Origin of the sequence: Mesorhizobium sp. M0276 (assembly GCF_040321755.1) — a bacterium.
Lineage (GTDB): Bacteria > Pseudomonadota > Alphaproteobacteria > Rhizobiales > Rhizobiaceae > Mesorhizobium.
Genome location: NZ_JAMYSC010000050.1, coordinates 1 through 42,572, shown reverse-complemented (window position 1 = coordinate 42,572; position 42,572 = coordinate 1). Strand labels below are relative to the sequence as shown.

41 protein-coding genes, 1 tRNA gene and 1 pseudogene are annotated in these 42,572 nt (G+C 63.1%); 23 read left to right on the top strand and 20 right to left on the bottom strand.

Annotated features, from left to right (window positions below; all coding sequences use genetic code 11):
* Window positions 1–241: 241 nt before the first annotated feature.
* Window positions 242–1,008: pseudogene (locus tag NKJ01_RS28860) on the bottom strand (SDR family NAD(P)-dependent oxidoreductase).
* 290 nt (window positions 1,009–1,298) lie between these two features.
* Here NKJ01_RS28860 and NKJ01_RS28855 point away from each other — a divergent pair.
* Window positions 1,299–1,454, top strand: coding sequence for a hypothetical protein (locus NKJ01_RS28855; protein WP_023760893.1), 156 nt, complete (start codon window positions 1,299–1,301; stop codon window positions 1,452–1,454).
* A 112-nt stretch (window positions 1,455–1,566) separates the two neighbouring features.
* The gene (locus tag NKJ01_RS28850) at window positions 1,567–2,508 is read left to right on the top strand and encodes an LLM class flavin-dependent oxidoreductase (protein WP_352733284.1); all 942 of its coding nucleotides are present in this window, start codon (window positions 1,567–1,569) and stop codon (window positions 2,506–2,508) included.
* A gap of 6 nt (window positions 2,509–2,514) precedes the next feature.
* Here the strand turns inward: NKJ01_RS28850 and NKJ01_RS28845 are convergent, their stop codons facing one another.
* A complete protein-coding gene (locus NKJ01_RS28845) occupies window positions 2,515–3,201 on the bottom strand; it encodes a cysteine hydrolase family protein (RefSeq protein ID WP_352733281.1) in 687 nt (228 codons plus the stop codon).
* A gap of 240 nt (window positions 3,202–3,441) precedes the next feature.
* Between NKJ01_RS28845 and NKJ01_RS28840 the strand changes: the two genes are divergently transcribed.
* The 4 genes from NKJ01_RS28840 (at window position 3,442) to NKJ01_RS28825 (ending at window position 6,647) form a co-directional block, all read left to right on the top strand.
* Window positions 3,442–4,239 carry an ATP-binding cassette domain-containing protein gene (locus NKJ01_RS28840; RefSeq protein WP_352733279.1) on the top strand — a complete coding sequence of 266 codons (798 nt, stop codon included), beginning with the start codon at window positions 3,442–3,444 and terminating at the stop codon, window positions 4,237–4,239.
* Between the two features lie 65 nt (window positions 4,240–4,304).
* Window positions 4,305–5,264: a tonB-system energizer ExbB gene (exbB, locus tag NKJ01_RS28835; RefSeq protein ID WP_352733276.1), complete on the top strand. Its 960-nt coding sequence runs from the start codon at window positions 4,305–4,307 to the stop codon at window positions 5,262–5,264.
* Between the two features lie 4 nt (window positions 5,265–5,268).
* A complete protein-coding gene (exbD, locus tag NKJ01_RS28830) occupies window positions 5,269–5,715 on the top strand; it encodes a TonB system transport protein ExbD (protein WP_352733273.1) in 447 nt (148 codons plus the stop codon).
* Window positions 5,712–6,647 carry an energy transducer TonB family protein gene (locus NKJ01_RS28825; protein WP_352733270.1) on the top strand — a complete coding sequence of 312 codons (936 nt, stop codon included), beginning with the start codon at window positions 5,712–5,714 and terminating at the stop codon, window positions 6,645–6,647. The genes exbD and NKJ01_RS28825 overlap by 4 nt, the downstream gene beginning before the upstream one ends.
* A 186-nt stretch (window positions 6,648–6,833) precedes the next feature.
* Here NKJ01_RS28825 and NKJ01_RS28820 read toward each other — a convergent pair whose 3' ends face one another.
* The 3 genes from NKJ01_RS28820 to NKJ01_RS28810 all read right to left on the bottom strand — a co-directional run bounded on the left by NKJ01_RS28820 (window position 6,834) and on the right by NKJ01_RS28810 (window position 8,631).
* On the bottom strand, window positions 6,834–7,082 hold the full coding sequence (locus NKJ01_RS28820) for a hypothetical protein (RefSeq protein WP_352606925.1): 249 nt from the start codon (window positions 7,080–7,082) through the stop codon (window positions 6,834–6,836).
* Between the two features lie 412 nt (window positions 7,083–7,494).
* Window positions 7,495–8,244 (bottom strand): helix-turn-helix domain-containing protein, encoded by a 750-nt coding sequence (locus tag NKJ01_RS28815; RefSeq protein WP_352733266.1) that lies wholly within the window; start codon window positions 8,242–8,244, stop codon window positions 7,495–7,497.
* Window positions 8,245–8,555: 311 nt separating this feature from the next.
* Window positions 8,556–8,631 (bottom strand) — tRNA-Ala (locus NKJ01_RS28810).
* A 158-nt stretch (window positions 8,632–8,789) separates the two neighbouring features.
* On the opposite strand from NKJ01_RS28810, the gene NKJ01_RS28805 reads away from it, so the two are divergent.
* On the top strand, window positions 8,790–9,080 hold the full coding sequence (locus NKJ01_RS28805) for a YggT family protein (RefSeq protein WP_023760873.1): 291 nt from the start codon (window positions 8,790–8,792) through the stop codon (window positions 9,078–9,080).
* The gene (locus NKJ01_RS28800; RefSeq protein ID WP_023760872.1) at window positions 9,077–9,391 is read left to right on the top strand and encodes a DUF167 family protein; all 315 of its coding nucleotides are present in this window, start codon (window positions 9,077–9,079) and stop codon (window positions 9,389–9,391) included. The genes NKJ01_RS28805 and NKJ01_RS28800 overlap by 4 nt, the downstream gene beginning before the upstream one ends.
* A 17-nt stretch (window positions 9,392–9,408) precedes the next feature.
* On the opposite strand, the gene NKJ01_RS28795 is transcribed toward NKJ01_RS28800, so the two are convergent.
* From NKJ01_RS28795 to NKJ01_RS28785, 3 genes are read right to left on the bottom strand one after another with little or no spacing between them, the layout of a single operon-like run.
* On the bottom strand, window positions 9,409–10,290 hold the full coding sequence (locus NKJ01_RS28795) for a MurR/RpiR family transcriptional regulator (protein ID WP_023760871.1): 882 nt from the start codon (window positions 10,288–10,290) through the stop codon (window positions 9,409–9,411).
* Complete coding sequence (locus NKJ01_RS28790) at window positions 10,287–11,354, bottom strand: ABC transporter ATP-binding protein (RefSeq protein ID WP_352733260.1); 1,068 nt, start codon at window positions 11,352–11,354, stop codon at window positions 10,287–10,289. Before NKJ01_RS28790 ends, NKJ01_RS28795 begins: the two co-directional genes overlap by 4 nt.
* Before the next feature lie 2 nt (window positions 11,355–11,356).
* On the bottom strand, window positions 11,357–12,145 hold the full coding sequence (locus NKJ01_RS28785; protein ID WP_023760869.1) for an SDR family NAD(P)-dependent oxidoreductase: 789 nt from the start codon (window positions 12,143–12,145) through the stop codon (window positions 11,357–11,359).
* A gap of 175 nt (window positions 12,146–12,320) precedes the next feature.
* Here NKJ01_RS28785 and NKJ01_RS28780 point away from each other — a divergent pair, with 175 nt between their 5' ends.
* The 4 genes from NKJ01_RS28780 (at window position 12,321) to NKJ01_RS28765 (ending at window position 16,876) form a co-directional block, all read left to right on the top strand.
* Window positions 12,321–13,553: an ABC transporter substrate-binding protein gene (locus tag NKJ01_RS28780; protein WP_352733256.1), complete on the top strand. Its 1,233-nt coding sequence runs from the start codon at window positions 12,321–12,323 to the stop codon at window positions 13,551–13,553.
* Window positions 13,554–13,653: 100 nt separating this feature from the next.
* Window positions 13,654–14,523 (top strand): carbohydrate ABC transporter permease, encoded by an 870-nt coding sequence (locus NKJ01_RS28775; RefSeq protein WP_352733253.1) that lies wholly within the window; start codon window positions 13,654–13,656, stop codon window positions 14,521–14,523.
* 11 nt (window positions 14,524–14,534) lie between these two features.
* Complete coding sequence (locus NKJ01_RS28770) at window positions 14,535–15,359, top strand: carbohydrate ABC transporter permease (RefSeq protein WP_352733290.1); 825 nt, start codon at window positions 14,535–14,537, stop codon at window positions 15,357–15,359.
* 23 nt (window positions 15,360–15,382) lie between these two features.
* Window positions 15,383–16,876, top strand: a complete 1,494-nt coding sequence (locus NKJ01_RS28765) for a M81 family metallopeptidase (protein ID WP_352733250.1) — start codon at window positions 15,383–15,385, stop codon at window positions 16,874–16,876.
* A 147-nt stretch (window positions 16,877–17,023) separates the two neighbouring features.
* On the opposite strand, the gene NKJ01_RS28760 is transcribed toward NKJ01_RS28765, so the two are convergent.
* The 6 genes from NKJ01_RS28760 to NKJ01_RS28735 all read right to left on the bottom strand — a co-directional run bounded on the left by NKJ01_RS28760 (window position 17,024) and on the right by NKJ01_RS28735 (window position 22,355).
* Window positions 17,024–19,078, bottom strand: coding sequence for a M3 family metallopeptidase (locus NKJ01_RS28760; protein ID WP_352733248.1), 2,055 nt, complete (start codon window positions 19,076–19,078; stop codon window positions 17,024–17,026).
* 97 nt (window positions 19,079–19,175) lie between these two features.
* Complete coding sequence (locus tag NKJ01_RS28755) at window positions 19,176–19,607, bottom strand: nuclear transport factor 2 family protein (RefSeq protein ID WP_352733245.1); 432 nt, start codon at window positions 19,605–19,607, stop codon at window positions 19,176–19,178.
* Window positions 19,604–20,248 (bottom strand): carbonic anhydrase, encoded by a 645-nt coding sequence (locus NKJ01_RS28750; RefSeq protein ID WP_023760861.1) that lies wholly within the window; start codon window positions 20,246–20,248, stop codon window positions 19,604–19,606. The genes NKJ01_RS28755 and NKJ01_RS28750 overlap by 4 nt, the downstream gene beginning before the upstream one ends.
* A 148-nt stretch (window positions 20,249–20,396) precedes the next feature.
* Window positions 20,397–21,209 carry a DUF429 domain-containing protein gene (locus NKJ01_RS28745; protein WP_352733242.1) on the bottom strand — a complete coding sequence of 271 codons (813 nt, stop codon included), beginning with the start codon at window positions 21,207–21,209 and terminating at the stop codon, window positions 20,397–20,399.
* A complete protein-coding gene (gene pdxY / locus NKJ01_RS28740; protein ID WP_352733239.1) occupies window positions 21,206–22,090 on the bottom strand; it encodes a pyridoxal kinase PdxY in 885 nt (294 codons plus the stop codon). The genes NKJ01_RS28745 and pdxY overlap by 4 nt, the downstream gene beginning before the upstream one ends.
* Window positions 22,091–22,103: 13 nt before the next feature.
* Window positions 22,104–22,355 carry a hypothetical protein gene (locus tag NKJ01_RS28735; protein WP_023760858.1) on the bottom strand — a complete coding sequence of 84 codons (252 nt, stop codon included), beginning with the start codon at window positions 22,353–22,355 and terminating at the stop codon, window positions 22,104–22,106.
* 161 nt (window positions 22,356–22,516) lie between these two features.
* Between NKJ01_RS28735 and NKJ01_RS28730 the strand changes: the two genes are divergently transcribed.
* From NKJ01_RS28730 to ppa, 5 genes are all read left to right on the top strand, one after another.
* Window positions 22,517–23,155, top strand: a complete 639-nt coding sequence (locus NKJ01_RS28730) for a LemA family protein (RefSeq protein ID WP_352606263.1) — start codon at window positions 22,517–22,519, stop codon at window positions 23,153–23,155.
* 177 nt (window positions 23,156–23,332) lie between these two features.
* The gene (locus NKJ01_RS28725) at window positions 23,333–24,175 is read left to right on the top strand and encodes a TPM domain-containing protein (protein WP_352606265.1); all 843 of its coding nucleotides are present in this window, start codon (window positions 23,333–23,335) and stop codon (window positions 24,173–24,175) included.
* A gap of 8 nt (window positions 24,176–24,183) precedes the next feature.
* Window positions 24,184–24,822, top strand: a complete 639-nt coding sequence (locus NKJ01_RS28720) for a TPM domain-containing protein (protein WP_352606267.1) — start codon at window positions 24,184–24,186, stop codon at window positions 24,820–24,822.
* Window positions 24,823–24,939: 117 nt separating this feature from the next.
* Window positions 24,940–25,446 (top strand): GNAT family N-acetyltransferase, encoded by a 507-nt coding sequence (locus NKJ01_RS28715; protein ID WP_023760854.1) that lies wholly within the window; start codon window positions 24,940–24,942, stop codon window positions 25,444–25,446.
* Window positions 25,447–25,561: 115 nt separating this feature from the next.
* Complete coding sequence (gene ppa, locus NKJ01_RS28710) at window positions 25,562–26,095, top strand: inorganic diphosphatase (protein WP_023760853.1); 534 nt, start codon at window positions 25,562–25,564, stop codon at window positions 26,093–26,095.
* Between the two features lie 154 nt (window positions 26,096–26,249).
* Here the strand turns inward: ppa and NKJ01_RS28705 are convergent, their stop codons facing one another.
* Both NKJ01_RS28705 and NKJ01_RS28700 read right to left on the bottom strand, forming a co-directional pair.
* Entirely contained in the window at window positions 26,250–26,843 is a 594-nt protein-coding gene (locus NKJ01_RS28705; protein WP_023760852.1) for a hypothetical protein, read from the bottom strand.
* A 43-nt stretch (window positions 26,844–26,886) separates the two neighbouring features.
* On the bottom strand, window positions 26,887–27,504 hold the full coding sequence (locus tag NKJ01_RS28700; RefSeq protein ID WP_352733233.1) for a TetR/AcrR family transcriptional regulator: 618 nt from the start codon (window positions 27,502–27,504) through the stop codon (window positions 26,887–26,889).
* A 74-nt stretch (window positions 27,505–27,578) separates the two neighbouring features.
* Here NKJ01_RS28700 and NKJ01_RS28695 point away from each other — a divergent pair, with 74 nt between their 5' ends.
* Window positions 27,579–28,862, top strand: coding sequence for an MFS transporter (locus tag NKJ01_RS28695; protein WP_352733230.1), 1,284 nt, complete (start codon window positions 27,579–27,581; stop codon window positions 28,860–28,862).
* Between the two features lie 271 nt (window positions 28,863–29,133).
* Window positions 29,134–30,708 (top strand): alkaline phosphatase D family protein, encoded by a 1,575-nt coding sequence (locus tag NKJ01_RS28690; RefSeq protein ID WP_352733228.1) that lies wholly within the window; start codon window positions 29,134–29,136, stop codon window positions 30,706–30,708.
* Window positions 30,709–30,811: 103 nt separating this feature from the next.
* Here NKJ01_RS28690 and NKJ01_RS28685 read toward each other — a convergent pair whose 3' ends face one another.
* Window positions 30,812–31,093: a hypothetical protein gene (locus NKJ01_RS28685; protein WP_352733225.1), complete on the bottom strand. Its 282-nt coding sequence runs from the start codon at window positions 31,091–31,093 to the stop codon at window positions 30,812–30,814.
* Between the two features lie 197 nt (window positions 31,094–31,290).
* On the opposite strand from NKJ01_RS28685, the gene typA reads away from it, so the two are divergent.
* A complete protein-coding gene (gene typA, locus NKJ01_RS28680) occupies window positions 31,291–33,120 on the top strand; it encodes a translational GTPase TypA (RefSeq protein WP_352487331.1) in 1,830 nt (609 codons plus the stop codon).
* A gap of 62 nt (window positions 33,121–33,182) precedes the next feature.
* On the opposite strand, the gene NKJ01_RS28675 is transcribed toward typA, so the two are convergent.
* Window positions 33,183–33,809, bottom strand: coding sequence for a DUF1062 domain-containing protein (locus tag NKJ01_RS28675; RefSeq protein WP_352733223.1), 627 nt, complete (start codon window positions 33,807–33,809; stop codon window positions 33,183–33,185).
* A 396-nt stretch (window positions 33,810–34,205) separates the two neighbouring features.
* Between NKJ01_RS28675 and NKJ01_RS28670 the strand changes: the two genes are divergently transcribed.
* Entirely contained in the window at window positions 34,206–34,820 is a 615-nt protein-coding gene (locus tag NKJ01_RS28670) for a LysE family translocator (RefSeq protein WP_352733220.1), read from the top strand.
* Between the two features lie 4 nt (window positions 34,821–34,824).
* Here the strand turns inward: NKJ01_RS28670 and NKJ01_RS28665 are convergent, their stop codons facing one another.
* On the bottom strand, window positions 34,825–35,148 hold the full coding sequence (locus NKJ01_RS28665; RefSeq protein WP_352733218.1) for a YciI family protein: 324 nt from the start codon (window positions 35,146–35,148) through the stop codon (window positions 34,825–34,827).
* Window positions 35,149–35,281: 133 nt separating this feature from the next.
* Window positions 35,282–35,845, bottom strand: coding sequence for a peroxidase-related enzyme (locus NKJ01_RS28660; RefSeq protein ID WP_352733215.1), 564 nt, complete (start codon window positions 35,843–35,845; stop codon window positions 35,282–35,284).
* 136 nt (window positions 35,846–35,981) lie between these two features.
* Here NKJ01_RS28660 and NKJ01_RS28655 point away from each other — a divergent pair, with 136 nt between their 5' ends.
* Both NKJ01_RS28655 and NKJ01_RS28650 read left to right on the top strand, forming a co-directional pair.
* A complete protein-coding gene (locus NKJ01_RS28655; protein WP_352733213.1) occupies window positions 35,982–40,796 on the top strand; it encodes an NAD-glutamate dehydrogenase in 4,815 nt (1,604 codons plus the stop codon).
* A 192-nt stretch (window positions 40,797–40,988) separates the two neighbouring features.
* Window positions 40,989–42,365: an MFS transporter gene (locus tag NKJ01_RS28650; protein ID WP_352733287.1), complete on the top strand. Its 1,377-nt coding sequence runs from the start codon at window positions 40,989–40,991 to the stop codon at window positions 42,363–42,365.
* The last annotated feature ends 207 nt before the right edge of the window (window positions 42,366–42,572 follow it).

Sequence of the window (42,572 nt, the reverse complement as noted above, 5' to 3'; positions counted from 1 at the left end):
AGAGAGAAGACGGACAAACCCCGTTTTACGGGGCATGCACATGCGGCATTTCGATTCACTCAAAACTTTCCCCGGACAGCCCTGCGTCGATCGGGGGAGAGGTGGCCGCGAAGCGGTCGGAGAGGGGGAGCAACGCTGGTGAATTGTCTATGAGGCCATAAGACAGGTCGAGCCTTTCCCCCTCTCCGTCTCGGCTTCGCCGAGCCACCTCTCCCCCACTTTCGTGGGGGCGAGGAAAAGATCACATCGCGGTAAAGCCGTTGTCGACGAACAGATGCGTGCCGTTGACGAAGCTCGACTCGTCGCTGCCTAGGTACAGCGCTGCCTTGGCCACCTCTTCCGGCTCGCCGATGCGGCCTTGTTGCGCGGCCAGTGCCGCGTCGGAGACATCGACACCGAGCTTGCCCAAATCGGCGACCTCGCGCAGGCCGTGCGGCGTACGGATGAAGCCGGGACATACGGCGTTGCAGCGGATGTTGCGGTCGCGGAACTCGACGGCGATGGCGCGCGCGAACATGTGGCAGGCGCCCTTGGTGGTGTCGTAGAGCACTTCGTTCGGCGTCGCCGCCACCGCCGAGATCGACGAGGTGCAGACGATCGAGCCGCCGCCCGCCGCGATCATGCCGGGCAGCACGGCGCGCGTCATCAGGAACATCGAGCGCACATTGACGGCATGCAGCCAATCCCATTCCTGTACCGTCGTCTCCAGGAAGGGTTTGATGACGATGGTGCCGGCTGGTTGAACAGCACGGTGACCGGACCGAACTTTTCAGTCGCGCCCTTCACGGCCGATTCGACCTGGCCTTCATCGGAGACGTCGGCGACGAAATGCGCGGCGACATGGCCACGCTCCCGGATCGCCGCCGCGGTTGCGACAGCGGCCTCGTTATTGCGGTCGATGATCGCCACCTTGGCGCCTTCCGCCGCAAACAGTTCCGAGGCCGCCCCGCCCATTCCCGTCGCGCCGCCTGAAATGATAGCGACCTTGCCGGCCAGTCTTGTGCCCATTGCCTCGCTCCCTATTTGACGATTCCGCTCTGCATGGTTGGGCGATGCTACCGCGCTCGCAGCGGGCAGCCAACGCACGAATTGGGTGCAGCAGGGACACGGCCATAGGTCCATCCCACGCACAGGCGATTTGGACATGCCATGTTCGGCCGCTTGCTCGATCATACGCGCTCAGCAAGTGACAACCAATTTTCGAACATAAATGAGAAAATTATTCTCTCTAAGGTGCGAAAATAGCAATCGACAAAGTCTACAAGTTTTATAGATTAACCGGCGAGACGGAGGCAGATATGTCCTATATCCAGAACGCCCAGACGGATCGCAGCGGCCAGAGGCTGGCCAATGCCCAGACCTTCCGCCCGGCCTATGCCGGCGCTTTCGCCTATGTGGTCTTTGCCCTTGCGTTTGTGTTCACCGGGGCCGTTGTTCTGGGCCTCATCCCCTAGCGTTCGTCAGATCGACCGGGGTTAGCTACCCCACCGCTTCCAGGCAATCGGAGTTGAATGAACCGAATCCTCGGTGCGCTTGCGCGCGCCCGACACAATTGAGGAGATGGCAATGCCGATCGAGTTCACGCATGTTCCCGGCAAGACCGCCGACGCTGCAGTTCCCTTTTTCTATGACTTCGCCGAGACCGCGACCAAGCTCGGACTGATCGAGGACGGCGGTTTCCGCAAGATCGTCGTCGACGACTCGGCCGGGCTGCTGACCGATATGGATCTTGCTGCCCAGGTGCTGGACCGGACTTCGTCGCTGGAAGTCGTGCTGACGCACTGGGCGGGCGTGGTTGAACCGACCGTGGCGGCCCGCCAGCTTGCGTCGATCGATAGGAAAAGCGGCGGGCGGCTGGTGCTGCGGATGATCAGCGAGCCGCTGAGCGACGCCGACGCCGAAACACGGCCGGTCGGCCATACCGTCATCTGGCAGCGCATCGACGAATATCTGGTGCTGCTCAAGCGGCTTTGGTCGAACGACCGGCCCTTCGACCATGAAGGCGCGTTCTACAGTATCAAAGGCGGCTACGTGCCGCGCAAGGGTCCGCACGGCGCCGACCTGATCATCCGCATGGGCGGGCAATCCGGGACGGCAGTCAAGGTGGCTGGCCGGCATGCCGATGTCTTCGAACTGGCACCGGGCTCGATCGACGAAGTCCGGCAGTCCATGGAGCGGGTGCGGGTCGCGGCCGCCGAACACGGCCGGGCGAGCAAATTGCGCTTTGCGCTTCCGGTCAGGATCCACCAGGGTGCTTCCGCCCCCGGCCTCAAGGCGGTCGACGTGGCCGGCCCGCCGGCCCAGGCCGCCCTGTCGCTGCTTGCCTATGCGGCTCTCGGCATTGATGAATTCATGATTGTCGGCGTCGACACGCCGCGTGAGATCGCCACCGTCGGCCGGGAAACGATCGCCCTGCTGCGCAATTCGCTGGTGCGCCGCGAAACGGACGCATTCCAGCCCGGGACGTTCGCGCCGCGCGCGGGTATTGAGACGCGCGCAGCGGGGTGAGGGCCTTCAGCCCTTCGGTGCTTCAGGCCTGTCGCCAAGCCGCGACAGGCCCTCTATGACGGCGTCTGAATCCGTCAGTGCGCCAAACACGCCGTCCTCGATTGTCACCATATGAAGCGCGGCTTCGTGGGCTTGTCTGTCGCCGCTGGCACAGGCATCCGAGATCGTCAGGCATTGAAAATTGCGGTCGCATGCCTCGCGCAGCGTGGTGTGGACGCAGACATCCGTTGTGCATCCTGAAAACAGCAGATGCGTGATGCCTTGCGCGCGCAGGACAAGTTCGAAATCCGTATAGGTAAAGGCGCTGTTGCAGGTCTTGTCGACGATGATGTCCTTCGGCGCGACGTCGATCTCCGGAACAATCTGGAACCCTGGACCCGAGCGCAGCAGGATCTCGGTGCCTTCGAGCCCGCCGCGCTTGCGGCGCCATTTCTCGTAGGGCGTCATGTCGGCCATGTCAGCCCGATAGCCCTGCCTGGTGTGGATGATCCTGACGCCGGCCTTGCGGGCGGCCGCTATCAGCCGGCTCACGGCCGGCAGGATCGCCCTGAGCGGCGACGGGTCATATCCCTGCCTGGCGAAGTAGCCCGTCGTCGACAGAAAATCGTGCTGCAGGTCGATGACGATCAGCGCGGTGTTTTCGGCAACCAGCCTGCCGTCGAAGGGGAAGTCGAAGGGCGTTGCCTTGATCATCCGGGCTCTCCTCACCGATTTGTGGGGCCCATCCTGACCGGCGAAGCAGCAGCCGTCCACCGGCGTGGCAGCCCAACGCGAAGCGGCAGAATGCCGAGGTGCGGCAGGTCACGACGGTTTGTTGATCGTTGCAGTCATCTTTAATGTTGACTAGCAACGTCATGTTTCCTAGTCAACCGGGGCATCGGCTTGCCGAAAGCCGGAATCTGGAGATGCAAGCGGCCGCATTGGAGAGATGCCATGATCGTGGCTGGAATTGATGCCCAGACTGCCTTCCATATCGACGCGGTGCGCTTTGCCGTCGGCGCGAGGACCCTGCTCGGTCCGGTCTCGCTCGAACTGGAGCGCTCGCGCGTCTACGGGCTGATCGGCCACAATGGTTCGGGCAAGTCGACGCTGATCAAGCTCATGGCGCGCCAGCAGCCGGCAAGCTCGGGCGCGATCACCTTCGCCAGGCGCCCGCTGCCGCAATGGGGCGCCCGCGAGTTCGCTCGAGCGCTTGCCTATCTGCCGCAGACGACGCCGGCGGCGACCGGTCTCACCGTGCGCGAACTGGCGACGCTCGGGCGCTATCCCTGGCACGGCGCGCTTGGCCGTTTCCGTGCCGAGGACAGGCAGCATGTCGACGAGGCGCTGGCCCTGACCGACATGGAAGGCTTTGCCGACCGGCTGGTGGACGAATTGTCCGGCGGTGAACGCCAGCGCGCCTGGCTGGCCATGCTGGTGGCACAGAACGCCGGCGTCATGCTGCTCGACGAGCCGATCTCGGCACTCGACATCGCCCATCAGGTCGAGGTGCTCGGGCTAGTCAGAAATCTCAGCCGCAAACGCGACCTTTGCGTGGTGGTGGTGCTGCACGATCCCAACATGGCGGCGCGCTATTGCGACGAGCTGATCGCGCTTAAGGACGGCAAGCTGCTGACGCGCGGCACGCCTGGCGAGATCATGCGAAGCGATGTGCTGAAAGGCATTTTCGGCGTGGAGATGGGCGTGTTCGCGCTCCCCGTCACCGGCCAGCCCGTCGGTTACGTGCAGTGAGGAGATTTGATGCAGCGGTGGGAAATAGAAAGCGGCTGGCCGCTGTGAGAACAAGGAAGACGCTGTTGTCTAGATATGGTTTGTTGGCGGCGTTGGTCGCATCCGTCATCCTGTCGGTGGGTAGCGCGACCGCCCAGGAGCAACCGGTCAGGGGCGCGCCCGCGATCGAAGCGCCCGCCGCGCCGCCAGCGCCCGTTGCACCGGCGCCCGCTGCACCGGCAGTCGCGCCGCCGGCTACGATGGCGCCGGTGCGGCCAGCCAATCAGCCGAACACGACCGTGCCCGGCGGGACCGGCCCTTTAGCGGCGATGGAGTCGACCCTGCCGCATGATCTGTCGCCGTGGGGTATGTTCATGGCGGCCGATATCATCGTCAAGGCGGTGATGATCGGGCTGGCCTTTGCCTCACTCGTCACCTGGACGATATGGTTGGCCAAATCGCTCGAGATTTTTGGTGGCAAGCTGCGCATCCGCCGCGCCGTCCGGGCAATCGGCGATGCCGCCACGCTGAAGCAGGCCAGCCGTGCGCTCGACCGCAGCGGCGGCCCCGGCGCGCTTCTGGTGCGGGCGGCCGAGGAGGAGACCGCGCTTTCGGCCGGCGCGCTCGATCATGTCTCGGGCGACGGGCTGAAGGAACGCGTCACATCACGGCTGTCGCGCATCGAGGCGGCGGCGTCGCGGCGCATGTCGCGAGGCACCGGTGTGCTGGCGACGATTGGCTCGACCGCGCCCTTCGTCGGTCTGTTCGGCACCGTGTGGGGCATCATGAACGCCTTCATCGGCATCTCGCAGGCGCAGACCACCAATCTCGCCGTGGTCGCGCCAGGTATCGCCGAGGCACTGCTTGCCACGGCGATGGGCCTTGTGGCGGCAATACCGGCCGTCGTCGTCTACAACGTCTTTGCCCGCTCGATAGCCGGCTACCGGCAGATCCTCGCCGATGCCTCGGCGGGCGTCGAACGGCTGGTCAGCCGCGATCTCGACTTCCGCACGGTCGTACCGGCAACGGCGCTGGCGGCGGAGTAACGCCATGGGCAGCAGAATCCGACAGACCATGGATGAGGATCTCGAGGAGAGCCACGAGATCAACGTCACCCCCTTCATCGATGTCATCCTGGTGCTTTTGATCATCTTCATGGTCGCGGCACCGCTGGCGACGGTGGATGTCAATGTCGACCTGCCGGGCTCGACTGCAACGCCCGCGCCGCGGCCCGAAACGCCGCTGTTCCTGACGCTGAAGGACGACCTGACGCTGGCGATCGGCAACGATAGCGTGCCGCGCCCGGCTTTCGCCGCGACGCTGGACAGCAGGACAAAAGGCGACAAGCAGACGCGCATCTTCCTGCGTGCCGACAAGGCGGTCGCCTATGGCGACTTGATGGACGCGATGAACCTGCTGCGCGGCGCCGGCTATCTGAAGATCGCGCTGGTCGGCCTCGAGGCGGCGCCGGCAGCCACTGGTGCAGCGGGGCCATGATGCATGCGGCCGCCTTGCCCTCGGTCGAGTTGTCGCGCTTCGGCTGGCGCGACTTTGGCTTGTGGGCTATTGCAGCCGCGCTGGTCCTCGGAGCCCATGTCGCGGTCGCCTATGCCATGCAGAATTTCACGATGGTCACCGACCCGGACGGCGGTCCGCCGCCAGCTCTGGTGATCGAGATGGCGCCGATGGTGGTGATGCCGGCCGTGGAGGAACAGCTTGCGGCGCCGGACGCGGTGACATCAGATCAGGCCGAGCCGACACCAACGACCGAGCCGACGCCTGAAGTGCCGGTCGAGAAGGCGGAGCCGGTTATCGAACAGACGGAAGCCGTCGCCCCCGACGAGCCCACCCAGACCGAAATGGCTGAACAGGTCGACCAGCCGCCGGATGAGGCCGTTCCGGATGTTGTGGAGGCTGTCACACCCAAGGTCGTCATTCCCTTGCCGCAGCCGAAACCGGTCGATGTGGTCAAGGACAAGAAACCAATCGAGGCCAAGCCGCCAAAGCCTGGCGAAAAGCCCAAGCCACCGTCGAAGAAGGAGAAGGCGCCGCCGCCGAGGACGGCAACCGTCGCAAGTACCGATGCAAAGCCCGCATCCAGGACCGCAGCGCCGAAGTCGGCAGCACCGACGACGCGCTCCGGCGACGCCAGCAAGTGGGACTCGCGCCTGGGCGCTTGGATCAAGCGGCACACGCGCTATCCCAGTTCGGCCAAGGCTCGCCGGGTGGAAGGCAAGCCGTATGTCGCGTTCACGGTCGACTCGTCCGGCCGGGTCCTGTCCGCCAGGCTCTCTCGCTCGTCCGGAGATGCGGATTTGGACCGTGCCGCACTGGCGGTGCTGCAAGGCGCCACAGTGCCGGCACCGCCGCCGGAACTCGGTTCGCGCCAGAGCCGAACGGCGCCATTCGTGTTCAGCCTGCGCAACTAGAGACTAGACTAAGGCCGGGCCCATCAGTAGCTCAACGACAGGCTCACGGCCTCGACCTGCCGCAGATAGAAGAGGCATTTCGTGCGCAGCATCCTGAGATTCGGGTCGTCGGAAGGCGTCCACTCCGCTCCAGACACTGACGGCCTGGCAGCTGTCGTCAATTGCTACCGCGACGAGCGCATGCCGCTACGCACTCCTGGGCTGGGCGGTGCGAATGTCCTTTGCCTTGGGGTGCAGCGGGTTACCACTGAGCTGCGTGTGCCTGGCCGGCCGTGCGCCGCGAAGAACGTCGAAGGCTTCCGCATAGGCCATGCCCAGCAGATAAGAGATCATGGGAAAACGGCCGGCTTCAGCCATCTGCACGAGCTCATTGGTTACCGACGAAATATACTGAAGACTGTCGAGTTCCGACTGACGTAAGGACTGATTCGACACGTGCTGCTCCTGTCAGACTGATGGTACCCTGGGGAACGTCGGCGCGGAACGCCTTCAGCGCTTGTTGTCGTGCATGGCCTGCGAAAAGAAGACAGTCTGCGTGCCGGCCGCAATCGTCAGCTTCGGAGCTGTGTTCACTTTCCTGGCCATTTTTGTCCCTTCCTGACCATCGGGATCCGTTGAAAGCTCATCCAGAACGAGATCCACAGCAAGAAATGTAAGGTCGAAAGCGTTAACGATCTGTTAAAATTGTAGTAAATCCGCGAGCCAAAGACAGGCGGACGGATTATCTTTCTTGGTGTTAAAGTGTAAAATATCGTTTTTATTCGGATACAGAGTAGACAATCGCTAACGTACGCTTTTTCGGTATAGGCTTATTCTTATTTAGCGTAAACCACGGTGATCGAGGCGATCAGCCCAGCCCATCCTGGGTCAGGCTGACCACAAGTTGATCGACGCCGGGATCGTCGAGCCTGATGACATGTGCCATGCGGATGGCGTCCCTTGAACGGATGTTGGCGGTGTCGCGCCGCATGATGACGGACACGAATGCCGGCCCGGCCTCCGTCAGAAGCATGGCCTTGCCAATCAGCACCGGTTCGAAGATCGGAGCCCATTGCACGGAGATCAGCGACGGTTCGCCGGTCTGGCGGCGGTTGATGCCGCTGAAATAGATCCAGTTCAGGCGCGAGATCGCCACTCCATAGTGGTTGCCTCGCGCCCGCGCTGATGTCGATCCCTGGCGTTCCGACCATCCGGTGACGCTTCTGAAGGTGACCAACTCGGCCTGGCGACGCACGAAGGTTACTGACCGCATCAAGTGGTCGGGCCGGGCCGGGATCGAAAAATAGGTGAAATAGGTGCCCCCCGCGATCGATGGGCTGGGCGGGCGGATCATCTGGTTGAACAAGCCCTCGGACACCTGCGGCAGGCCGCGGACCCTGGGTTCGGCGACACCGGGATCCCGGTACAGTTCGGGCTCGTTGATCCGGAAGTAGTCGCATATCAGCGCGGCGGTGGCCTTGTTGGGAACCGTCTGTCCTTGCAGGTAGCGCTCGAACTGCGTGCGGTTGATGCCCAGCTCACGGCATACCGCGCTTACGGAGGCATGGTCCTTGCAGAGCCGTCTAAGGTTTGCAGCGAGATTCTCGCGAATTGACACGTTTTTGCTTCCGCAGGCGGCTTCTTCATTTCGATTCGAAAACCCATATAGCGTCTCCAGTCGCCCCGCAGAAACGCCTTGTCACAACGCACAGAAAACTGATTTGGTAGCGCCAATCTAGGGGGGCGGCTTCCAAAAAAATAGCGGCAATCCACGGGCAGCTTCCGCCAAAAGCCCAACTGACAACAGTTTTATCGGGTATCGCGAGGCGCAGTAGCGGCCTTCGCCGGCACGTTGGCACAACAAATATCGCCGGCAGGCGAGCGCGCAGCGTTTCTCTTGTCGTGAAAAGCAGAAATCGATTATTCCGCTGGTGGAGCTGAGGAGGATCGAACTCCTGACCTCGTCATTGCGAACGACGCGCTCTCCCAGCTGAGCTACAGCCCCGTCCAGCGGATGGGGCATTTATCGGGCGCCGTGGTTTCCTGTCAAGGCGGCGCTTTGCCGAAATCGGTGGCCGCCGACTTCGGGCCGCATGCGGCGGAAGGCGGCACTTGCCGGTTTCGCCTGCAATGGCTACATGTCGGCAACAATTGGAGACCGGCATGCTCGCCCTCATTCAAACAATCGTCATGGCGCTAGACCTCTACTGGTGGGTCATCATCGCCTCGGCGATCTTCTCCTGGCTTTACGCCTTCAACGTCGTCAACTCGCGCAATCAGTTCGTCGGTTCCATAGGCAACATGCTTTACCGCCTGACCGAGCCGGCATTGCGGCCGATCCGCCGTTTCATGCCGGACCTTGGTGGCATCGACATCTCGCCGATCATCCTGCTTCTGGTCCTGTTCTTCTTGCGGCAGTTCATACTCACCACGGTGGCACCTCTGATCCTGTGAGCCCGTTCCGCTTGCGCGATGGTGGCGTCGACCTGTTTGTCCGGCTGACGCCAAAGGCTGCGCTGGACAGGCTTGAAGGCGTCGAGACGTCAGCGGACGGACGAAGCCATTTCAAGGCTCGCGTCCGCGCCGTGCCGGAAAGCGGTGCAGCCAATAAAGCGCTCGAAAAGTTGATCGCCAAGACGCTCGACGTGCCGGTGTCCGCCGTCTCGATTGTCGCTGGCGGCACCGCCCGGCTGAAGACCGTGCGCATCGCAGGCGACCCGGCGATGCTGGCGAAAAACATCGAGGCGCTCGGCCAACAGTCGTGATGGCCTTAATAGGATGTTCAATCCCCCAGCGGCAGACGCGGATCGTCGACTTTCAACGTGTTCACACTCTGCTTGATGCGGCGCAGGTTTTCCAGAACCCGCGGTCCACGCGTCTCGGCGACCGACGTGACGATCATGTCGACGATCGACAGCAGCGCGTAGCGCGACGATGTCGGCTTGTAGATGTTGCCGTCCTCCAGCGACTGGAAATGGATGACCGTGTCGGCGACCCTAGCGAGTGCGGAATCCGGCGGGGTGATGGCGATTGTGGTGGCGCCATATTGCTGGGCGACCTGCACCGCATCGATGACCGACCGCGCATAGCCGGAGACAGAGAAGGCGATCAGCGTGGTGTCGGGCGTGGCAACGGCGGCGTACATGCGCTGCAGCTGTCCGTCGATCTGCGCCAACACCGACACGCCGAGCCTGAACAGCCGGTTCTGCATCTCGGTCGCCATCATCGACGAAATGCCGCCGGAGCCGATGCACAGCACATTGCCGGAAACGGCGACGCGTGCGGCGACGGCGACCAGCGTCGTCATGTCGAGATTTTCGCTGGCGCGCTGGATGGCTGATATCGCCGCTTCGGTGATGGCGGAAGCGATGCGCTGTTCGCGCGCGTCGCGGTTCAACGGTTCCGGCGACAGATACTGGCCGCCAATGGCGATGGCTTGCGCCAGATAGAATTTGAAGTCGCGCAAGCCCTCGCAACCGAGGTTGCGGCAGAAGCGTGTCACGGTCGGCTCGCTGACGCCGACGCGCGCGGCAATTTCCGAAATCGCCGCCTTGGAGACAAAGTCGAGATCGGCCAGCACGAAGCCTGCCAGCTTGCGATCCGACTTCGTTCCGTCCTGCAATATCAGCTGTAGTCGCGTGATGATGTCGGCCGGCGTCTTCATAGAGGCAGGCCCGTCGCCTTGTCGAACAGGTGGATGTTGCCGGGGTCGACAGTCACCGGCAGCACGTCGCCCGGCCTGACCGGCACCCTGTCGCGGAACACGGCGCGCACCGTGTCAGTGCCGATGGCGCCATAGACGTGGGTTTCCGAGCCGGTCGGCTCGACGACATCCACCTTGATCGCCATCGCGTCGGCAGCCTCGCCGATGACAAAGTGCTCCGGCCGGATGCCGGCCTCCACTGCAGTGCCCACAGGTACCTCTTTGCCGGCAAGCGCAAGCCGCCCGCCGCCGACCGATTCGAACCAGGTTTTCTCGGGCGATGTCTTGAGAGAACCCGAGACAAAACTCATCGATGGGGAGCCGAGAAAGCTGGCGACGAACTTGTTGGCCGGGCTGTCATAAAGCTCCAGCGGCGCCCCGACCTGCTGGATCCGCCCGCGATCCATCACCACGATGCGGTCGGCCATGGTCATGGCTTCGATCTGGTCGTGGGTGACATAAACGATCGTCGATTTCAGCCGCTGGTGCAGCGCCTTGATCTCGACGCGCATCTGCACGCGCAGTTGCGCGTCGAGATTGGACAATGGTTCGTCGAACAGGAACACCGACGGCTCGCGCACGATGGCGCGGCCCATGGCGACGCGCTGGCGCTGGCCGCCCGACAGCTGGCGGGGGTAGCGGTCGAGATAGGAGAACAGATTGAGGACGCCGGACGCCTTTTTGACCTTTTGGTCGACCGCCTCGCGTGCCTCGCCGCGTATCTTCGGGCCGAAGCCGATATTCTCCGATGCCTTCAGGTGCGGAAACAGCGCATAGGACTGGAACACCATGGCGATGTTGCGCAGCTGCGGCGGCAGCGCATTGGCGCGCACGCCGCCGATCAACAGGTCGCCGGAGGTGATCGTCTCCAGGCCGGCCAGCATGCGCAGCAAGGTCGACTTGCCGCAGCCGGATGGGCCGACCAGCACGACGAACTCGCCGCTCTTGATGTCGAGGCTGATGTTTTCGAGGATCTTGTGCTGCCCGAAGGATTTCGACAGGTCGCGAAACTCGACGTCGGTCATGCTCACGCTCCCAGAATATTGTCGATGAACGGCAGGCAACCAGCGGTCAGCCCTGCGTCCACCGGCATCACCACGCCTGTTATTCCAGATGCGCGATCGGACGCAAGGAAAGCGACCGCTTCCGCCACTTCCGAAGCGTTGACGAAGCGGCCGAGCGGATAGAGCCGCTGCAGCTTGCCGAGGATTTCGGGATCCTTGGCAAGGCGGTGGTCCCAGGCGGCGGTGTGGATCGACCCGGGGCAGACGACATTGGCGCGCAGGCCGTTGCGGCCGAGCTCGACGGCGATCGCCTTGGCATAGGCGTTGATGCCGGCCTTGGCCGCGGCATAGGCGGGATTGCCGAAATGCGCGATGGCGTTGACCGAGGAGATGAAAACGATGCTGCCGGAGCCGCGCCCGGCCATCGCCTTGACCAGCGGATCGGCGAAAGTCACCACTCCGGTCAGGTTGAGGTCGAGTTCCTGCTCTATACTGCCGGGGTTGAGCGCGGAGAGCGTCTCGGCGCGCGTCCAACCGGCATTGTTGATGAGAATGTCCGGCACGCCATCCCGTTCGAGGATCGCGGTGATCGCCGTCGCAATCGACGCCTTGTCGAGAAGATCGAAGACGTGGCGGGAAGCAAGATGCGGGCTCCTCAACGTCTCGCTCGATCGATCGCAGCCGATAACCCTGGCGCCCCGTTGCGCCATCAGCGCCACGATAGCGGAGCCGAGTCCGCCGCCGGCACCCGTCACCACGACGGCTTTGCCCTCGAACTCGGCTTTGCCTTCGAATTTGGGTCGCGAAACCACCGTGCGTCGTCCTCGCTGACAGATCCGTGCAAGGCCTAGGCCAGAATATGTAAGTAAGCAACAGAAAAATCTGCTTGCAAGCCATTAAATCCCGGATAATGTAGGAAAGTCACATAAATCTTCTGGCTTAGGCTACGAAGAGCGCGCATGCGCAATATCAAATGGGAGAGATCAAATGAGCCTTGCAAAATGGACTGCCGGCCTGATGGCCGGAATGAGCATGCTGGCAATCGCGGCGCAGGCGGATGCGGGCGAGGTGCGCGTCACCGTTGCCGAGTACAGCGCCAAGACTGCTCCCTATTTCGCCGACGTCAAGAAGGAATTCGAGGCGGCAAACCCCGGCATATCAGTCAAGTTCGAGGTGGTACCTTGGGATGTGCTGCTGCAGAAGCTGACCACCGACATCACCGCCGGCACCAATGCCGATCTTTCGATCATCGGCACGCGCTGGCTGATCGACTTCGTGCAGCAGGACGTCGCGGAGCCGCTCGATAGCTACATCAAGCCTGACTTCAAGGACCGCTTCATCGACACTTTTCTTTCGCCCTCGATCATGGACGGCAAGACCTACGGCCTGCCGATCGCGGCCTCGGCGCGCGCCATGTACTACAACAAGGAGCTGTTCGAGAAGGCCGGCATCGCCAATCCGCCGGCAACCTGGACCGAGCTGCAGGAAGATGCCCGCAAGATCAAGGCGCTCGGGTCCGGCACCTTCGGTTTCGGCCTGCAGGGCAAGGAGATCGAGACCGACGTCTACTACTACTATGCGATGTGGTCCTACGGTACCGAAATCCTCAACAAGGACGGCACCTCCGGTCTCAGCACCCCTGGTGCGCTTGAAGCCGCCAAGCTCTACAAGTCGATGATCGACGAAGGTCTGACGGAGCCCGGCGTCACCTCCAACAGCCGCGAGGACGTACAGAACCTGTTCAAGCAGGGCAAGGTCGGCATGATGATCACCGCACCCTTCCTGTCCAACCAGATCAAGGAGGAGGCGCCGAACCTGAAATACGGCGTGGCGGCCATTCCCGCCGGGCCGACTGGCGCGCGCGGCACGTATGGCGTCACCGATTCCATCATCATGTTCAAAAACTCCAAGAACAAGGACGAGGCCTGGAAGCTGCTCGATTTCCTGTTTACCACGGAACAGCGCGCCAAGTTCACGCAAGGTGAAGGCTTCCTACCGGTGAACAAGGAAGAGGCGAAAATGGACTATTACGTCAACAATGCCGATCTGGCGGCGTTCACCGCGCTGTTGCCCGACGCCCGCTTCGCGCCGGTCATTCCCGGCTGGGAAGAGGTCGCGCAGATCACGTCGGATGCCATGCAGAAGATCTATCTCGGCGGCGACCCCGAGGCAGGATTGAAGGACGCAGCCGCCAAGGCCAACGCCGTCCTGAAGAAATAGGGCGTATCTCCCTGCGCCCGTGGCGCGCTCCCCTCAGGCGGGCGCGCCACCCCTTGGTTCCCGGCCCGGATTCCAGCGTGCCGAGGTTGCAGGCTAGCCGATGCAAAATCGTTTCTTGCCCTATCTCCTGACTTTGCCCAGCCTGTTTCTGGCGGCGGTCGTTATTTTCTGGCCCGTCTGGGACCTGATCCAAATCTCGACACATGATGTCAACCGCTTCGGCCAGCTGCGCGAATTCAACGACTTTGCCAATTTCGCAGCGCTCACCGCCGATCCCGATTTCATGGCCGCGCTCTGGCGCACCGGCCAGTGGACCGTGATGGTCGTCGGCGGTGCGCTTTTGCTGTCGATTCCGGTGGCGATGATCCTCAACACCGATTTCTATGGCCGCGGCATCGCCCGCGTCATCATCATGCTGCCCTGGGCGGTGTCGCTGACCATGACCGCGGTGGTCTGGCGCTGGGCGCTGAGCGGCGAAAGCGGCATGCTGAATTCGGCGCTGATCGGCCTCAGCCTCATCGATCACAACATCCAGTGGCTGGCGAGCGCCGAGACCGCTTTCCCGATGCAGGTGCTGATCGGTATCCTGGTGACTGTGCCATTCACGACGACGATCTTCCTCGGCGGGCTGTCGTCGATCCCGGACGACCTCTACGAGGCGGCGGCTCTCGAGGGGGCGACGCCGCTCCAGCAGTTCCGCGAGATCACCTTTCCGCTGCTGAAGCCGTTCATCAACATCGCCATCGTGCTCAACACCATCTACGTCTTCAATTCCTTCCCGATCATCTGGGTCATGACGCAAGGCGGGCCGGCCAACTCGACCGACATCCTGGTCACCCATCTCTACAAGCTGGCCTTCCGCATCGGCAAACTCGGCGAAGCGTCGGCGGTGTCGCTGGTGATGTTCGCCATACTGCTGGTCTTCACCATGATCTATGTGCGGCTGGCAATGCGGGAGCAACGCGCATGACAAATCGGCTCATGACGGGAAAGCTGAAGCGCTCGATCATCGCCTGGCTGCTGCTGACGCCCCTGATCGTGGTGACGCTCTTTCCCTTCGCCGTGATGCTCCTGACCGCGGTTAAGCCAAGACAGGAAGTGCTGTCGCCGACCTGGTGGCCGAGCGAATTCCGCTGGTCGAATTTTTCCGACATGTGGGTGGCGACCGGCTTTGGCCAGGCGCTGCTCAATTCGCTCTACGTGTCTGTGATCGCCACCGTCGGCGCCATCCTGATCTCGGTTCCGGCTGCCTATGCGATGTCGCGCTTCCGCTTTGCCGGTTACGGCGCCTTGCGCCAGTTCCTGCTGATCTCGCAGATGATCTCGCCGATCGTGCTGGTGCTTGGCCTGTTCCGGCTGATGGCCGCCTGGGGCCTTGTCGAGAGTACGACGGCGCTCGGCTTCATCTACATGGCCTTCAACGTCGCTTTCACGGTTTGGATGCTGCAGAGCTATTTCGACACCATTCCGCGCGATCTCGAGGAGGCGGCCTGGATGGAAGGTGCCGGCCGCTGGTTGACCTTGCGCAAGGTGTTCCTGCCGCTCTGCCTGCCGGCGGTCGCGGTGACCGCGATCTTCACCTTCATCAATGCCTGGAACGAATTCGTCGTCGCGCTCACCATGCTGCGCAGCCAGGAAAGCTATACGCTGCCGATCCAGGTGTTTTCGCTGGTCGCCGGCCGCTACACGATCGAATGGCACCACGTCATGGCGGCGACGTTGCTGGCGACCTTGCCGGTGGCCATCCTGTTCATCTGGCTGCAACGTTACCTCGTCCGCGGGCTGGCGCTCGGAGCGGTCAAATAGCGCCTATTCACGACGGAGCTTTCATGCGCATTTTCACCGCCTCGCTGGCAACGGAAACCAACACCTTCTCGCCGGTGCCGACCGACCGGGCCTCGTTCGAGATGGCCTTCTATGCCGGGCCTGGCAAGCATCCGGAAACGCCGACCCTGTGCTCGTCGCCGATGGTCGCGCTGCGCCGGCGCGCGGCCGTAGAGGGCCTCACCATCATCGAGGGCACCGCCACCTGGGCCGAGCCGGGCGGCCTGGTGCAGCGGCAGACCTATGAGGCGCTACGCGACGAGATCCTGGGCCAGCTCAAGGCAGCACTGCCGGTCGATGCCGTCATCCTCGGCCTGCATGGCGCGATGGTGGCGCAAGGCTATGATGATTGCGAAGGCGATCTGCTCGAACGCGTCCGGGCCATGGTCGGGCCGGAGGTGGTGATCGCTGTCGAACTTGATCCGCACAGTCATCTGACGCCGAAGCGCGTCGCGGCCTCAGACATCCTCGCCTACTTCCTCGAATTTCCACACACCGATTTCTACGAGCGCGGCGAACATGTCGTCGAGCTTGGCTTGGCAGCGGTGCGCGGCGAGATCAAGCCTGTCATCTCGACCTTCGATTGCCGCATGATCCAGGTGCTGCCGACCAGCCGCGAGCCGATGCGCTCTTTCGTCGACCGTATCAAGGCGCTGCACGGCAAGGACGGCGTGCTGTCGGTCTCGGTCATCCATGGCTTCATGGCTGCCGACGTGGCCGAGATGGGCACGCGCATCCTGGTTGTCACCGACAATGACAAGGCCAAGGGCGACGCGCTGGCGGAACGGCTGGGGCGCGAACTCTATGCGCTGCGCGAGAAGACGGCAATGACGATGCTGAGCACCGCCGACGGCATCAATCGGGCGCTGGCTGTGTGCGCGGAAAATCCGGGCAAGCCGGTGGTTATCGCCGACATCTGGGACAATCCCGGCGGCGGCGTTCCTGGCGACGGCACCTTCGTGCTGCGCCAGATGCTGGAGCGTGGGCTGAACAATGTCGGCGTTGCCACGATCTGGGATCCGATTGCCGTCACCTTTTGCCTGGCGGCCGGCGAGGGCGCGGTCATCGACCTGCGTTTCGGCGGCAAGGCCGGACCGCAGGCCGGGGAGCCGATCGACGCACGGGTCAAGGTGCTGAGGGCGGTTGCGGAGGGTTGGCAAAGTTTCGGGCCAAGCCGGGTGACGCTTGGGCCGGCGGCCCTGGTCCGCATCGAAGGCACCGAGGTCGACATCATCCTCAACACCAACCGCACGCAGACCTTCGAGCCGGATATCTTTTCCAATATCGGTGTCGATCCGCTGGCCAAGGACATGCTGCTGATCAAGTCGACCAATCATTTCTACGCCGGCTTCGAGCCGATCGCTGCCGAGATCATCTATGTCTCGGCGCCGAGTTCGTATCCGAGCAATCCAGCGGTGACCAACTACACCAAGCTGACGCGGCCGATCTGGCCGAGGGTGGCGGATCCGTGGAAGGACGCTGGTAATCTCCCCCCTTGAGGGGGAGATGTCGCCGAAGGCGACAGAGGGGGTCGTCTCTCGTGAAGCGCCAACCTTTTTCTGCCGCGGCAGGTCGAGCCCGGTCGGACCGACCCCCTCTGGCCGCTTCGCGGCCATCTCCCCCTCGAGGGGGGAGATTACCCAGCGCTACACCAATCCGCGCTTCACCATCATCGCTTCCGGTGACGGCATCTTGCCGCGAAACGCCGTGTAAAGCTCCTCCGGGTCTTTCGAGCCGCCGGCGGCATAGATGTTCTTGCGCAGCCGCTCGGCGAGTGCGGGGTTGAAGGGGTCGCCGGTCTCCTCGAAGGCGGCGAAGGCGTCGGCATCGAGCACTTCCGACCACATGTAGGAGTAATAGCCGGCGGAGTAGCCGTCACCGGAAAACACGTGGCCGAAATGGGGGGTGCGATGGCGCATGGCGATGGTATCAGGCATATCAAGCTTTTCGAGCGTTTCGGCTTCGAAACGAAGCGGCTCCTGCGGCGCATCCGGCCGCGCATGATAGGCCATGTCCATCAAGGCAGAGGCGGTGAATTCCACTGTTGCAAAGCCAGCGCCGAAAGTCCGCGCGGCCAGCATCTTATCGAGCAGCGCCTTGGGCATCGGCTTGCCGGTCTTGACATGCAACGCGTGCTTTTCCAGCACAGCCGGCACGGTCAGCCAGTGCTCGTAGAGCTGCGAGGGCAGTTCGACGAAATCTCGGCTGACCGAGGTTCCGGCGACCGACGGCCAGGTGACATCGGTCAGCATGCCGTGCAGCGCATGGCCGAACTCGTGGAACAGCGTCTTCGCCTCGTCGACCGACAGCAGAGCCGGCTCGCCGACCGGCGGCTTGGCGAAGTTCATGATGTTGTAAATCACCGGTTTCGAGCCGTGACCGAGCCCATAACCGGATTGCAGCGCGCTCATCCAGGCGCCGGAGCGCTTTGACGGCCGGGCGAAATAATCGGCGAGGAACAGGCCGCGCTCGCTGCCGTCGGCATTCCTAACCACGAAGACACGGGCGTCGGGATGCCAGACGGCGATGCCTTTCTTCTCCACGAAGGTTATGCCGAACAGCCGTGTCGCCACGTCGAAGCAGGCGTCGATGATCCGGTCGAGCTGCAAATAGGGTTTCAGTTCGGCCTCGTCGAAGGCGAATTTCTCCGCACGCAGTTTCTCCTGGTAAAAGCGCCAGTCCCAGGCGGCGAATTTTTCATTGCTGCCCACCTGCGTCGCCAGCCGCTGCAGGTCGGTCTTGTCGGCCGCTGCTTTTTCCAGCGCCTTCTCCCACACCGGATCAAGCAGCGCGTGCACCGCCTCCGGCGTCTTGGCCATGGTGTCGTCAAGCTTCAGCGCGGCGAAGGAGCCGTAGCCGAGCAGCTTTGCCTTTTCGGCGCGCAGCTTCAGCATGTCGCGCACTACGGTTGTGTTGTCGGTGGCGCCGCCATTCTGGCCGCGCATGGTGAAGGCGCGGAAAGCGGTCTCGCGCAGGTCGCGGCGTTCGGAGAAGGTCGAGAACGGCTCATAGATCGAGCGCGACAGGGTGACGGCATAGCGGCCCTTCTGGCCGCGCATTTCGGCCGCCTCGGCCATCGAGCTTTTCAGAAAGTCCGGCAGGCCGGCCAGGTCGGCCTCGTCGAGGAACAGCGCCCAGTCGCGCTCGTCGGCAAGCACATTCTGGCCGAAAGTCGTGCCGAGCGAGGACAGCTCCTCGTTGATCTTTGCCAGCCGTTTCTTGCCGTCGGCGTCGAGCTTGGCGCCGGATCGTACAAAACCCTTCCAGGTCTTTTCCAGGACCCGCAGGGTCTCGGCGTCGAGCTTCAGGCTCTCGCGGCGTTGGTAGAGATCGTCGATGCGGGCAAACAGCCTCTCATTCATCGAAATCGCCGAGAAATGCCTGGACATCTTTGGCGAGATGTCGCGCTCCAGGGCCTGGATCGCTTCATTGGTGTAGGCGCCGGCGCGGCACCAGAAGATCGACGAGACACGGTCGAGCGCCTCGCCGCCGAGTTCCAACGCGGCAAGCGTGTTCTCGATGGTCGGCGTATCTTCGTTGCCGGCGATCGCTTCGATCTCGGCCTCATGCGCCTTCAGCGCCGCATCAAAGACCGGGGAAAAATCGCCGTCGCCAATGCGCGTAAAATCGGGCAGGCCGAGCGGTCCTTGCCACGCAGTCAGCGGATGGGCGGCGAGGTCGACGGCTTTCGTGGAATGCATGGACAGTCTTTCGCTGGTGATGGCAGGCAGGGTGGGTCGCTACCGATGTAGGACGCGACCGGCGGACCCGCAATACAGCAGGTGTCCGATAGCCGCTTCAAAAACCGTCGCAGTTCTCGGCGATCGCCGCTTGCGAGCTGGCGGTGATGCGGTTGTCGGCCACCGCGAAAGTTTCCTGCATCAGCATGTCGTTGTTGGGAAAGTCGTAGCAGGCCACCACCGTGGTAACGCCGCCTTCGCTCTTCTCGATCCGGTGCCGAATGGAAGTACCGGCAACCGCGCCTTTCCATTCGTCGATCGAGGCGATGAATTCCTGCTTGCTTTGCACAATTCCGAGATCGTCCAGCTTGATGCGGACATCGTCGGAGAGCAGGTCGGACAGCTCGGTGCGGTCGGCGACCAGCAACGCCGAATACCAGCGGCTGATGGTGGCGCGGTCATCGGCGCGGGCGGCAACAATAGCGATCAGCAGCGCGGTCGCCGTCAAAACGGTCGACCGGATATTCACCGCCTTGCGCGCTCTCTTCATCCCAGCTCCGGCCGTTCGAAATCGCCGGTTTCCTTGTTCATCACCCAGAGTTCACCAGTCGAAATGTCGAACCAGGCGCCGTGCAGCGACAGCCGCCCCTTGCCCTCGAGGATCGAGACGCACGGAAAGGTCCGGAGATTGGCAATGGAATAGCGGATCGAGATGCGCTCCAGAGCGGTCTGGCGCTCGGTCGCCGTCATGAAGGTGCTGGAGGAGACGGTTTCCGCCGCCGGCGCGATCAGGCTCATCCACTTGCCGATGAAGTCGCCGGGCGACAGCGGTGCGAAATTGGTGTCGAGCGCAGCGCGGATGCCGCCGCAGCGGCCATGGCCCATGACGACGATGTTCTTGACCTTGAGGCTCTGCACGGCGAATTCGAGCGCGGCGGAGGTCGAATGGAATTCGCCGTCAGGCGCGTAGGGCGGCACAAGATTGCCGACGTTGCGCACCACGAAGAGTTCGCCAGGTCCGGCGTCGAAGATCGCTTCGGGTGCGGCGCGGGAATCGCAACAGGCAACGATCATCGTCTCCGGCGCCTGGCCTTCGCGGGCGAGCTCGCGATAGCGTCCGCTCTCGGTGAGGTAGCGGCCGCTCATGAAATTGCGATAGCCGGCGAGGAGATGGTCGGGGAGGTGAGGCATGGGCGGCTAAGGCCTTTCCGGGGTTGGAGGCGGCAGCTCGTTGCAGTCGAGACAAGCCTCTAGCGGCAAAAGCCCGTCACGAGCAATGCAGAATTGTAGGAGCTCGTCGTAAAAAGCCAGGCACGAAGCGCGACTCTCGCAGGCACCCTCACGCCCAAATGGCAACCGGTATGCCAACACGATCGATGAGCGGTGGGTCGGGATACGGCCGTGCCTCGCCATCGGCGATGCGGCCGGCGACGAGCATCATCGCCGCCGCGTCAAGGAAGTCATCGGCGGCCGCCCCGCGTGGCGGCGGCTGGTCGAGGAAGCCCATCTCATAGCCGTGCCGGCAGAGCAGCGCCTTGCGTTCCGCCATGCCGTCCGGATTGATGCTGCCCTTGATCTTCTTCGGCAGCCGCATGGCCTGATCGCCATTCAGCCGGCAGAAGGCGACCTCCGGATGCGATTCGAACACACGGCCGCGCAAATCGGGCCGCGCGATCAGCAGTGCGTCGATCTCGCGGATCTTGGCAAAAATGCCGAACGCCTGGATCGAAACGCCGCGCGGCGGGTCGGATGTGGCTTTGGCCACCTCGCTTGCCCTGATGTGAGCGGCATGCCAGGCTTCGATGGTGGTGAAGTCGCTGGTGTCGGCATAGAGCGCGGCGCGGGACGGGATCGAGAAGACGCTGGATTGGCGCGCCCCAAGCAACGGGCGCACCAGCGCTTCGGGGCCGCGCCCACCTTTGCTCGAAAATTCGGGCAGCCCGATCGGCATGTCGACAGCAATGACAGCATCGTCGGGGAGTGAGGCAAGCAGGGCAGCAAAGCTTGCAAAGACAGCGACGGAGGGTGCCGAACCGGGGTTACGAAGTATCGAACCGGGGTTACGAGGTGTCGAACCGAGTTCGCGCCGCACGACAATCCAGCCGGCCTTGCAGCCGTCGACGCCGACGAGCACGGCCTCCGTCGATGTCACGCCCGGCGGTCCCGCCCCGGATGCGTGAGGTGGCGCAGCTGCACCATCGCCATCGGGTGCGACAGGCTCTGCGCATCGGTTTCGAGCTGCAGTTCGTCGCCGCCGCGCTTGGCGGTGCGCGCCAGGATCTCGTAGACCGCCGCCGTCGTCGATTGCAGCGCCTTGATCGGCGGCTGGCCGGACAGGATGCGCGCCAGGTAGACCGCAGCCGTCAGGTCGCCCAGGCCATTCGGCGGCTTGTCGATCAGGCGATGCTCGGCAAGCAGCACTTGGTTGCCGTCGAGCAGAAGATTGCCGGTGCCGCCCGTCATCATCGACGGCGCCGAGGTGACCAGCATGGTCGATGGTCCGGCATGGAGGGCGGCCGCGATCACCGATTTCAGGTCGGGCAAAGGCGCGCCGGCCATCCATTCCAGTTCGTAGCGATTGGGGGTGGCGATGTCGGCGATCGGCATCAGCCGGTCTCGCATGGCGATGGCGGTCGGTTCGGGCACATAGAGGCCGCCCGAATCACCCATCACCGGATCACAGATATAGACGGCGTCAGGCGTCCTTGCCTTCACCGCGGCGACCAGCGAGGCGACCGCCTCGGCCTGGCCGGCCTCGCCGAGATAGCCGGATAGCACGGCGCCGACCTCACCCAGCCACGGCGCGCGCTCCAGATCGGCCATCAAAGCCTTGAACTGGTTGAGCGGCGGCACGATGCGCGTCGCCCTCCCATGGCCGGGATGCCAGGGCAGGATGACCGTCGGTACTGCCCAGACCGGGAAGCCCAGCGTCTCCAGCGCGAACACGGCGGCGCGATTGCCGACCGAGCCGCGCGCGACATGGCTGGAAATGACGATGACCGCACGCGGCGCGTCGGTTTGTTCGGCGCTCATTGTTGCTTGATTCCTAACTGCCCCGGATGACGTAAAGCACGAGCCAGACCATCAGGCCCAGCGCCAGCAGCAGGCCAAGTGTCCGGCCAATGCGGGTGCCCCAGACTTCGATCGGATCGGCACGATCGGCATCGGCCGCGGTGACGTGATCGTGCATGCCTTTCGTGGCCCGCGCGACAAACGAGTTGCCGGCCGGATCCGTCTCTTGGGCAACGCGCTCGAGGATGCGGCGCGATTCCTTCTCGCTGTCCTGGCGTTCCGCCATGGTGATGTCCTGTTTCGACAGGACCTTACCGCGTTCGCCTTGCCAATTACAGGGCCTTGCGGCTGACGGTAACGTGTCGATAACCGTGCCCGCCGAGGTCATTTTCTTGTGTGCCGATTGTGGTAATGCTTCGCACGCAACTTCTACCGAGGGACCCCTTCATGTTTGCCCAGCGCATTGCCCCGCCGTCCATGTTCCGCACGCTGCCTGCCATCCTGATGATGGCGATCGTGCTGCCGCTGCTTGCCGGCTGCGGTTACAACACCATCCCGACGGCAGAGGAAAACGCCAAGGCGGCATGGAGCGAGGTGCTGAACCAGTATCAACGCCGCGCCGACCTCATCCCCAACCTGGTCGAGACGGTCAAGGGCTATGCCTCTCACGAAAAGGACACGCTCGATGCGGTCGTCGAAGCCCGCGCCAAGGCCACCCAGATCACGGTGACGCCGGAAACGTTGAACAATCCTGAAGCGTTCAAGAAGTTCCAGGACAGCCAGGCCGGCCTGACCAGCGCACTGTCGCGGCTCTTGGCTGTGGTCGAGAACTATCCCGACCTCAAGGCCAACCAGAATTTCCTGGCGCTGCAGGCGCAGCTTGAAGGCACCGAAAACCGCATCGCGGTGGCGCGGCGCGACTACATCCTGGCGGTGAAGGAATACAATCTGACGCTGAGGACCTTCCCCTCGGTGCTGTGGGCGACCTTCTGGTTCCGCAGCAACCAGCCCTTCGCCAATTTCACCATCGAAGACGACAAGCTACTGACGCCGAAGGTCGATTTCGGCACGAAGCAGGGCGGGTGATCGTCGACTGCCATCGGAATAAATCTCGCGAAATCACGGACTGCTGGCGTGCAAACACCCCCCTCTGTCCTGCCGGACATCTCCCCCTCAAGGGGGGAGATTGGCAGTTTCGAGCGCATTGCTCATCCTTCTGCGTCGGTGATTGGCGAAGGCCGGTGTGACGTCCAATCTCCCCCCTTGAGGGGGAGATGTCCGGCAGGACAGAGGAGGGCGCCGCGGAACACCTACCTTTCCTTTCTTAGCCTTCTTGCCAGCCTCTTCTTCCTCCCCATCACCGCCTTCGCCGCCGAACTTCCCGCTCTGACCGGCCGTGTCGTCGACAATGCCGGCATCATCGATGCGGCGACGAAGGCGGCGCTGACGCAGAAGCTTGCCGATTTCGAGACGAAAGGCTCGGATCAGATCGTCGTCGCGACGATTCCCAGCCTCGATGGCGAAGAGATCGAACCTTACGCCAACCGGCTGTTTCGCTTCTGGAAACTCGGCCAGGCGAAGGAAAACAATGGCGTGCTTCTGTTGGTGGCGAAAAATGACCGCAAGATGCGCATCGAGGTCGGCTACGGGCTGGAAGGCACGCTGACGGACCTGCACACCAAGCTGATCATCGAAAACGACATGGTGCCGGCCTTTCGCGCCGGCGATTTCTCCGGCGGCATAGAAAAGGCCGTCGACGACATGATCATGGTGCTGGAAGGCAATCCGGAGGAATTGGAAGCGCGGGGCAAGCGCAACCAGCAGGCGCCCTTCAATTCCGATGACCTGTTCTTCGGCGTCTTCATCAGCATCTGGGCGATCATCTTCTTCGGCAGCATCGCGGCTTCGGTCCTGCCGCCGATCTTCGGCCAGAAGCTTGGGCCCGGCCGCTATCGCTGGCTCGGCATGACTTTCGAGCCACACCGGCGGTCCTCCGGTGGCGGCTGGTCGTCGGGAGGTTCCGGCGGTGGCTGGTCCTCGGGCGGCGGCGGGTTTTCCGGCGGCGGTGGCTCATCCGGTGGGGGCGGTTCTTCAGGAAGCTGGTGAGACAGATCATGGCGACACGACCAATCAGCCCGCAGGATCATGAGCGCATCGCAACCGCGATCCGCGCCGCCGAGGAGAAGACCGACGGCGAAATCTACTGCGTCGTGGCGCACGCCAGCGATGGGTATTTCTTCCCGGCTGCCTTCATGGCGACAGTATGCATGCTGATCGTCAGTCTGGCCGTCGGCTATGGACTGGAAGCCTGGTGGCTGTCGATCCGGCTGCCGCATTTTGTCCTTGCCCAGCTTCTGGCGCTTGCCAGCGTGCTGGCGATGTTGTGGGCGATGCCCGGCCTGCGCATCCATCTGGTGCCAAGGCGGCTGCGCTACCAGGCCGCGCACGCTAACGCGGTCAAGCAGTTCCTCGCCCGCAACGTCCACCGCACCACGGCGCGCACCGGGGTGTTGATCTTCGTCTCGATCGCAGAACGCTATGCCGAAGTGGTCGCCGATTCGGGCATCGACGCCAAGGTCGGCCAGCCTGTCTGGGATGGCGTCGTGCGCGACCTTACCGCGCATGCCAGCGACGACCGCCTTGCCGACGGCTTCGTCAAGGCCATCGAGCAGGTGGGGGCGGTTCTTGCCGAGCATTTCCCGGTCACGTTGGGCGACAGCAACGAGTTGGACGATCATCTCGTAGAGATTTGAGCCCTTTCCACAGAGACATTGAAGGCCTCACCAAGGCGATGATCGCCTGTGAGAAAGCCTGCGGCGGGCCGCCCGGACTCTTGCAATCGGGCGATGCGGGTTTATGGTTAACAAATCATGAATACGCTGACGATCGACATCAGGAAGGCCGACCCGCGCGATGCCAGTGCCATCGCCGAGGTGCATCTGGAGGCATGGCGCGGTGCCTATTCCGGCATTATTCCGCACCGCACCCTGACATCGATGATCAACCGACGCGGCGCCGACTGGTGGGCGAATGCGATTCGCCGCGCCGCCACAGTTCTGGTCGTGGAGATCGGCGGCAAGGTCGCCGGCTATGCGACGATCGGCAAGAACCGCGCCCGAGAGCTCAAGCAGCAAGGCGAAATCTACGAATTGTACCTGCGCCCGGAATATCAGGGCATCGGGCTCGGCAGTCGCCTGTTCGCGGCAGCCAGGGCCCGTCTGGCCGATCACGGGCTGAAAGGCATGGTGGTTTGGGCGTTGGAAGACAACCAGAACGCGCTCGCCTTCTATGCCAGCGCCGGCGGACGCGATGTCGCCGAAGGCGTCGAGATCTTCGAGCAGAAGGCGCTGAAGAAGGTCGCTTTCGTCTGGGAATGACACCTCGGCCTTTCCGGCCGTCCGCGTGTTCCGATCGGATCCTAGGCACCATTCGCCGCATTGCACCATGGCGCGCCGCCCGCTATCGATCTTTTATCGAGAGAGGGACAAAGCCATGCGCATAGAAGCCATCGCCAGTGGAAAGAATCCGCCTGAGGACGTCAACGTCATCATCGAGGTGCCGATCGGCGGCGAGCCGATCAAGTATGAGATGGACAAGGAGGCCGGCACGCTGTTCGTCGACCGCTTCCTGCACACCTCGATGCGCTACCCCGGCAATTACGGCTTCGTGCCGCACACGCTGTCGGGCGACGGCGATCCGATCGACGTGCTGGTCTGCAACACGCGCGCGCTGGTGCCGGGCTGCGTCATCAACGTGCGGCCGATCGGCGTGCTGATCATGGAAGACAATGCCGGCCAGGACGAGAAGATCATCGCCGTGCCGTCACCGAAGCTGACGCTGCGTTACGAGAACGTCACCGAATACACCCAGCTGCCCGACATCACCCGCCAGCAGGTGCAGCACTTCTTCGAGCACTACAAGGATCTCGAGCCCGGCAAATGGGTCAAGATCGAAGGCTGGCACGATTCCAAATATGCCAGGAAGATGATCGTCGACGCGATCGAGCGGGCCAAGGCGAGCAAGTAACCGCGCTTCGTCATCCTCGGGCTTGGCCCGAGGATCGATGCCGTGAAGCTAGCCGAACTTCGCGGCGGAACAGATTCCGCGGATCGTGTCGTTGCGCTCCTTGCCCCGCCCGTGGATGACGAAGCTACGGGCGCGATGGCCAATTCCCACCGTGTCAGTTGTCGACCCGGCCGAAAGCCGGCACGTTGCCGATGACGGTGTGCCTGTCCTTGCCGCAGGCGAAGGTTCGCGCCTTGTCGTCGGCAAGCTTGCGCGCCTGATCGTTGGCGGCGGGGTTGCCGGTGGCCAGCACCAGGCCGATCGTGCAGCCGTCGCGGGCCTCCATCTGGCCGACTTTGGCGACGAGCAACACTTCGGTCGACTTTTTTTCGTCATCCGGGTTGCTGATCGTGCGGCGATGGATGACGGCAAAGGGCACTGCGGTCTCGCCCTTGGTCTCGACGCGCCATTCGATCTTGGCTCCGGATGAATTGAAACCGGAAAAGCTCTCCCAGACGGTCGTCATGTCGCCACCGGGCGGAAAACCGTAGAACAGCGATTCACGAGCATCGTCATAGGCAATCAGCACAGGATAGCCGCGGTAGCCCGAACAGGCGAGGTCGGCCCAGTCGCCGTCGCCTTCCTCGGCCTGCGCGTAAGTCACGCAGTCCTTCTTCGAGTCGAGATCGGTGTAGGCGCTTGCAATGCCGTCGGCGTGTGCGGCCTGGCAGAAGCCCGCGAGAGTGAGCAGAATCAGCAGGCTGCGCATCGCGGACACTCCGTTGCAGGCCATCGCAGCGTAGCGCCAAATGCTATTTCTTCAAGCTGGCTTCAATCAGCAGATCGGCGTTGCGGGCGACCGCTTTTGCCGGACCGCCGAGCCCGAACAACTGACCGCTGATATAGGCGCCCTCGATCAGGAGCAGCAGGCCGTCGCCGAGCGTGTCAGGGTCTTGGGCGCCCATCGCAACCGCCATGGCGCGCAGGCGGCGGCGCAGTTCCTGCTTGTTGGCCTCGCTGACCACGCGGGCCGGATGGCTGTGATCGGGATATTCGACCGCCGCATTGGTCATGCCGCAGCCGCGATAGTCCGCCACTTGCGTTCGCTTGCCGATGCGGGTCAGGAAGGCCTTGATCTGCGCGCGCGGGTCGCCGGGATGAGCGGCGACAGCCTCATCGAAACGCTCCCAGTATTCACGGTCGTATTGCCTGAGATAGGAAGCGGCCAGTTCATCCTTGGAGGGGAAGCTGCGATAGAGGCTGGGCTTGGTGACGCCGGCGCGTTTGACGATCTCGTCGACGCCGATCGCCCTTATGCCGCGCCGGTAGAACAGATCATAGGCGACATCGAGAATCTTCTTGGCGGCTTTCGGCGGCGCCGATGCATGATCGTCGCTGATGGTCAGATCAATATTTTTGTCCGTTGGCATCGTGTGACTCGATTGACAATGTTACCGATCGGTACGTATACCTGTTCCCACCCTGCAACGTACCGGTCAGTAACATGATAACTCAATCTCGTCCCTTTGGCCAGCGCTACGCCTTCGTCGTGGTTGGCATCATCTTTCTCTGCCTGCTGGTCGCGGCCGGCCTGCGGTCCGCACCCGCCGTCATGATGCTGCCGCTGGAGAACGGCTTTGGCTGGCGGCGAGACGTCATCTCGCTGGCTGCTGGTGTCGGCATCCTGCTTTACGGTCTCACCGGTCCGTTTGCCGCAGCGCTGATGGAGCGCATCGGGCTGCGCCGCACGCTGCTCGCCTCCCTGATGGTGATGTCGGGCTCCACCGCGCTCAGCCTGCTTATGACCAAGCCCTGGCATCTGTTCATCACCTGGGGCGTGTTCTCGGGCATTGGTTCCGGCGCTGTCGCCAGCGTGCTCGGCGCCACCATCGTCAATCGATGGTTCAAGACCAATCGCGGCCTTGTCATGGGATTGATGTCGGCCTCAAGCGCCTCCGGCATGCTGGTGTTCCTGCCGATGATCGCCGCGCTGGCGCAGTCGGGTGGCTGGCAGCCGGTCGTCATTGCGGTGGCGATCGCCACCGCGGCCCTGATACCGCTGGTCTGGCTGCTGGTGCCGGAGCGGCCGGCCTCGATCGGCATGGTGCGCTACGGCGCCGAGGCCAACGACGTGCCGCCGGCTCCGCCCGCGTCACAGGGCAACTTCCTCGCGCATACGTTCTCGACGCTGCGTCGCGCCGCCGGCACGAGGGTGTTCTGGTATCTGTTCGCCACCTTCTTCGTCTGCGGCTTCACCACCAACGGGCTGGTCGGCACGCATCTGATCGCGTTCTGCGGCGACATGGGCATCGGCGAGGTGCAGGCTGCCGGCCTGCTGTCGATGATGGGCATTTTCGACCTGATCGGCACGACACTGTCGGGCTGGCTTACCGACCGCTACGACCCGCGCAAGCTGCTTGGCGTCTATTACGGCATTCGTGGCCTGTCGCTGATCTATCTGCCCTATTCCGGCTTCTCGGCGACCAGCCTGATCATCTTCGCCGTGCTCTACGGCCTCGACTGGATCGCCACCGTGCCGCCGACGCTGAGGCTCGCCAACGAGGCGTTCGGCGATCGCAGCGGACCGATCGTGTTCGGCTGGATCGTCGCCGGCCACCAGATCGGCGCGGCCACCGCCGCCGCTTTCGGCGGCACCATGCGCGAGCTGCAAGGCAATTACGAACTGGCCTTCCTGATTGCCGGCATGACGGCGATTGCCGCGGCGTGCATCTCGCTGCTGATCAACACCAGCCGGCCGGCGCTTGATCCGGAGCCGCAGGCGGCTTAGCCGCGACGGCGGAGCGCTAATCTCCCCCCTTGAGGGGGAGATGGCCGCGAAGCGGCCAGAGGGGGTCGGTCCGACCGGGCTCTGCCTCCTGGTGCAGATGGAGGTCGGCGCTCTATGCGCGGCGACCGCCTCTGTCGCCTTCGGCGACATCTCCCCCTCGAGGGGGGAGATCACCCTGTTCACTGTTATCAAACCTTCATCATCCCGAGATGCGCCTGAAACATTGACGCTGGATCCTGGTGGCACCGTTCAAGCCATCCAGGAAACAGCCATGAACAAGCTTTCGATGACCCGCCGCGCCTTCGTCACGTCCGCCAGCGCCGTTGGCCTGGCCGGCGTTTCGAGCCTGGCACTGCCATACTATTCGCGCGCCAATCAGCGGCCGGCCTTCACACATGGCGTCCAGTCGGGCGATGTCGACGCCACCAGCGGCATGGTTTGGACGCGCACCGACCGCCCGTCGCGCGTCATGTTCGAGGTGTCGTCGACGGAGAATTTCACCAATGCGACGCGCCTGGCACCGCTCGATACGTCGCCGGCCAGCGATTACACCGTCAAACGGCTGCTCACCGACCTCGCTTCAGACCAGGACATCTTCTACCGCATGACATCAGCCGATCTCGCCGACATCAACGCCGTTTCGGAGCCGATCACCGGTCGCTTCAGGACGGCGCCGGCCTCGAAGCGAGACATCCGCTTTGCCTGGTCGGGCGACACGGCCGGCCAGGGCTGGGGCATCGACGAGACCGGCATGAAGACCTACGCCACGATCGGCAGGCACACGCCCGATTTCTTCCTGCACTCGGGCGACACCATCTATGCCGACGGCGCCATGAAGGACGAGGTCGACCTGCCCGGCGGCGGCAAGTGGAAGAACGTCGTGCTGATCGACGGCAAGCGCAAGGTCGCCGAAACGCTGGACGAATACCGGGACCAGTGGAAATACAACATGATGGACCGGAACGTGCTCGGGTTGAGCGCCATCTGCCCGACCTTCTACCAATGGGACGACCACGAAGTTCTAAACAACTGGTCGGATTCGAAGAATCTCAGCGCCGACAATCGCTATACGGAGAAATCCATTCACGTGCTGGCGGCCCGCGCGGCGCGCGCCTTCCATGAGATGACGACGATCCGCTATGAACCCTCCGAGCCCGGCCGCGTTTATCGCAAGATCGCTTACGGGCCTCTGCTCGACGTGTTCTTCCTCGACATGCGGTCCTATCGCGGCCCCAACGGTCCGGACATGCAAGATGAGATGACGCCGCAATCGCGCATTCTCGGCGAACAGCAGACGAAATGGCTAAAGCGCGAGCTGGCGAGTTCGAAGGCGACCTGGAAAATCATCGCCGCCGATATGCCGCTCGGCCTCGTCGTCTGGGATGACGGCACCAAGAAGGTCGGCGCCGAAGCGGTCAGCAATGGCGATAATGGCTTGCCAAAGGGACGCGAGCTCGAGATCGCCGACCTGCTGCGCTTCATCAAGAACGCCGGCATCAGCAACACAGTCTGGCTGACCGCCGACGTGCATTACACGGCCGCCCACCACTACAACCCGGACAAGGCGCAGTTCCAGGATTTCAATCCGTTCTGGGAATTCGTCTCGGGCCCGATCCACGCCGGCACGTTCGGCCCCAACGATTTTGACATGACATTCGGGCCGGAGCTGAAGTTCATCAAGGCGCCGACTGCCGAACAGGGTCAGAACCTGCCGCCATCGGCGGGCCTGCAATTCTTCGGGCTGGTCGATATTTCAGGCGCCAGCGAGCAGATGACGGTGCGGCTAATGGACCGCGACGACAACGAACTCTTCAAGGTAACGCTCGACCCAGTACGGTCGGCATAAACGCACTATTCACCCTCCCCCTTGTGGGTCCGTTGTGGGGAGGGTCGGCGCGGCGGCTTCGCAAAGCGAAGCTGCCGAGACGGGGCGGGGGTGAAGCGCCCTCTTAGTCCGGGTAGCAGACCATTGGAATGTTCGGCCAGACGGCGCTGTCGCATTTGGCGGTGTCCTGCCTCTGCTTGAAGGAGGCGCTGACCGGGCCGGTCACCATCGGGTCGACCCCGTCGGGTGCGTCGGCGAAGACCTGCTCGGCTGTCTGCGTGCCGGACTGCGCAACGGGGCGCGTCTCGCGCAGCGTCGCAGCCGACTGCGCGGCGTTGGCGGCCAGCAGGATTGCAAAGGCTGCGGATGCGATGAGCGGCCAAAATCGGTTGAGTTTGTCGGTCATGATGCTCGAACTGCCCGGGCCCGGAAAGGTTCCCGCCTTGGTTAACAGAATCATCTCACACGCAGATGCTTAAGATTTGATGAGTATTTGGTGGCGCGCCTCCTCTTTCGCAACTGCGAAAAACCCTGTATGAGCCGCGCAACCGAAAGAGGCAGCGCCTTTTGGCCTGCTGCCTGCAACGCTTCCGAGACCAGAACATGAAAATCCGTAATATCGCGATCATCGCGCACGTCGACCATGGAAAAACCACCCTCGTCGACCAATTGCTCCGCCAATCCGGCTCCTTCCGGGACAACCAGCGCGTCGCCGAACGCGCCATGGATTCCAACGACCTCGAAAAGGAACGCGGCATCACCATCCTGGCCAAGGCGACCTCGGTCGATTGGAAGGACACCCGCATCAATATCGTCGACACCCCCGGCCACGCCGATTTTGGCGGCGAGGTCGAACGCATCCTGTCGATGGTGGACTCAGCCATCGTGCTGGTCGACGCTGCCGAGGGGCCGATGCCGCAGACCAAGTTCGTCGTCGGCAAGGCGCTCAAGGTCGGCCTGAAGCCGATCGTCGTCATCAACAAGATCGACCGCCCGGACGCCCGCCATGTCGAAGTGGTCAACGAGGTGTTCGACCTCTTCGCAGCACTCGACGCCACCGATGAGCAGCTCGACTTCCCGATTCTGTACGGTTCAGGCCGCGACGGCTGGGTTTCCGAAAATCCGGAAGGACCGAAGGACCAGCAGTTGGCGCCGCTGTTCGACCTCGTCATCAAGCATGTGCCGGCGCCGACCGTGCATCCCGGCCCGTTCCGCATGATCGGCACCATCCTGGAAGCCAATCCGTTCCTCGGCCGTATCATCACCGGCCGCATCGAATCAGGCACGTTGAAGTCCAACCAGCCGGTCAAGGTCCTGCACCATGACGGCACGCTGGTCGAAACCGGCCGTATTTCCAAGATCCTCGCCTTCCGCGGCCTCGAACGCCAGCCGATCGAAGAGGCCCAAGCGGGCGACATCGTTGCCATTGCCGGCCTTTCGAAAGGCACCGTCGCCGACACGTTCTGCGATCCGGCGGTGAGCGAGCCGCTGCATGCGCAGCCGATCGATCCGCCGACCGTGACCATGTCCTTCCTCGTCAACGACAGTCCGCTGGCCGGCACCGAAGGCGACAAGGTCACCAGCCGCGTTATCCGCGACCGCCTGCTGCGCGAGGCCGAAGGCAATGTCGCGCTGAAGATCGAGGAATCGCCCGACAAGGATTCGTTCTTCGTCTCCGGCCGCGGCGAATTGCAGCTGGCCGTGCTGATCGAGACGATGCGCCGCGAGGGTTTCGAGATCGCCGTGTCGCGTCCGCGCGTCGTCATGCAGAAGGGCGAGAACGGAGAGTTGCAGGAACCCATCGAGGAAGTCGTTATCGACGTCGACGAGGAGCATGCCGGCATCGTCGTGCAGAAGATGTCGGAGCGCAAGGCCGAGATGGTCGAGCTGCGCCCGTCCGGCGGCAATCGCCAGCGCATCGTCTTCCACGCGCCGACGCGCGGCCTGATCGGATACCAGTCGGAACTGCTGACCGACACGCGCGGCACGGCCGTGATGAACCGGCTGTTCCATGCCTACGAGCCCTACAAGGGCGAACTGCCGGGGCGTACCAACGGCGTTCTGATCTCCAACGAGCAGGGCGAGGCGGTGGCCTACGCCATGTGGAACCTGGAAGACCGCGGCCCGATGGTCATCGACCCGGGCGTCAAGGTCTATCAGGGCATGATCATCGGCATCCACAGCCGCGACAACGATCTCGAAGTGAACGTGCTCAAGGGCAAGAAGCTGACCAATATCCGCGCCGCCGGCAAGGATGAGGCGGTGAAGCTGACCCCGCCGATCCGCATGACGCTGGAACGCGCGCTGGCCTGGATCCAGGACGACGAGCTGGTCGAAGTGACGCCGAAGACGATCCGGCTGCGCAAGCTCTATCTCGACCCGAACGAGCGCAAGCGTTTCGAGAAGTCGGCCAAGGCGGTCGGCGCGGCATAAGCTTCTCTATTTCCAAAAGGTTGAGAGGGGCGGAGCAAACCAATGCTCCGTCCCTCTTTCGTTCATCCACCGGCCGCCTCCATAATGTCGTCCTGGTCGACCTCACCGGCCAGATCTATGCGGATGGTCGTTCCCTGGCGGGCCGGCTTGCGCAAGGCTTTGGCACCGTCCGGATGAACGACCAACAATCGTCGCTCTTCCAGCGCTTGAAGCCGTGATCGCGAGATGCCGAGTTCGCCGGCGAGCAGCCGATCGAGTCGCAGGGACGTCGGTATTTCGAGGCCAAGCTGGAGCTCCAGCGCGGTTGCCGTCTCCCTTGTGCCGCCAAGCCTGTGCTTGTGAACGGCGACATCGGGAAATTCATCGAGGCGCCCGATCCGGTTTCGCAGTGCGACGACATCGAAGGCATGGCGGCGGGCCAGCCACGGATCGTTGCTTTCGAGCGCCTGCAGCAAAGCAGGCTCGATGTCGCGGCGGTTGCAACGCTCGAAAATGCCGAAATTCCAGGAATTGTCGCAGTCAATGCAGCGGTAGATCAGCCAGACATCGATGCGCTTGCCGTTGGCGTTGACGCGGAATTTTCCGCTGCTGCAATAGGCTTTCACAGTGCCGCAGCGATTGCAGTTGATGAGCGGTCGTGGTGCGATTTTGGGCGTGATCACCCAATGGATGCGTAAGGAGCCAGACATGCCGATGAGCCCTTCCCGTCGGGAAGTTCATCAGGCCGGCGATGTCGAGATGCCCATGCGGGCACGGCGTGGCGGTAGGCTGCGGTTTTTGGAAATCAGGTGTCACGGGCAAGAGCCGCGCGACGCGGTTCAGCAGTGCCAAACCGGTCTCGAACCGCCGCCCTAAGGAACACGTGAACATGAAAACAGACACCGCGAATGCAGCGTCATGCAGTGTGTCGGGGGAGTTGACGAGACCGGCGGTTACGTAGGCAAAGTGAAGCTCAAAATTGTTTCGCGGCGGCCTTTCTAGCCGCGAGATTCCGGGCGGACAAGCGTGATCTTGTCGGCCCTACCGCAGCTGGGCCGCTTGCGCTAATGTTAGATATCGAAGGCTTTCAACCAAAGACCCCGTCCATGCACCTCACATCGCTCCTGATCTTCGCCGCCGCTTTGTTCGTCGCCGCTGGCTCGCCTGGTCCATCGATCGCGGCGCTCGTCGCGCGCGTCATCTCGAAAGGCTTTCGCGACGTGTTCCCGTTCCTGCTTGCGATGTGGATCGGCGAGGGCATCTGGCTGTCGCTGGCAGTATTCGGGCTGGCTGTGGTGGCGCAGACATTCCATTTTGCCTTTGTTGTCGTGAAATGGGTCGGCGTCGCCTATCTCGCCTACCTTGCCTGGAAGATGTGGACTGCACCTGTCGATGGGAAAGAGGGCGAGATGCCGCGCGAGGATTCTCCGGCAAAGCTGTTCTTCGCCGGGATGGCGGTGACGCTCGGCAATCCCAAGATCATGATGTTCTACCTGGCGCTGCTGCCGACCATCATCGACCTCGCTTCGGTCAGCGTCGTCGGCTGGGTCGAGCTGACGGCGACCATGGCCGTGGTGCTGGTCGCCATCGATCTGGCCTGGGTGCTCGCCGCGTCACAGGCGCGCAAGCTCCTCAGGAGCAGGCGCGCCATGAAGATCGCCAACCGCATCAGTGCCACGACGATGGCCGGCGCGGCTGCGGCGATCGCGGCGCGGTCGTAACCCGTCACATCATCTCGATGATCGGCGCGATCTCGACGCTGAAGGCCGGGTTCATCAGGATCGGGCAATCCTTGGCCTTGGCTACGGCATCGTCGATGTCTTTCGCTTCGACGATGGTGTAGCCGGCGGTCGGATTGCTGCCGCCATTGTTCTCGACCTTGCCGCCGGGTAGCACCATCTTCGACATGCCGACCGGATTGCCGCCGTCGACCACGGCCGAGCCGAGCTTGCCGTACCAGCCGTTCCAGGCGTCCATTGCTGCTTTCCGTTCGGCCTCTTCGGTCGGCATCTTCCCGGAGCCGTGATAGACGTAGAGAAATTTCGCCATGTTCTCCTCCTTGATCAGCGGCATCGAACCGACATGCGGCCATGCCGCCTGCCGATCATCGGACCAAACCGGCAAACAAGCAACGAGAATGCGAAACAGCTAATATAAGGCCTGTCGGGCTCCAGCCACCAGGTCACCGCGCCATGGCGTGATATTCGTCGTTTGGCCGCATATCGATCGCCGCCGCCACCCGGTTCGACATGTTGAAGAAGGCAGCGGTCGAGGCGATGTCCCAGATGTCGCGATCGGTGAAGCCGGCCTTGCGCAGTGCTACCCGATCGGCCTCGACAATCTTCGCCGGCTCCTCGGTCAACTTGACGGCGAATTCGAGCATTGCGGTCTGCTTGGGCGAAAGATCGGCGGCGCGGAAATTCATCACCATCATCTCGCCGAGCGCCGGGTCGCCGGACAGCTGGCGTACCGCCGCGCCATGCGCGGTCAGGCAATAGTAACAATGATTTATCGAAGAGACGGCGACCGCGATCATCTCCCGCTCCAGCTTCGACAGGCCGGAGTCTGCGAGCATCAGGTCGTTGTACATGTCGGTGAAAGCACGCAGCTTCTTGTCGTCGAAGGCGTAGGCGCGCAGCACGTTGGGAACGAGGCCGAGCTTCTCCTCGCATTTGGCGAAATAGGTTTTTGTCGCCTCGCTCAGTTCTCCCAGGCCAAGGTCAAGCGCGGTGATTTTGCCGGTCATGGGTCATTTCTCCTCCGTTGGACGGCGTCTTGTTGCCGAATTCCGATATTTCTTTGCAAGCCGTCAAACCTTTGTCGCCAAACAGCGGTCATCTGCTACCATAGTCGTAAAAGCATTGACGGGAGGGAAGTGCCTCATGGCCAGCGTGAAATCCGCGAGCAAGCCGAAGAAAAAAACCACGGCAGCGACAAAAGCGGAGGAAAGGCCAGCCAGGCTTGCCGACTATCTGCTCGGCCGCGCGCCGGCTGAAGATCTTGCCGCTTATGAAATGGCCGATCTCGAACGCGCCGCCGATCTCGCCGGCCAGGCAATAGCAGTTCACAAAAAAGGCGAGTGCGTCATCGCGGTCGATGCCGATTCCGGCGTTGTCCGCGACGCCCGCCCGGTGACCGTCATCACGGTCGTCAACGACAATATGCCGTTCCTGTTCGATTCCATCCTTGGCGAAGTCACCGAGACATCAGGCGAACCGATGCTGGTCACCCATCCGGTCATCGTGGTTCGTCACGGCAAAAACGGAGTGGACGAAATCCTCGGCGACGGCAATTTCGCCAAGGATGACGGCAGCCACGACCGGCTGAGCGTCATTCATGTCCACATACCGCGGCTGACCGCGGAGCAGGCGAGCGGATTGACCGAGCGGTTGCGCAAGACGCTCGGCCAGGTTCATGCCGCTGTCCACGACTGGAGACCGATGCTGGCCCGCCTCGATCAGGCGATTTCCGAATTCCGCTATTCGGCGGTGCCGCTCGACAAGAAGAGCGTTGCCGAGGCGATCGCTTTCCTAGAGTGGCTGCGCGACGACAATTTCACCTTCCTCGGCATGCGCGAGTTCAAATACACCGGCGGCGAGGAAAGCGGCACGCTGGAGCGCGCCGACAAACCCGGCCTCGGCATCCTCGCCGATCCCGATGTGCTGGTGCTCAGGCGCGGTACCGAAGCCGTGACGACAACGCCTGAGATCCGCGCCTTCCTGCATGGGCCGGAGCCGCTGATCGTCACCAAGGCCAATGCCAAGTCATCCGTGCATCGCCGCATCTATCTCGATTACATTGGCGTCAAGACCTACACAGCCAAAGGCACGCTGGCGGGCGAATTGCGCATCGTCGGCCTGTTCACCTCGACCGCCTACACGCGCTCGGTGATGAAGATCCCCTACCTGCGATCCAAAGCCGAAACCATCATCGCCAAGTCAGGCTTCGACCGCCACGACCACTCCGGCAAGGCGCTGATCAATGTGCTGGAAAGCTATCCGCGTGACGAGTTGTTCCAGGTGCCGGTGCCGATCCTGAGGAAGCACGCCGTCGCCATTCTCGGCCTCGTCGAGCGACCGCGCGTGCGGGCGCTGGTGCGCGCGGACCAGTTCGACCGCTTCGTCTCAATCCTCGTCTTCGTGCCGCGCGACCGCTACGACAGCGTGGTGCGCGAGAAGATCGGCCTCTATCTGAAAACTGTGTTCGAAGGCCGGCTGTCTGCCTATTACCCGGCCTTCCCAGAAGGCGGGCTGGCGCGCGTGCACTTTATCATCGGCCGTTCCGGCGGCAAGACGCCAAAGGTCGAGCAAGCGACGATCGAAGCCGCGATCCGCGACATCGTGCGCACCTGGGAAGATGCACTTTCAGATGCGGCGGAGGCCAATGGCGCCGACCAGACGTTGAAGGCAATTGCCGCGCGGCTGCCGGAAAGCTACCGCGATTCGTTTAGCGCCGCGGTAGCGCTGGCCGATGCCGGGCGGATTGCCAAAATCAGCGCCGGCAATCCGATTGCCATCGACTACTATCGCCATGGCGAGCAGAAGCCGCACCAGGCAGCGCTGAAGATCTATCACCACGGCAGCCCGGTGGCGCTGTCGCGGCGGGTGCCGGTGCTGGAAAACATCGGCTTCCGCGTCATCAGCGAACGCACCTTCGAGGTCGGCGACGGCCAGTCCGGCCAGATCAGCGATGATCACCCCGGCCGGGTCTTCATCCATGACATGGAGCTGGAGAACAGCTACGGCAAACCGATCGATCTGACCGATGGCGGGGCGCTGTTCGTGGACGCGTTCTTGTCCGTCTGGCGCGGCGACGTCGACAATGACGGCTACAATGGCCTTGCCCAGACCGCAGGCCTGTGGTCGGGCGAGATCACCGTGCTGCGCGCCTATGGCCGCTACCTCCAGCAGGTCGGCATTCCGCAAAGCCAGGATTTCATCGCCGCCGCGCTCAATCGCTATCCCGATATCGCGCGCGGCCTGCATGCGCTGTTCATCGCCAGGCTTGGCCCGACAGCCGAGACCGAGGGCGTGGTGGCGGCAAAGCACCTCAAGGCCAAGATCAAGGATGCGCTGGAAGACGTTCCCAACATCGACGACGACACCATTATCCGGCGCTATCTCAATCTGATCGAAGCCTCGCTGCGCACCAATCATTTCGTCGCCGATACGAAAGAGAAAGGCCAGTCGCTGGCGATCAAGCTCGATTCGTATGCGGTGGACGGATTGCCGGCGCCGCGGCCGTGGCGGGAGATCTTCGTCTACGGTTCCGAAGTCGAGGGCCTGCATCTGCGCTTCGGCCCGGTGGCGCGCGGCGGCCTGCGTTGGTCGGACCGCGCCCAGGACTACCGCACCGAGGTGCTCGGCCTCGTCAAGGCGCAGCAGGTCAAGAACGCCGTCATCGTGCCTGTCGGCGCCAAAGGCGGCTTCTACCCGAAGAAGCTGCCGATGACCGCCGGCCGTGACGCGATCTTCGAGGCTGGCACCTCGGCCTACAAGAACTTCGTCTCCAGCCTGCTGTCGATCACCGACAATATCGGGCTCGAGGGTGTCATCCCGCCGGCCGGCGTCGTGCGCCGCGATCCGGACGATCCGTATTTCGTCGTTGCCGCCGACAAGGGCACGGCGACCTTCTCCGATACCGCCAACGCCATCAGCGAAAAGCACGGTTTCTGGCTCGACGACGCCTTCGCCAGCGGCGGCTCGGCCGGCTACGACCACAAGAAGATGGGCATCACCGCCAAGGGCGCATGGGAAGCCGTCAAGCGGCATTTCCGTGAGATCAACCGCGATATCCAGACCTCGCCTTTCACTGTCGTCGGTGTCGGTGACATGTCGGGCGACGTGTTCGGCAACGGCATGCTGTTGTCGCCGAAGACCCGGTTGATTGCTGCCTTCGACCATCGCGACATCTTCATAGATCCCGATCCGGACATGGCGGCGTCGATGTCCGAGCGCGAGCGCATGTTCGCTCTCCCCCGCTCGAGCTGGCAGGACTACGACAAGACCAAACTGTCGGAAGGCGGCATCATCGTCTCGCGCAACCAGAAGTCGATCACCTTGCCGGCGGCAGCGGCAGCAGCGATCGGCCTCGGCAAGACGACCGCCACGCCGGTCGAGATCATGACCGCCATCCTGAAGGCGCCGGTCGACCTTCTGTGGTTCGGCGGCATCGGCACATATTTGCGGGCTTCGAACGAGACCAATGCCGAGGTCGGCGACCGCGCCAATGATACCATCCGCATCACCGCGCTGGACGTGCGCGCCAAGGTGATCGGCGAGGGCGCCAATCTCGGCGTCACGCAGCGCGCGCGCATCGAGTTCGGCATGAATGGCGGCCGCTGCAATTCCGACGCCATCGACAATTCCGGCGGCGTCAACTGCTCCGACGTCGAGGTCAACATCAAGATCGCGCTGGCGTCCGCCATGCGCAAGGGATCGTTGACGCGCTCGGCACGCAACAAGCTGCTGGCCGAGATGACCGACGAGGTCGGCTCACTTGTCCTGTCCAACAACTACCAGCAGACGCTGGCGCTTTCGATCGCCCGCAAGCGCGGCCTCGCCGACATCGCGCATCAGAGCCGTTTCATGACGGCACTGGAGGCGCGCGGCCTGCTCGACCGCGCCGTCGAGACGCTGCCGTCGCCGGCGGCGCTTGCCGATCGCGAAGCGCGCGGCGAACCGCTGACCAGGGCCGAGCTCGGCGTGCTGCTCGCCTATGCCAAGATCGTGCTGTTTTCCGACATCGTCGCCAGCGACGTGCCGGACGACGCGCATTTCGACCGCGACCTGATGGGCTATTTCCCGGATCGCATGGCGAAGAAATATGCCGCCGAAATCCACGGCCACCGGCTGCGCCGCGAGATCATTACACGGGTCGTCGTCAACGATCTGGTCAATCGCGGCGGCCCTTCCTTCGTCAACCGGCTGCAGGAAGCCACGGGGCGCACTGCCGCCGACGTGGTGCGCACCTTCGCGGTGGTGCGCGACGGCTTTGCCTTGCCGGCGCTCTATCGCGAGATCGACGCGCTCGACAACCAGATCGATGGCCAGGTGCAGCTCGATCTCTATCAGATGGTCAGCCGGCTGATCTATGTGACCAGCGGCTGGTATCTGAAGAACGATGCCAGCACGGCAGCCCTTGGCCAGCGCATCGCCGAACTGCTGGAAGCCCGCAAGGCACTGGAGCCCAAGCTCGTTTCGCTGCTGCCGGCCTTCTCGCGCGAGCGGATCGAGGAGAAGCGGCACGGGCTGTTCAAGAGCGGCGCGCCGGAAAGACTGGCCGCGCAGCTGGCGCTGAGCGAGGTGGCGGAACTCATCCCCGATATTGCGTTGACGGCGCGCACCGCCGGCGCCGACATCGTCGCGGCGGCCACGGCATTCTTCGCCGTCAGCGATGCCTTCCGCATCCCGCGTGTCGAGGACGCGGCACGCTCGATCACGCCCTCGGACTATTACGACCAGCTGGCCCTTTCGCGCGCCACCGACACGATAGGTGCCGCGCGGCGCGGCATCGCGGTGGCGGCACTCACCGGTCATGCCAAGGCAGCCGATCCGGTGGCCGCCTGGCTGGAGGCCGGCGGCGAGCGGGTGGCGCGCATCCGCGAGCGGCTGCAGGCGCTGACCGAAGGCGGCGACATCACCGTGTCGCGGCTGTCCGTCGCTTCCGGGTTGATGAGCGATTTGACGGGGATGTGAGTTGGTTTGTTTTCATCCGGCCGTCGTCACCTTCTCCCCGCATAGCGACGAGGGAAGGGATATGGCCTCAATGCTGGCACCTATCTCGCGACGCCGGCTGAGCCATGAGAGCGGTGCAATGCTTGATGTTTACATGAATGCTGGAAAAATGCAGGCATGGCGCCCGATACGGGCACGGCCGGGGGGATCATCATGGCGGTAGAGGCAGTGCAGCGTGCGTCTGGACGTGGTATCTGGGGATGGATGCTGTTCGACTGGGCCGCGCAGCCGTTCTTCACGGTCATCACCACCTTCATCTTCGGGCCGTACTTCGTCTCGCGCATGGCGAGCGATCCGGAAACCGGCCAGGCGGCCTGGGGTTACGGCATCGCCGCGGCGGGCCTGGTCATCGCCGTGCTGTCGCCGATCCTAGGCTCGATCGCCGATCAGACCGGCCCACGCAAGCCGTGGATTGCGTTCTTCGCCGCGGTCAAGGTCACCAGCCTTAGCCTGCTTTGGTTCGCGGCTCCCGGTTCGAACCTTTTCCTGGTCGTGTTCTTGTTCTCGCTGGCGTCGGTCGCGGCCGAGTTTTCGACCGTGTTCAACGATTCGATGATGCCGCGCCTGGTGCCGAAGAGCGAGATCGGCCGGATCTCCAACATGGCCTGGGGAATTGGTTATCTCGGCGGCATGATCGCGCTGATCTTCGTCGTCGCCTGCTTGGCCGGTTCGCCGGAGACGGGCAAGACGATCATCGGCATCGACCCGCTGTTCGGGCTCGACCCGAAGCTCGGCGAAGACGCCCGCGCCACCGGGCCGCTGTCGGCCGGCTGGTACTTCCTGTTCATCCTGCCAATGTTCTTTTTCACGCCCGACGCCCTCAAGGGGCTGCCGATCGGCCCGGCGGTGCGAGAGGGGTTGGCTGAGTTGAAAGCAACACTGAGCGAGGTGCGCAAGCGCAGCGGTATCTTCCGCTTCCTTGTCGCCCGCATGATCTATCAGGACGGCGTCAACGCTCTGCTGGCGCTGGGTGGTACGTTTGCGGCTGCAATGTTCCATTGGTCGATCACCGAGATCGGCATTTTCGGCATCATTCTCAATGTCGTCGCCATCTTCGGCTGCCTGGTTGCGGCGCGTCTCGACACGGCGCTTGGCTCAAAAGCCATCGTGATGATCTCACTGGTCCTGCTCGGCATCGCCACGATCGGCATCGTCTCGACCGGACCGGGCTATACTTTGTTCGGCCTCTGGATGATGCCCGGGCCAGACAGTGGCGGACTGTTCGGTACGGCGGCGGAAAAGGCCTACATCTTCTTTGGCCTGTTGATTGGCGTGGCTTTCGGGCCGGTGCAGGCGTCGTCGCGTTCCTACATGGCGCGCAGCGTTACCGCCGCCGAATCCGGCCGCTATTTCGGCATTTATGCGCTGGCGGGCCGGGCGACCAGCTTCCTGGCGCCATTCATGGTCGCGTCCGTCACCTTGGCCAGTGGCTCGGCGCGCCTCGGCATGGCGGTCATCGCGCTGTTCCTTGGGCTCGGCATGGCGATCCTGATCAAGACGCCTTATCCGGCGGACCGGCCGGCGGAGTGAGTTTACCCTCCCCCTTGTGGGGAGGGTCGGTGAGCGATTTTTGCGAAGCAAAATTCGTGAGACGGGGGGGGCGGTGCCGCACCCCCACCCCGCTCCGCTTCGCGGATCGACCCTCCCCCCTCGAGGGCAGGGGAATCGCACATGAGTACAAAGGGACTCTTGTGTGGTGTGCGGAAATCGATTCTGAAAGGACCTCTGGATGATCGG

Coding starts and splice junctions, on each gene's coding strand:
- NKJ01_RS28855 (WP_023760893.1), top strand. CDS start 1,299: ATGTCCTATATCCAGAACGCCCAGACGGATCGCAGCGGCCAGAGGCTG.
- NKJ01_RS28850 (WP_352733284.1), top strand. CDS start 1,567: ATGCCGATCGAGTTCACGCATGTTCCCGGCAAGACCGCCGACGCTGCA.
- NKJ01_RS28845 (WP_352733281.1), bottom strand. CDS start 3,201: ATGATCAAGGCAACGCCCTTCGACTTCCCCTTCGACGGCAGGCTGGTT.
- NKJ01_RS28840 (WP_352733279.1), top strand. CDS start 3,442: ATGATCGTGGCTGGAATTGATGCCCAGACTGCCTTCCATATCGACGCG.
- exbD (WP_352733273.1), top strand. CDS start 5,269: ATGGGCAGCAGAATCCGACAGACCATGGATGAGGATCTCGAGGAGAGC.
- NKJ01_RS28825 (WP_352733270.1), top strand. CDS start 5,712: ATGATGCATGCGGCCGCCTTGCCCTCGGTCGAGTTGTCGCGCTTCGGC.
- NKJ01_RS28805 (WP_023760873.1), top strand. CDS start 8,790: ATGCTCGCCCTCATTCAAACAATCGTCATGGCGCTAGACCTCTACTGG.
- NKJ01_RS28795 (WP_023760871.1), bottom strand. CDS start 10,290: ATGAAGACGCCGGCCGACATCATCACGCGACTACAGCTGATATTGCAG.
- NKJ01_RS28790 (WP_352733260.1), bottom strand. CDS start 11,354: ATGACCGACGTCGAGTTTCGCGACCTGTCGAAATCCTTCGGGCAGCAC.
- NKJ01_RS28780 (WP_352733256.1), top strand. CDS start 12,321: ATGAGCCTTGCAAAATGGACTGCCGGCCTGATGGCCGGAATGAGCATG.
- NKJ01_RS28775 (WP_352733253.1), top strand. CDS start 13,654: ATGCAAAATCGTTTCTTGCCCTATCTCCTGACTTTGCCCAGCCTGTTT.
- NKJ01_RS28770 (WP_352733290.1), top strand. CDS start 14,535: ATGACGGGAAAGCTGAAGCGCTCGATCATCGCCTGGCTGCTGCTGACG.
- NKJ01_RS28765 (WP_352733250.1), top strand. CDS start 15,383: ATGCGCATTTTCACCGCCTCGCTGGCAACGGAAACCAACACCTTCTCG.
- NKJ01_RS28760 (WP_352733248.1), bottom strand. CDS start 19,078: ATGCATTCCACGAAAGCCGTCGACCTCGCCGCCCATCCGCTGACTGCG.
- NKJ01_RS28755 (WP_352733245.1), bottom strand. CDS start 19,607: ATGAAGAGAGCGCGCAAGGCGGTGAATATCCGGTCGACCGTTTTGACG.
- NKJ01_RS28750 (WP_023760861.1), bottom strand. CDS start 20,248: ATGCCTCACCTCCCCGACCATCTCCTCGCCGGCTATCGCAATTTCATG.
- pdxY (WP_352733239.1), bottom strand. CDS start 22,090: ATGAGCGCCGAACAAACCGACGCGCCGCGTGCGGTCATCGTCATTTCC.
- NKJ01_RS28735 (WP_023760858.1), bottom strand. CDS start 22,355: ATGGCGGAACGCCAGGACAGCGAGAAGGAATCGCGCCGCATCCTCGAG.
- NKJ01_RS28730 (WP_352606263.1), top strand. CDS start 22,517: ATGTTTGCCCAGCGCATTGCCCCGCCGTCCATGTTCCGCACGCTGCCT.
- NKJ01_RS28720 (WP_352606267.1), top strand. CDS start 24,184: ATGGCGACACGACCAATCAGCCCGCAGGATCATGAGCGCATCGCAACC.
- NKJ01_RS28715 (WP_023760854.1), top strand. CDS start 24,940: ATGAATACGCTGACGATCGACATCAGGAAGGCCGACCCGCGCGATGCC.
- ppa (WP_023760853.1), top strand. CDS start 25,562: ATGCGCATAGAAGCCATCGCCAGTGGAAAGAATCCGCCTGAGGACGTC.
- NKJ01_RS28705 (WP_023760852.1), bottom strand. CDS start 26,843: ATGCGCAGCCTGCTGATTCTGCTCACTCTCGCGGGCTTCTGCCAGGCC.
- NKJ01_RS28700 (WP_352733233.1), bottom strand. CDS start 27,504: ATGCCAACGGACAAAAATATTGATCTGACCATCAGCGACGATCATGCA.
- NKJ01_RS28695 (WP_352733230.1), top strand. CDS start 27,579: ATGATAACTCAATCTCGTCCCTTTGGCCAGCGCTACGCCTTCGTCGTG.
- NKJ01_RS28690 (WP_352733228.1), top strand. CDS start 29,134: ATGAACAAGCTTTCGATGACCCGCCGCGCCTTCGTCACGTCCGCCAGC.
- NKJ01_RS28685 (WP_352733225.1), bottom strand. CDS start 31,093: ATGACCGACAAACTCAACCGATTTTGGCCGCTCATCGCATCCGCAGCC.
- typA (WP_352487331.1), top strand. CDS start 31,291: ATGAAAATCCGTAATATCGCGATCATCGCGCACGTCGACCATGGAAAA.
- NKJ01_RS28675 (WP_352733223.1), bottom strand. CDS start 33,809: ATGTCTGGCTCCTTACGCATCCATTGGGTGATCACGCCCAAAATCGCA.
- NKJ01_RS28670 (WP_352733220.1), top strand. CDS start 34,206: ATGCACCTCACATCGCTCCTGATCTTCGCCGCCGCTTTGTTCGTCGCC.
- NKJ01_RS28665 (WP_352733218.1), bottom strand. CDS start 35,148: ATGGCGAAATTTCTCTACGTCTATCACGGCTCCGGGAAGATGCCGACC.
- NKJ01_RS28660 (WP_352733215.1), bottom strand. CDS start 35,845: ATGACCGGCAAAATCACCGCGCTTGACCTTGGCCTGGGAGAACTGAGC.
- NKJ01_RS28655 (WP_352733213.1), top strand. CDS start 35,982: ATGGCCAGCGTGAAATCCGCGAGCAAGCCGAAGAAAAAAACCACGGCA.
- NKJ01_RS28650 (WP_352733287.1), top strand. CDS start 40,989: ATGGCGGTAGAGGCAGTGCAGCGTGCGTCTGGACGTGGTATCTGGGGA.